This is a genomic window from Thermoanaerobacterium sp. R66, from assembly GCF_028895185.1.
Lineage (GTDB): Bacteria > Bacillota > Thermoanaerobacteria > Thermoanaerobacterales > Thermoanaerobacteraceae > Thermoanaerobacterium.
This window is the reverse complement of record NZ_JAEUWW010000001.1, coordinates 2,131,833-2,189,503: the sequence shown is the minus strand read 5'-3', so window position 1 is coordinate 2,189,503 and position 57,671 is coordinate 2,131,833. Positions and strand designations below refer to the sequence as shown.

The window sequence follows — 57,671 nt, the reverse complement described above, 5'->3', positions numbered from 1 at the left end:
TATCGGATAACACAAATCCGCGTTCAAGGCTTCAGACTGCTCTACAAAGTCTATTACTGCCTCTTTTGTAAGCATAGGTATATCGCATGTCAATATCAATACGCGCCTGTCATTTTTAAAAGGCTCGACTCCTTTGACAACATTTTCTATTATGGAATTTCCTTGATCTATTAATATATCTATGCCATCTATACATTGCAGTTTTTCCCTGTCGCCTACTACAGCAATCTTATCTACTTTCCCAGAGCCTCTTAACGCATCAATGACATACGATATCATATACCTATCCTTTATCTTAATAAGAGCCTTTTCTGGAAGCTTCTCATCGCCAGTGCTTCCAGCCAGTATTAAAGCATTCATGATTCATTCACTCTCCATTGCTAAAATGCTTCATATCTTTCACTAAATCATTTTGAAAATTCTGTATGTGCTTCTCCGCCCACTTTTGAGCATTGTCAGAACTACGCATCTCCAATGACTCCAATATCTTCTTGTGCTCTTGATACAGCTTCTTTGATTTTTTAAAATCGCTTATATACCTTACTCTAAACCTATGAACATGCTCTTGAAGGTTGTTCATTATCTGAACCAATTTTTCATTTCTTGAAGCATTAAATATCAGGTCATGAAACTCCTGATCGTATTTAATCAGCTTTTCTACGTCGTTTTCTTGTATCCCCTCATAAAATTTGTCCAATATTTCTTTTAGTTTTTTTAGTTCATCGTCTGTTATCCTTTCAGCAGCAAGTGATGCCGCAAGTCCTTCTAAAGACTGCCTGACTTCAAACGCATTAAGCAGATCCTTCGTACTAAGATCTGACACATATGCACCTTTTCTCGGTACCATGACGACAAGCCCGTCTAACTCCAGCTTTCTTATGGCTTCCCTTACGGGAGTCCTGCTAACTCCCAGTTTCTCCGCCAACTGCACCTCCATAAGCCTTTCTCCTGGCTTAAATTCGCCTGTTATAATAGCATTTTTCATGTAATCAAATACGATATCCCTAAGCGGTTTGTAATTTTCTAATGGCAAATAGTTATTCATAAAGTTCTATCCCCTTATCAATAGTATTAGAAATACATGCATAAAATCCATCAGCCACAAAAGAATCATAAGCAATATTTATTTTTACACTATCATCAAAAATTCCGAATACCGTTGGCCCACTGCCACTCATAAGAGTGCCTAATGCACCTTTTTTAACCATCATCTTTTTTATATCGTCTATAATAGGATATTTTTTGATGGTTACCCGCTCCAAGTCGTTCCCCAGACTCATACATATATTCATGATACTTCCTGAGTTTATAGCGTCAACCATATTTTTAGTATAATTATTTTCTATGAAAGCAAGATTGTCATATTCAGTATACACGTCCTTTGTCGCTACGGATATATGAGGTTTTACTAATAGCAATTTCAAGTTGGGCGTATGTAAGTCTTGAAACACGTCCCCTATACCAGAAGCCACTTTAGTACCACCATCTATGCAAAAAGGCACGTCGGCCCCTAAAGAAACGGCCAAATCTTTTAAGACAGACAACTTTACATTAAGGTTCCAAAGCTTGTTTAGAGCGACTAAAGTTGCCGCAGCATTTGAGCTGCCACCAGCAAGTCCTGCAGCAATTGGTATGCTTTTTTTAAGTCTAATGTGAACACCGTATCCGCCAAATTCTCTTTTTAATAAATCCGCTGCCTTTATGATCAAATTGGATCTATCTGTAGGTACATCTTTCCTATTGCATTCAAGAACTATGTCATCATACATCTCAAATTCTAATTTATCATATAAATCTATCGATTGCAAAACCATCTCAACAAAGTGGTATCCATCATCTCTTTTCCCTTTGACATCAAGTGCCAAATTTATTTTTGCGTACGATTTCGCTTTTAGTTTGTCCATAACCAGTTCACTTCCACAAAAAATTTACGCTATAATATATATTATACATTATACACGAAAATCCTTCTACATATGTTTAAATCGATAAATAAATTTTCTCTATGAAATAAAATAAAGTTGGAATAAATCATGAATTCCAACTTTAGCTTAAACCTCATATTTTATTAGGTATTATAAGCTTTGAGCCAGCCAAAATCCTCTCGTCTTTTAATTCATTTACTTTAATTATTTCTTCTTTAGAAGTCCTGTACCTTTTAGCTATATCCCAAAGCTCATCGTCCTTTTGGACCATGTATATCGTGATGCTGTGCCTATTTTCTTCACTTCTTACATCTTCAACTTCCTTCGCATCTACAAGCACATCGTACCTGCTAATTTTAAAGGCATCTACAGTAGCATCGACTACAAATTTAAGTTCTGCCTCTTTCATGGCCATAATGTCATAGGTAATATGCGTTACTTTTAAATCGACGAAAAGATCTCCGTCATCTATTGGCACATCCAAAAACGTCTTAAACTGCGCTTCGTCTTTATAAGACATGGTGTTGCCGTTATCACCTATATATATGATGTTATAATCGATCACACCTTCTAAGATGGCTTTTCCGTCCTTTAAAGCGTAGTCTGAAAGGACAGGATATGCAACAACATCAATTATTCTACGGACATTGTTTCTAAATTCCACATTTTCTTTAAATATGGCTTGTGATTTAAAGCGCCCTTGCTGACTTATGGCTTCTATTCTCTCGATTACAGGCTCAACGTTTCTGTTGATGCCGTATATGTCTACCGGGATCTCAGTTTCATCTTTCTCTGTCACAATAGTATCAGTCTTTAAAACCAATTCTATGTCGATTATCCTGTTATCTCCGCTTTCATCAGGCAATATCTCTATGTTTTTCTCAATTATTCTTTCATACGTATTGGCATTCATATAGCTTAATGCGCCAGGCACGTCTATAAAATTAGCGTAATTTAGGTCACATTCTTCATAGCCGTACTCATCTTTCGAATCGCCTTCGTAAACTATATACATGTGAACGCTACCCTGTATTATGACGCGATTATCTGTTATTTTAGGCTCATCAGGCTTTATAACCATGTCAACTTTTAATATCTTAGAAACATTAGGTTCACCGTCAGAAATCTTAACTTGCTCTTTCAAGAAAGTCTCCGCACTGTTTTGCCCTACGATATTTGCTAATTTGATGGTCTTTTTCAGATATTCTATGCCTTCATCGCCCTGTATTCCCACTATGGCTTCTTTCTTTTCCTTTGCAAATGCTCTACCAGAAACGCTTACTATTGCTTTTACGTTCATCTTGCGGCTATTTATAAGGGAAAAATCTACATGTTCTACTCTACAATTGACGATAGATTTGCACTTTGAGTCAACACCGCTAATCTCTAAAAAATGCGTAAAATCCACAGACTTGTTAATTCGAAGGAGCTTTTTGTCCTTGTCAGCCACGTATAATATGCTTAGCTTAAGCTGCCCATCAACTTGAATCTTGCCGTCGCTTTCAACAACGTCGTTTATTACAGATTCCCCTAAAACCGCAATCACATTTATGGCATCAGGCATATCTTCCGGTACTATTACATCGCTTTCTATAAGAGCCTGACTATCTTCCCCGCCTACAAATCTGTCATAACTTATGGGATTTGTCAATGCACCTTGTAACATTTTTTTACCTCCTCGTATTAAATATATGATCAAATATAGAAGCTATATTTATCTAATATAATAATATAAAAGGAGGTATAAAAATATGCTAAAAACAAAAACCGATTGTTATCGGTTTTTGCTACATACATCTTATTTCTTTTTCACCTTTCATAAGTGTAAGCTCAACTGTATCTGTTAAAATGTCAGAATAACTATATGAGACCCTGCGGGTTGTTCCGTGTCCATCTATGACAATAATAAAAATACTGGGATATGTTTTTTCTAAAAATCCTTCACGGATTATTGTCTTCTTTCTGCCACCGTTAGTTTTTAGCCGGACTCTGGCGCCAACATGGTCATCCAGCTTCTTTTTAATCTCATGTAGGGCTAATCTATCGGCCAATTTTATCACTCCTTACAAAATTCTGAAAATATTATAACACATTTTTCATCCTTTGTCAAATAAAATATATTATTATACCAGTGAAAATGTAGTTTGTCAACAAATCAATTCATGCTTAAAAGCATAAATAAATGCGTTAAATAGAGATTTATCCGGCATAAGCCGGGAAAAATTAATAGCGAGTCAGTTGACTCGCTAAAATTTAGCCTTTGGAACGCCATATCTAAATTTCCCCATCGTCTGCAGTCCGCCAATCCCTGCTGAACCTGTGATAGTGTCTTCTATAAGCTCTTCGATTTTTACTATCTCATTTATATGAGCGTAAGCTACTTTTTCACACACTAAAACAGGATCAAGGCAGTGTATCAGCACTCTTTCAGGTGAACTTGCGTAATTTGCTCCAGATGATATTAAAGCTTCATAATTAGACTGGCAAGCACCTGCAAAAATCACCAAATCATCCAGAGATGGCTCATAGCTTCTGGCTTTCTTTACAGCTTCTACAAAATATTTTGAGTTTCTGTAGTTGTTTAGATCTGAATAATTTCTGGTGTTTTTTACGCCATCATGTCCTGTCAGCACCAGAATATCCGGTTTGTATTTATTTAGTAAAGCCACCACTTTATCAGGCTGCTCTTTTTCATCTACTATTTCTCCATAAGCCAATATATTTGCCTTTTTGTATGCATCTAAGCAAATATTCAGATATCCTTCATCGCCATCTATATGGAGAACCGTACCGGGTTTGCCGTACGGCTCACTTCGGTTTGATCGCATCACATTCGATTTCCTCAAATCTTTTGATTGAGCAATCTTTTTAATTATATAATTTGCCTTTCTCTGATATGGTTCATCGTATTCGTTAATTCTGGTCAATGAAGCCGGCATAAGATCATCTTCAGGTGCATCAGCAACAATTCGCATATTTAGTCCGTGCAAAAGGTAATGTCTTGTTCCTCTATTTTCTATAACATCTATAACTTTAAACAGTAAATCAAAACCGTGTGATTTCCTCACTACTATGTCATTGACTTTAAAAGGCATAAAGATCCCCCCACAACATTATAGTCATTTTCATATACTATAATATGCAGGGTTCTATATACTTGTTATATATTATTCTTCCATTTGTTTTCCTAAGAATGTAGCGGCTGTCTCAGCTATCTTGGCCTCGACATCGGTAAGAACGACACCGCTTTCTCTCGTAAAGATTATTACAGTTCCAATCGTATCACCTCGTGAAATAATCGGAACTATAACCTGTGATACAGGCATAAATTCCTGTCCTTCTGCTATTGCAATAGTGCCTTTGTCTTTTCCTTCGCCAAGTATGACAGTCCTTTTTTCCTCCATGTACTTTTCCAATTCTGGACTTATAGGTTTGTCAATCAATTCTTTCTTAGGCATACCTGCCACAGCAATGACATTGTCGCCATCTGTTATGCAAACAGGTTGCTTTGTTGATTGATATATGCTGTCTGCGTATTCTTGTGCAAAGTCTCCAAGTTCACTTATAGGAGAGTACTTCTTTAATATTATTTCACCTTCTCTGTCAGTGAAAATCTCTAACGGATCACCTTCTCTAATCCTCAATGTCCTTCTTATTTCCTTTGGAATTACAACTCTTCCAAGGTCATCTATTCTTCTAACAATTCCAGTCGCTTTCAAATTATGTACCTCCATTTCCTGAAATTTTAAGTTCAAGATTAGTATTTATGTATTTCCATTATTTTATACATAAAAAAAGACACTTCTTAAGTGTCTTTTTAGTGAACAAGAATTAAAAAAAATTTATAAAAATATCTGGGAACCATTCGATAGCATACTTTAAGATTTCTTTTCAATATCCATTTCAAGCACTTCCTCCGTGTTTCTGTTGTTTCTTATTTGTTTTATGAGATATGCAAACACAAAAAGAAATACAGTATCAAAACTATATTCTTTTTTTGTGCAGAATTTTATTAGAAAATATTGACAAAATATAATAAATAATGTATAATTGATAAAAAATGAAGGAAAAGAATGATTTAAATGAAAAGACTATTTTTACTTCTATTGTGCTTGGCTTTAATTTTATCGACATCATCAGTTGCTTTTGCAAAAGTTGATAACAACATGGTAGATACGGTTACAAGAGACAAAATTTTATTAGATAATCTTAGCAAAGAATATAATTTAAAAGATGTAGATAAAGTACCAGAAGGAATCGTGCCAATCAAGTTTAATTCTATTGATGAATTAAAAGCATTTTTAGAAAAACAGCCAAAAGGACCTGTTGAAATCCATAAAACATATTATGCTAACGATTTTTTGATAGATAAAAACAACATAAACGACATGAACAGCAACGTCATTTTAGAGAGTACAGGTAAACATCACATTAACACTTCAGAAACTGTTAATATAGGGGGATTCGTAAGTTTAGACGCAGATGTATTTACACAAGTTAGATCGTTAGGAGGTACGCATTTAGAAGAAATTATAACAGATTGTAAAGAATGGACGAGCTTAACTGGTGTTACTCTCGGTGTTGAATGGGATGAAAGATATGCTTATCATGTTATTAGCTCGGATAGGTATAGAGTTGACGTATATGGCGGAGGGGTACTAAACGAATATCTTATTGTCGATGGATTACTAAAAATTGCTTCTTATCCAATTGATTTATCAGTAAGTTATTATGGTGGTATAATAAATTAAATAAGGTAAAGAAAGGGTTAAAAATGATATTTAAACTTTTTTCTATTATTATTCAAATAATAAATGTCATAAGTTTAATTTTTATTATCTATCTATTATATAAAATTTTCTTATATTTTTCTAAAAAGGATTAAACACATTAAAATTTTCTTGTTCGTTTTATGCAATAAACTATAAAAAGGAATACAGCAGAAAAACTGTATTCCTTTTTATAGTTATTTTTTATTTTGTAGCTACTTTTCTATTGCTAAAGAATGGCTCATACACATTCTTTTTCGCACCAATCATCTGTAACTGTACTGTAGTTATGATTTTCCCATTTCAAATCTTGATAGTAAGAAATTTACAACCTTCCCAAAACCTTTCTACGCTTATCTCTGGCATGCACCAAAGGGGAATGTTAAACAGTAACTTTTATATTTTGCGGAAATTTCTCAATCTTAGCTGCCTTTTTAAGAGCTTCTGATTTCTGATTAAATATGTCCTGCTTTTTGTTGTTTTCCAAGTAGGATATTATGCTGCTTTTTGCTTCATCAAAAGACTTTGTATATTTTTCTTCTGATTTAATTATATGGTATCCATACTGTGTCTTGACAGGCTTTGATATCTCTCCAGGCTTTAGCGCAAATGCAGCATCTTCAAATTCCTTTACCATTGTGCCTCTTGTAAACTCTCCAAGTTCACCGCCATTGTCCTTTGTAGAAGTATCTATCGAATATTGCTTTGCAAGATCTGCAAAGTTAGCGCCCTTCATAAGCTTATCGTATATTTCATTAGCGGTTTTCTCGTCAGAAACTAATATATGGCTGGCTTTAACCACCTCAAACTGACTTTTATTGTCGTTATAGTATTTTAAAGCTTCACTGTCAGTAACTTTTACATTTTTAGTCCAGCTATCTACAAGCTTGTTTATAAGGACGTTGTCCTTGGCCATTTCTTTGGTGACTTTGCTATTTGTGGCTTTTTCCGCGTTATATTCATCGGTTATTTCTTTGTCCGTCGCTGTAAACTTCTCTTTTTCAGCTTCTTTTAGAAGAAGCTTCTCCAGAATCAAATTGTCCAATACAGAATTCTCAACTACGTCAATAAACTTTTGCTCATTGTAGTTTTGATTCCAAATGTCTTTAGTGTACTGCGGATCGCTTTCTATCTGCGCCTTAACCTGATTAAACGAATCTTGATATTCTTTCAGCGTTATGTCTTGTCCATCAACTTTTGCAACGATGTTTTTGTTTACACCACAGGAAGTCAGTGTGGTAAGTGCCAATGTCAATGCTAAAAATGCTCCTAATCTTTTAAGCTTCAATGCATTCATCCTTTCACATTACTATTTATATACTCATTATATATCAGTTTTAATTTATCTGCAAACATTTAATCTTGCTGACCAAATCGATCAATTCCTTCAATAAGTTTTCCTTTTTGCCATATTTATAGGTGATGTATGGCGGAATTTGACCTGAAAACATTATTTTACCTTTAAATTCATTGACTAAAGCATCAACTATGCTTGAATTTATAGACTTATTGTCCTTAAACTTCAAGATTACGGAATTTCCTCTTTCAGTAATCTCCAATATGTTTGCATCTCTTGCCAGCGCTTTTAAATAAGCCACATCTATAAGAGCTTCTACAGCTTTCGGATACTCTTTAAACCTGTCAATAAGCTCGTCCTTTATGTCTTCAACGTCTTTTTCATTTTCGATGGAAGAAATCTTTTTATACATTTCAAGCCTTTGATTTTCATCTTCAATATAATCCTTATCTATATAAGCGCTAACTTTAATGTCGATTGCTGTATTGGGCTTGTCTTCTTCAGGTACTCCTTTTAAGCTTTTGATTGCCTCGTCCAGAAGCCTCAGGTACATGTCATACCCTACAGCATCTATATGCCCATGCTGCTCAGCTCCTAAAAGATTTCCAGCACCTCTTATCTCTAAATCTCTCATGGCGATTTTAAACCCTGAACCAAACTCCGTAAACTCCTTTATTGCTTCAAGCCTTTTTTCTGCCACTTCTGTAATAACCTTATCTTTCCTGTAAGTAAAATACGCATAAGCAAGTCTATTTGACCTTCCTACCCTTCCTCTCAATTGGTACAATTGAGAAAGCCCCATCTTATCTGAATCATACACTATTATGGTATTTACATTTGGTATGTCCAAACCCGTTTCAATTATTGTGGTACACACTAATATGTCGTATTCCCTGTTTAAGAATCCTATCATGATATCTTCCAGCTTTCCTTCATCCATCTGACCATGTGCAACAGCAATACGAGCTTCAGGCACCAGCTCTTTTAAAATCGAAGCCATTCTTTCAATGCCATCAATTCTGTTGTAGACAAAATAAACTTGTCCTCCACGCCCCAGCTCCCTCAAAATCGCATCTCTTATTAGATCTTCATTAAATTCTACCACGTACGTTTGAACTGGATACCTATCTTCAGGAGGATTTTCCAATACGCTCATATCCCTTATGCCTATAAGGGACATGTGAAGTGTCCTTGGAATAGGCGTAGCAGAAAGAGATAACACATCAATGTTTTCCTTCAACTTTTTAATCTTCTCCTTATGTTTCACACCAAATCTCTGCTCTTCATCTATGATTAAAAGGCCAAGGTCTTTAAACTTCACATCGTTTTGCAAAATCTTGTGTGTCCCCACCAGGATGTCTACGGTACCTTCGGCTACCATTTTAATTATTTGCGATTGTTCCTTGTTGCTTCTAAAACGAGAAAGCATCTCAATTTTGACTGGAAAATCCTTAAACCTCTGCACAAAATTGTTGTAGTGCTGTTCAGCTAATATCGTCGTGGGACACAAAAAAGCCACCTGCTTCCCATCTGCAACAGCTTTAAACGCAGCCCTAAGTGCTACTTCTGTCTTGCCGTATCCCACATCACCACAAAGCAATCTGTCCATAGGTTTATCGCTTTCCATATCTTTCTTTATTTCTTCTATACACCTAAGCTGATCTTCCGTTTCCTCGTATGGAAACCTTTCTTCGAAGTCTTTTTGCCACGGCGTATCTTTAGAAAAAGCATATCCTTTCATTGTCTGCCTTTTTGCGTACAGCTTAATCAAGTCCTTCGCTATATCTTCAACGGCCTTTTTAGCTCTTTTCTTAAGCTTAGACCAATCACTTCCACCTAACTTGTTTAACTTTGGCGGTTTATCTTCTGGCCCTATGTATTTTTGCACCAAATCCAACTGTTCAACAGGTACAAACAGCTTGTCATCGCCAGCGTATTTTATCTTAAGGTAATCTTTCGTAACACCATCAACAGTTATTTTCTCAATTCCTTCATATTTGCCTATGCCATAATTTACATGGACCACGTATGAACCAACAGTAAGCTCTGTAAAATTCTTAATCCTTCCACTATTTTTAACTTTAAGAGATTTTTTTGACCTCCTCGATTGGCCAAAAATCTCAACATCGCTTATTAAAGCAAATTTGGCATCTACGTACTCAAATCCTTTGCTTATTGTGCCTGGATAAATTAACACACCGCCTTCTGGTATGTCGTACTCTTCGTCTTCTATAATAGGAATTTCTAATCCATATCCTATAAGGGAATTTCTCAATAATTTTCCTCTCTCTAAATTGCTGGAAAGCATGACAACTTTATATCCAGAACTTTTATAGAATTTAAGGTCATCTGCCAAAAGATCCAGCTTTCCGTGAAAAGAGTGCATCGTTCTTGATACAAAATTAACGATTTCTTTTGCCTGTATATTTTCATCAGATTTTACAATTGTGTTCATTAAAATTAGAGATTTATCTGAAAGCTTCCTTAGGATGTCGTCATAGCCAAACAAAAGGTTTGACTGCTCAGGTATGACTTCTCCAGACAAAAGCAGCGACTTAAAATTTTCATTAAACTCTTTAACAATGTTTGAGGCCCTTTCTTTTACCCTTAAATTCTCATCTACTATTATAAAAGCATCATCGAAATAATCAACGATGGAATAAAGATTATCGTAAAAAAAGCCTATCAATTCCCCTATATTTGTTACATTTCTGGTCTCAGAAATATTCTCCATCATCTCATCAAACTTCTTCTTGAGCTTTTCTGCCCTACCGCTTTGTGTCTCTTTTATCTTAGAAATGTAGGAATTTACCTTGTTGCTTAGATTGGTAAGCCCCTTTTTGATGTTCTCATCTTCCAAAATAAACTCTCTGGCAGGAAACAACTCAACCTCGTCTACATTGTCCAAAGACCTTTGCGTAAATGTATCAAAGCTTCTTATAGAGTCAATTTCATCGTCAAAAAGCTCTATCCTAAAACCTTCTTCTTCCATAGGAGAGAAAAAATCAATTATACCGCCACGTATGCTAAACTGCCCTTTACCCTCCACCATAGGGACTCTTTCATATCCCATGTCGATAAAAAACGATGAAATCTCATTTAAGTCCAACTTATCGCCAATCTTGTACTTCCTTTTATACTTTAAAAACACGTCTTTAGACGCAACTTTGTTTAAAACTCCATCTATTGAAGCAACAAATGCATAAGGCTTATCGTCAATGATTTTCTTAATAGCAGCAAGTTTTTTGCCTGTGATGTCTAAACTGGACGCATCCACTTTGTAAAAAAGCGCATCTCTCGATGGAATCAAATATGCATCGCCATTTAACAGTGAGCTTAAATCTTCATGCATCAATTTAGCTTCCACATCGTTGTATGTTATGAAAAGCACTTTTTTATTTAATTTCTTTACAATGTAGTGTGCTATGTGTGCTTTTTGAGAATCAGTTAATCCGTATATTAAAAGCGGTAGTTTCTCCTCTTTAAGAGCCTCATTTATTTCCCCAACCTCTCTCAAATTTTCTATCGGCTTTATAAACAATGCAATCACCTCAACATAATCCAATTCCAGCACCCATGAATGACGGCTGTCATAAAGATAGCAGCATATATATTTACATGTCTTAAAACGTAAAAAGCAACAACTCCAAAAGCAATGTGTGTGACGATGCTTAAAACTGATGCCTTAAAATTTATTTCTTTTGGTGATGCAACAAAATCTTTAAAGGCTTCCACAACCCCAAATACGAAATGAGCACCAATGACACTGCCAAAGATATATCCCATGGCAGTTTTTGACGATTCCTCAATAAGTGGCACGCCGTATATTACAGCTTTGTCACCGTACATATCCACAACAAGTTTATTCAAAAAGTAGGACAAAATTGCGCTTATCAAGCCACCTATGATAAACATATACTGTTGCCATTGTACAAGTTCATGGCATGTTCAACTCCATTCTCTATTATATCCAAAACGACATTTGCGGCATTATCGATAGATTTTGTAACTATGTCCATATCCCTCTCCTCAAATCTACCCAAAACATGCTCTATCATGTCGCCTTTAGGCTTTCCTATGCCTAATCGCACTCTTGGAAAGTCCTCGCTATTTAATATATATATAATCGATTTCATTCCATTATGCCCACCTGCACTGCCTTTCTTCCTCACTCTTATTTTACCCACATCCAGGTCTTTATCATCGTATACCACAATCAAATTAGAAAGTGGCAATTTGTAAAAATCAACTATATCGTAAACAGCTTCACCACTGGAATTCATAAATGTCTGAGGCTTCTGCAGCACTATTTTTTCTCCTTTATAAAGTCCTTCACCGATCAATGATTTGAACTTAATTTTTTTTACAGCTATATCTAACTTTTTAGAAAGACTGTCTATCACTTCGAAACCTACATTGTGCCTCGTCTTTTCATACTCTTTCCCGGGATTCCCAAGTCCTACAACAATGTACATCATAACCCCTCCAGTCATGCTATTTTTTATTATATCACAAAAAACGGCGAAAAAAAGTTCAAGTTTAACAATAAAAAAAGTTCCTTACCAGCGGGAGGAGACTGGTAAAGAACTATTTAGCGTTATTTACATTTTATTGTGCATTTGAACTGCTCATAAGCTTTACTTTTGTGCTCATGGTCCTGCCGTTTCTCCAGAATGTAACAGTTATCGTGTCGCCAACTTTATGCTTAGATATTATGCTTTGCAGTGCATCAAAAGTCTGTACTTTTGTGCCATCTACTGCTGTTATCACATCACCTGGTTGAAGTCCTGCTTCATCAGCGCCGCTTCCTTGCTGTACTTGCGCTATATAAAGTCCAACTGGTATATTGTACTGCGCTGCATCTTGTTGTGTTACTTCCTGTACGCTTACACCCATCATTGGTCTTTCTACATATCCGTGTTTTATCAAGTCATCTATTATAGGCTTTGCTTCATTTATCGGAATCGCAAATCCCATTCCTTCAACAGGCGTGCCTTGACTCTGGAACATTCCAAATGGATCTTGAGTATCTGAACCACCTGTAGATGTCAACTTCACACTTGTTATTCCAACAACTTCACCATTGCTGTTGACCAAAGGTCCACCGCTGTTACCAGGATTTATAGCTGCATCTGTCTGAATGAGGTTAACTGGGCCGTAATCGCTTTGAAGATTTCTGTTAAGACCGCTTATTATGCCTGCTGTAACCGTACCTGCAAAACTTTCACCAAGAGGGTTTCCTATTGCAACTGCCAGATCCCCCACTTCAAGTTTTGACGAATCACCTAATTTTGCCGGAATCAAATTTGTAGCATTTATCTTCAATACTGCTAAATCAGTCTTTGAATCTTTTCCTATAAGTTGGGCAGGGAACTTTCTGCCATCAGATAAGTTTACGGTTATCTTAGAAGCGCCATCCACAACATGGTTGTTTGTCACAATATAGCCTTGTGAATCGATGATTATTCCTGAACCACTGCCTTCAGGCACCAGGGCACTTCCAAATCCATTAGAGTATGATACACTTGTATCAATTCCCACCACAGAAGGACTTACAATTTTAGCTATATTGGCAATCAAGTTAAAATTGCTATTGTCTGATGATGAAAGTGGCAAGTATCTATTTATAACCTGTGTCTGTTGCCCTAAATTAGTGTATTTCATAATTCCTGCCACAGTTCCACCACCGATAAGTGCTGCAATCAATGCAACAGCCACAAATGAAACAAGCATCCTTCTTCTAAATCTTTTAACCATCTTGCCTAAGCTTTTTTTGTTGCTTCTAAACTCTACCCTTGGTGTCGTATAGGTTCCGCTTTCTTCAACACTATATGTTGCTGGAATTTCCTGAGTGTCATCTATATTTTCGCCTTTTATGTCATCGGAACCTAAGGCATCGTCAGTCCTAAAATTATCTATTTCATTTTCGCCTATATTTTTGTTTTGTTCATTTTCAAAATCCATATTCATCATCCTCCTTAACATCTCTCATGATTACATTATAAATTAGAATTTTTAATAAACTGTGAACATATTGTAAATTATTTTTAATAATTTTATGTGAAAAGAAAAAAATAAATGCAGCCCGAGGGGTGGCTCGAGCTGCTATAATAAGGGAGGTCAAGGAGAGGCTTTTCTCTCTCTCGATTATTATTATAACCTTAATTTATGAATAAAGTATGAACAAATTGTAAAAATTTTATTTTACTGCTTAACTTTTTTTGACTTAAGTGTAAAAGTAAATGTAGTACCGTCTACATCGTTACTGGTAGCCCATATATCCTCATTGTGAAGATTTATGATGCTTCTCACAATATAAAGCCCTAATCCGACACCTGGGCTACCGCTTCTGGCTTTGTCAACTTTGTAAAACCTGTCCCATATATGGTCAATTTCATCAGGTGGTATCGTCTTGCCTTTATTTTGGACTTTTACATGAACTTTTTCTCTCACCTTTTCTGTAGATACGTGTATATAGCCACCAGGATTTGAAAATTTAATTGCATTATCTATTAGATTAGTAAGCACTTGTTCTATCTTGTCTTTATCTGCCTCTACAATTTCTTTGTCGCTTTCAAAGTCCACCTTAACCATGAGATCTTTATCGCTTATCCTTGCTTCCATCTTTATTATGGTCAGCCTTATAAGCTCGTTTATGTCGAATTCCGATATGTTTAACGGAAAAGCCCCTGATTCCATTTTCGTTATATCTAAAAGTTCAGATATTAATCGAGACATTCGCCTCGTCTCTTTTTGAGCTATCTCCAAATAAAATTTGGATTTCTCCGCAGGTATAGTCCCATCAACGACGCCATCTATATAGCCTTGGATCGTGGACAAAGGCGAGCGAAGCTCATGTGAAACATTAGCCACAAACTCTTTCCTCGCATTATCCATCCTGCCTAATTCGCTTGACATTATGTTGAAGGACTTTGCCAAATCTCCTATTTCATCGTCATCTACAACGTTTATCTTTGTTGAAAAATCTCCTTTTGCCATCTTTTCTGTTGCAATGCTCATCTCTTTTAAAGGATTAGAGATTCTCTTTGATGTATAAGAAATAAGTATAAATGCTATTATTATGGATATGGCTATGGCTAAAAGCATTATAAAAAATATGTCCATCAAGGTTTTCTGCATCTCTACAATAGGAGCATGCATGAATATGGCACCTTGAATCTTCCCAGCAAGTACCAGCGGAAAGCCAACAGTCAAAACAGGCTGTGTAAACCTACCGCCAAAATATCCCCTTCTTACAATAGTCTCACCTTTTAAAATGCTTTTGATGTCATCTTTGCTTAATGTGACGCCTGTCCAATTCTTTTCAAAGTTCTTAGACTGTATATATATCCGCCCATCTGTGCTTACAACCCATATCGATGCGTTTATAAGCCTGTCAATAACGTTTAAATCCTGATTAAGCCTGTCGATGTCTATGTCTCCTATGAGGTAATCATTCAAAACGGTGTTTATCTGCTTTCCTTCTTCTACCATTATCTTTTCTTTATCGCGAAAATAGTAATTTTCAAACATGATGTAAAAAAGCACAGAAAGTATAGACATCGTAAGCAGAATTATTGCAATATTTGTGAAAAGCAGCCTTCTAAAGAGCCTGTTTCTGCTCAAATCATTTCACCTCGAATTTATATCCCACACCCCATACAGTTGTTAATTTCCAGTTTGGACCATCCCCTATTTTCTCTCTCAAACGCTTTATGTGTACATCGACAGTTCGGCTGTCACCCATGTACTCGTATCCCCATACATTTTCTAACAGTTGATCTCTCGTAAATACTTTATTTGGATGAGTACACAAGAAGTAAAAAAGCTCTAATTCCTTCGGCGTAAGGTCAACATTTTCACCTTTATATCTCACCTTGTACTCGCTTAAACTTATAGAAAGATCAGGGTATGTGACACTGTCGCCATCATTTTCCTCATGTTCATACCTTCTCAGCACAGCTTTGACACGAGCAACTAACTCTTTTCCATCAAAAGGCTTTACGATGTAATCGTCGGCGCCTATCTCCAGCCCTAATACCTTATCAAATGTATCTCCTTTGGCTGTAAGCATTATAATAGGTACATTTGTAAATTTCCTAACCTCTTTGCACAACGTCATTCCATCAATGCCGGGAAGCATCAAATCAAGTATAATAAGCAAGGGGAGTTCTTCTTTTATTTTGTTCAATGCTGTAAGCCCGTCACTGATCTTTAATGTTGCAAAGCCTTCCTTTTCAAGATAAAGTGAAATTATCTCACATATATTTCTATCATCGTCAACTATATATATTTTTTTGTTTTCGCCCATACAAACACCCCTCTTTTTAAGACTATTATACATAATTGATTTAAAAACCGCAATGATGGATTGTGCATACAAAAAAAGGCACCTTAGTGCCTATACAAACAATTTGCTTACAGACATACCTTCATATATTCGCATTATGGCTTCCGCCAACAATGGAGCTACAGTCCTTACCTTTATCTTGCTTATCTTCTTCTCCTCAGGAAGCGGGATAGTATCTGTTATGACTAATTCTTTTATTGGAGAATCCATCAACCTTTCTATCGCAGGACCTGACAAAACACCGTGCGTAGCACACGCATACACCTCTTTTGCACCATTGTCAATAAGCGCTTGCGCTCCCTGTTGTAACGTCCCTGCTGTATCAATAAGGTCATCTACCAATATGGCTATTTTCCCTCTTACATCACCTATGAGGTTCATTATCTCTGCTACATTAGCCTTTGGCCTTCTCTTATCTATTATGGCTATAGGCGCATTAAGTTTTTCCGCAAAATTCCTTGCTCTTACTACACTTCCGTGATCTGGCGATACAACTACTACGTCTCCGCCCAAATCCTTTTCCATGAAATATTTCGCCAGTATTGGACCGCCAAGAAGATGATCGACCGGTATATTGAAATATCCTTGAATCTGTGCCGCGTGGAGATCCATTGTGAGAACTCTGTCGGCACCTGCAACTGTAATAAGGTCAGCTACCAATTTAGCCGTTATCGGATCTCTTGGTTTAGACTTCCTGTCTTGTCTTGCATAACCGTAATAAGGTATGACAGCAGTTATCTCTCCTGCAGATGCCCTTTTAAATGCATCTATCATTATTAAAAGTTCCATAAGGTTATCATTTACTGGTGAACATGTAGACTGAACGACAAATACATTTGCACCTCTTATGCTTTCTTTGATCCTTACGCTTATCTCACCATCGCTAAATGTACCAACTTCTGAATCACCTAATGTAAGCCCTAAGTTTTCGGCAATCTCCCTCGCCAATTCAGGGTTTGAATTGCCACTAAAAATCTTTATTGCTCCTCCGTGTCTTACCACTCCTATAGTCCTCCTTTTTTTCTTCTTTCTTCTACCCATCCTTCTTTGTTGGTCTGGCGACATCTTGCTATTGCCAATGCTCCTTCTGGCACTTCATCTGTTATGGTGGAGCCTGCAGCTATAAAAGCTTTGTCATTGACTTTAAGAGGCGATACCAAGTTTACATTGCATCCAACAAAAACATCGTCGCCTATGATGGTCTTGTGCTTGTTTTTACCATCGTAATTGACGACTATAGAACCACAGCCCATGTTAACGCGTTTCCCGACTTCCGCATCACCTATATAAGTCAAATGAGGCACTTTTGTTCCTTCACCTATGACTGATTTCTTTATCTCTATGAAATTGCCAAGCTTAGCATTGTCGTGTATTACGCTTTCAGGCCTTATCTGAGCAAACGGTCCTAATTTTATATTGTTGTGAAGTTTTGATTCGGTGATCATAGAAAATACTATTTTACAGCCATTTCCTATTTCTGAATCGATGATGTATGAATTAGGTCCTATTTCGCAGTCTTCTCCAATCGTAGTCTTGCCTTCTATCATAGTGCCAGGATATATAATCGTGTCCATTCCTATAACAACATCAGGTCCAATGTAAGTGCTATCAGGATCGATTATGGTGACACCGTCTAACATAAGCCTTTCATTTATCCTTTTTCTCATGACCTTTTCTGCGTCTTTTAGCTGTACTCTTGTATTGACCCCCATTATCTCCTCATTTGGAGCCTGATATGCTCCAACTTTTCCACCTAATTTTATCACTATCTCTATGGCATCCGTCAGATAATATTCCCCTTGTGCATTGTTGTTGCCTATATGTTGAAGCGATTTCCTTAAATAGTCAGAATTAAAAATGTACATTCCGGAATTTATCTCATGGATACCTTTTTCTACATCATTGGCATCTTTGTCCTCAACAATTTTTAAAACATTGCCATTTGAATCCCGTACAATTCTTCCATACCCATCTGGAACGTCAAAAAAAGAAGATAATATTGTGATAGAATTTTGCTCTCTTAAATGGAAGTCATAGAATTTCTTCAATGACTCAGACGTTATAAGCGGTGTATCACCAGTCAAGATCATTATGTTACCCGTATCAGGCAATAAGTCTTTCGAAACCATGACAGCATGTCCAGTACCAAGCTGTTTTTCTTGATACGCATATTTAACGCTGTCACCCAATACATTCTTTACCTCATTAGCACCGTGTCCTAAAACCACGACTACATCCTGTGAACCAGCTTCTTTGGCACTCCTTACAACCCACTCAACCATAGACCTTCCACAGACTTTGTGAATCACTTTTGGATGCTTTGATTTCATCCTCTTTCCAAGTCCTGCAGCAAGTATTAGCGTAACAAAATTATCCATCGCGACACCTTCTAATACATTCTTAATATTTTAACTCTTTACTCCTATACTATTTTAACTATAAATTTGACAAAGTTCAACAAAAAAATAAAAAGGAGAAACCTCCTTTTTATTCCTGTCCTTGCGGCTTGTCCTGCTCTTTAGCTTTTTCGTATTCGCTAAGTATAGCAGATTGAATCTTTGCTCTTGTCTCTGAATTTATTGGATGTGCAATATCTTTAAACTCTCCTTCGGGTGTCTTGCGGCTAGGCATAGCTATAAACAAACCATTCTGTCCCTCAATAACCTTTATATCATGAACAACAAATTCATTATCGAAGGTTACAGAAACCACAGCTCTCATTTTGCCTTCCTCGTTTATTTTTCTCACCCTAACGTCTGTAATTTCCATAAGCTCACCACCTTCCTGCAATATAAGCCAATAATTTATGACTTTTAGCATAAGAAAAATTAAATAAAATTTCTTACCTTAATATTATTCGCCATTAAATCAAAATTTCCTCCATGAAAAATTAAAATTTAGAAAAATTTTGATAAAAAAATTCATTTTATGCCACCACACTATTATTTCCATTATTATGCATATTATACATTATTTTAACCAATCGCTTATCTCCATCTTTACAGTTTCTTTCTCCTCATTCATGTCTACAAGCGTAAATATAGAAAAATAGTTTTTTACGACCTTGTTCTCAGGTTCTTTTGTAGATATCATGACGCCAGCACCTATTACTTCTGCATCAAACTCATTCATAAGCTCAATCATGCCTTTTATAGTACCACCCGCTTTCATGAAATCATCTATCAAAACAACTTTTGAGTTCCTCTCTAAAGATCTCCTTGAAAGGGACATGGCTTTTATCTGCTTTTGCGAACCTGAAACGTAGTTTATCGAAACAGATGAACCTTCAGTTACTCTATTGTCCTGCCTTATAATCACTAATGGAACATTTAATGCTTTGGCACACATGATGGCAATAGGTATTCCTTTTGTCTCAACTGTGACAACTGCATCTACATCTTTGTCTTGAAATGGATATGATAGAATTTCACCTATCTTATTGGCGTACTGTGGAGAATAAATGATGTCGGCAGTGTACAAAAAACCTCCAGGAATAATCCTTTTTGGATCTTGAAGCTTATTGCATATATCTATCATAAATTCTCGATAATTATCTATATTATTTATAGGAATGTACTTTATACCACCGCCAGCCCCTGCAACAGTCTTTATCTTACCTAAGCCGAACTTTTCTAATATACCTTGTAGTATATCCATGTCTTCTGATGCAGTGGACTTTGCCACATTAAATAAGTCCATAAAATAATTCAAGTTATACAATTTATTGGGGTTTTCGGTCAATATCTTAAGTATAACACTGATCCTCTCGTACCTTTTGTATGAATTCATCGAAAAACCTCCAAAGACAAACTTTTAATTAACATTATATTTTAAAGTTCATTAATTTGCAATATGTGATATAATCTTTTTGTATAGTATTTTATTTTCATAAAGAGACCGTTTTTTGGCAATAATAATAACAAAATTTGAAAGAGGTGCTATATTAATGATAATAGACATCGAAAATTTTAAAAGAGTTCATTTCATAGGAATTGGTGGCATAAGCATGAGCGGCCTTGCACATATAATGCTAAACTCTGGACACATTGTAACAGGGTCAGACATAAAGGATTCTCATATAATAAAAAAATTAAGAAATGAAGGTGCAATAATTAATATTCCCCATAGCGCTTCAAATGTGGACGGAGCAGACTTAGTCGTATACACAGCGGCAGTAAAGGAAGACAATCCCGAAATGATAAGAGCGAGAGAGCTTAACATACCCACAATAGATAGGGCAACGCTTTTAGGTGAAATAATGAAAAAATACAAGTACGGCATCGGAGTCGCTGGAAGTCACGGCAAAACCACAACGACTTCGCTTATATCCGTTTTACTGGAAGAGATGAATTACGACCCGACAGTCTTAGTCGGCGGAGAAGTCGACATAATCGGCGGAAATGTAAGAGTAGGCAATTCAGAATACTTTATAACAGAAGCATGTGAATACACAGACAGTTTTTTAAAGTTTTATCCGTATATTGCGGTCATTTTAAATGTTGATTCAGACCACCTTGATTACTTTAAAAACATCGACAACATAAAGCAGTCATTCACGCAGTTTGCAAACCTTGTTCCAAATGACGGATTTGTAGTTGCATGTGGCGATGATCCTAATACAATGAGCGTGCTTAAAAATGTAGACCGCAATATCATCACGTTTGGAATCGACAGCAACTGTACATGGAATGCTAAAAATATAAAATTTGATGAAAAAGGATTCCCTTCGTTTGATGTGTATCACAATGGTACATTTGTGGAACGCTTTGAGCTGTCCATTGTAGGAAAGCACAACATATTAAACGCATTGGCAACACTATCAGTATGTCACCTTTTAGGCGTAGATATAAAAAAGACTCCGGATGTCATTAAGAAGTTTAAAGGCACCCACAGAAGATTTGAATTCAAAGGTACAATCGACGGCGCAGTAATAATCGACGACTATGCCCACCATCCAACAGAAATCAAAGCTACATTGTCTTCTGCATTAAATTACCCTCACAATAGAATAATATGCGTATTTCAGCCTCACACATATACGAGGACTTATTCGCTTTTGAATGACTTCGCTGCCTCTTTTGACGATGCCGATATTACTATAATAACAGATATATACGCTGCGCGTGAAAAAGACACAGGAATAGTACGAGCAGAAGATCTGGCTAACCTTATAAAAGATAGAGGAAATGAAGTATACTACATAAAGGAATTCACTGACATAGTAGACTATCTCAAAGGCACTATAAAAAATGGCGATCTTGTAATAACAATAGGTGCAGGCGATGTATACGAGATAGGCAACATGCTTTTAAACTTCAACAAAAAAGCGGCAATAGGCGCATAAAAATAAATAGGCATTTAGCCTATTTATTTTTTTATGCATGACTTTCTTTCGATTAATTTTACAGGTACAATCATGTGATCTGCAACAAAGTCTTTATTTTTAATGTTCTTAAGCAACAGCTCTGCAGATTTCACACCTAAATCAAAAGTGGAAATGTCTATCGTCGTAAGGGGCGGATTTGCATAAGCAGAAAGAGGAATATTGTTAAACCCGATAAGGGATACGTCTTGCGGCACTTTAAGCCCATAATCTATGGCTGCCCTTATGACACCAAAAGACATTATATCGTCTGTCACAACAACCGCAGTAGGTTTCTTTTGCTTCAAAATCCTCATCATGGCATTGTAACCGCCATCTTCTGAAAATTCATCTTGAGCAACCAATTCTTTGTCAAATGGAATATTATTCTCCTCTAATGCCAACTTATAACCATCAAGTCTATCCAAACTTACTACGAATTCCAGTGAACCGCTTATAAATGCTATCTCTCTGTGACCGTGTTTTATGAGATAATTGGTAGCAAGCCTTGATGCTCCAATATTGTCGTTATCTACCCAGCATACGCCCTTAGAATCTAAAGGCTTTCCTATTACAGTAAAAGGAAACTTCTCCTCTCTAAGCCAAGGTATTAGCTCATCTGTAGTCCTTGAGCAGAGAAGCACGATGCCATCAACTCTTCTTCCTTTTACCATATCTATGACAGCCTGTTTTTCTTCCTCTTCATTGCCTGATGTCGATATAAGCAAATCGTACTTTTCGTTATGGGCAACCACGCTTATGCCTCTCATGACTTCAGGAAAGAAAGGATTTGAAAACGCATCTTCTGCAGATCGAGGCATTATAAGCCCTATAGTGTAGGTCATCTTGCTGGCTAAACTTCTTGCAATAGCATTAGGGTAATACCCCAACTCTTCCATTGCCTTAAAAACTCTTTCCTTCGTCTCTTTGCTTATCCTTGGATTATCCGCAATAACCCTTGACACAGTCGAAGGTGCAACATGTGCTCTTTGCGCAACGTCTTTTATTGTTACATTCATCTTAACACCACCTTAGTGAAACCGATTGCAGTTACTTATATTTTATACCAATTTAGATTTATTGTCAACTTACAAGCCTCAATAGATAAACTTGACAATTTTTCCGTAATACTGAGACCCCGATATTCCCAATAGCTCCAAACCTATCATGGCTAAAAAAATCAATAAAGATAAGAAAAGAGGCCATTGAAGCAATATCTTAAAATCATCTTTTAAAGTTGTAGTGCTGTGAATAATGTATGGATCTGTAGTTTTCACGAGTTTTTCAAGAAGCATGTAAAGAATCGTACCTGCCGCTATAGCGATGAATCCATACACCACTACAGATAAAAATGGAATATTCATTTTTACCATGGTTCCAGGCTTAAGCCCTGCCGCACTTGAAACTTTATTTGACGCATATTGCAATATAAGTACCATAGTATTGTTTGTAAAATGTCCTAACATTGAAGCGTAAATTGAATCAGTCCTTTGAACAAGAAATCCCAATAAGCACCCTAAAAAGACTACACTTAAAAAATTCTGCACATTAAGATGCAATGCGGCAAACATTATGCCTGATATGACGACAGCCTTTATAGAGCCTCTCATCTCATAACTTCTCAAAATAAGCCCTCTTGTAAGTATCTCCTCGCATAAAGCTGCAGTCCCTGAAATTATCAATATCTGTTTTATCAATCCTCCAATGTCGGTGGCAGCATTTATAGGCGGTATAGGTATTTTACCGAATTTACTTAGTACGTAATTTGTCAAGATGCTAAAAAAGCTGGATACAAACATACCGCATATCATTATAGCTATTATTAAAAACACATGATTTAAGTTAAGTTTATTTAATCTTAATACGTATTTTACGTCATACCTTTTAAAAATCAGAAAAAGTACAACAGGCAGCAAAACGATAACAAACTCTGTAATAACAAGCCCTAAATACAATGATTTTCTCTGAACGTATGAACCTACAAAAACAAATAGGATCAGTATAAGCAGATAGATTTTATTAGCATCTTTTTCAGACGGCCTCATACCAAAACTCCTTTTCATTTTGTCTACAATAGATTTTACCATACATATATTGAAAATGTAAGAATAAAAAAATCTATTTTTCACAAAATATTTTTGTAAAAATTATTGGAGGTGTCATTTATGAGCTTAATAAAATGGCGCGGCAACGACATGTGGCCGGATTTTAATTTTGACTTTAACTTACCTGCATTATCAAATATATTTGCTCGACCCAGAATAGATATTACAGAATCCGAAACTGAAATTACAGCGACAGCCGAATTGCCTGGTGTTGACAAAAAAGACATAGAAATAAGCGTTCACGATGATATACTTGAGATAAAAGGGCAGACTTCAAAAGAATCCGAAAGAAAAAATCAAAGCTACTATTTAAACGAAAGGTATTATGGCTCATTTGAAAGAAGAATAGGACTTCCCGCCGAAGTAGACTCAGAAAGAACAACTGCAAAATTTGAAAACGGCATATTGACCATCGTAATGCCAAAATTGCATCCAGATAAACCAAAGGGCAGAAAAATAGATATACAATAAAAAATAAAGCCAGACGCAGGACACCTGTGTTTGGCTATAATATTATCTTCTTGCTTTCTCTGACAACAGAATCATTGTGTTGAGTGAAATTATCCACATATTCTACAAGCTCTACATTGCACCCTTTACCAATTGTGACATTCTTACCTCTCACAGCTTTCGCCGTCGTATACTCCAGGTATATTTCATCACCTTCAATGACATCTGTTGTAAGGTTACCTTTACACATATCATAAATCATCGATTTGATAAGCTTAAGCCTCGTGAATATTGATTCAGAGCCTCGTCTTATCATGATTTTCTCTCCGCCAATTTCTTTGACAAAATTACTACCATAGATGTAGATGTCTATGTCATCAGCATTCAAGAGCCCATTTAACTTCATGACAATGCTGTCTGATTTAAAAGTTTCAGAATTGCAATTTCCTTCTACTGTAAAATAGCCATTTGCATCTATTTTCTCAGACGAAATATTTGCATTAATTGTCGTATTTCCGTGCGTTATTAAATTTTTAATAGACGTATCACCATCTACTGTCATGTTGCCTGCAACCTTAAATATATCGGCAAATAAGCTGCCTTTTATAGCTATACTTCCTGCAACTACCCCAGAGACAGTTTTTAAGTCTCCATTTATTGTACAATCCCCGGTAGTTTTGATGTATGCACAGTCAACAGAGCTATTAAAAATCCCATTTCCTACTACTGAGACATTATTAAATAAGCCGCCTGCAGATGTATTATCACCAATAATCTTTATATCTTGCCTTTTCTCAAAATCCATGATAAGCACTCCTTTACACCTTTTTAAATTCCTTAACATTCGCATTATCATCTTTTTCAAATTTATCCTCATATTCTACAATATCAACATTTGAACCCGGGCCAATTTTGACGTTTTTACCTCTTACGATTTTTGCATTGGTGTACTCTATATAAATATCATCGCCTTCAACAGTGTCCACAATCAATCTTTGTGGTGCTGAAAATGTCTCAAGGATTTTTTCAAAGAATTTTATATTGTTTGTATTGTCTCTACAAACATTGATACTTTGTCCACCGATTTCTCTCACTTTACATTTTACAAAGAGGTTTATATCTATATTTTCCGCATTTAAAAGTCCGTTTATGGTAAATCCTCCTCGTGAAATAAATATCTCTGAATTTAAGTCATCATTTACCTTGAGCACACCATATATCTGAACTTTCTCGGCATTCAAACTGCCAGCAACATTCAATGACCCCTCCACGGTTAATTCTTTGCACTTAATATCTCCATTTACATTATTGACTCCACTTACAAGAATGCTTTCTGCTTTTATGCTGCCATCTACTTTTGAAACACCACTGCATTTAAAATCTGTGCATTCTACATCGCCTTTCACTCCCATAACACCGCTTATTATGACATTTCGATACTTGCCACCAGCAGAATCTCCTACGCCACTACCGATTAAGTCATTTAAGTTTTCACTACTCATTAAGCTCGCCCCCATTTACTAATTTTATTTTTAATTCTTCAATAATTCCCGCAATACTCAGTCTTTTAATAATTTTCGCGCCCGGCTCGAAATAAACTTCAGACCCACTTGATACCAAAAAACATGTAGATACTCCAAACTTTCTCACAAATAATAGATCACAATTCTTCCCATTGAATTTATTGTAATTTTCTCTCAAAGTTTCTAAAATGATTTTTCCTTCCTCAAGATTTATATCTCCTGCAATTATCATTTCATCAACAATGTAAATATATAGAATGGAGTTAAATGAAAATTCTTTTTCTTCTCCAAACGTCTTTACATATAATTCCAAAGATATTGACGAAACAATGTTGCGTTTTTTTATCTCATCTAAGCTTAATACAATCTCTGACGGATTTGGCGAAAGCATATTTGCAAGGTCGTCCAATGACAAGTCTTCTTTCATGCTTAGAATTTTATTTACTCTTTCAAGAATTTTTGCTTTAGGGAAAAATGTCTCTTGTCCTGTAAATGTAGACTTTCTTATAAACCATTCCTCAGGAATAAGATTTTTTCTTTTCCACCTGTAAAGCTGCCCGTAGGAAATACCCGTAATCTCAAGCAATTCTTTTTTCGATATTAAATCATTGTTATCCACTAACATTCACCTCCACATGGATAGTATAACATAACACTGTTACGTTGTAAATAGATTTTATAAAATTTTTAAGCGAAATGTCGATTGTAGTGCATTTCATAATATGTTCAATTAAATTTATAGGTGAAAAATATAATGATATTGATAAAATGGTAATATATGGTTCAAGATCAAAAGGAGATAATAGAAAGACCAGTGATATAGATATTGCCGTATATTGCAAAGATGGTTCACATAAAGGCGCAATTTATTGCGATTTAGATGATATAAATACTCTATTGAAACTTGATATAGTCTCTATAGATGATAATACTGACAAAAAGTTATTAGATAATATTAACCGGGATGGTGTTATTGTATATGAAAAGCAATAATAAATTTGAAAATTTTATAAAGGCATACTCATCATCTCGCTTTTGATTTGTAATAATCTTTTAAATAATTCATCATACTATCACTTAATTTAACACTTATGAAAGTTATATTGTTGTTTGAAGTTTTGTCATATTTAGGGAATAGCGCATAACCATTGTAAATATTAATATTTGTTATCATATATCCTTCTTTCAGCTTATTTTCATCCATTGTTTTTAAACCATTATATGCAAACTGCATTGAATAATAATCTTTACTCGACCTATCCAAAATTATATCTTCATCTTTTCCTTTTGAATTGTGGATATAATTTAAAAACTTATTAATAAACACTTTATCATCGATCATTACTGTAGATTTAACCTCAAGCTGGGCAATTTCTTGTAATATTTTTTGTTTTTCATTATAATCCTTTGTTTCTTCATATTTTTTATTTAATTCAATGATTTCCTGCCTATGTAAATCTCCAGTTAAATAAATTTTATCTGGAGTTTTGACATAGTTCATACTAATTCCGCTTTTAGAACAGCCAACAAATAAAATGGTTACTACACAAATAAGAGAAATTATTATTCTTTTAGATACATTTGTTTTCATATCATGCCACCTAGCATTATAAACATTGTTTCTCTCAATACATATAATACAATTTTTGTTTTTTGTTTGTCTAGTTTTCTGGTATCATTATAAGTTATTTCGTCGATTTTTCTTCACTGATATATTTAGAAATATATAAAATCAATAGCACATGTGATATACCAATTAGATATATTACAAATATTCTATAAAATATGATATTATGATAATATTGTATTGTTATAGTATGATATATATTAAATCTCTTATATATCTCTCCAAACGCATCAATAAAATTATTAAGATATAAAAAGAAAAAAGACAGAATTATAATATTACTAATAAAATATGCACGCCCTTTTTTGTATATTTTATCATTGACATACTTTTTGTCAAAAATTTTATCTAACGAATAAAATAAAATTATTATATGAAATGCACCAGCTAAATATATTATGAGAGATCTTGTTAATAAAACATCATGATATTGAGGCAACATAATAGTGTGGTATATGAATAATCTCATATATGCTCTCTCAAATGCATTAATAAAATTATTTATCAAAATTGTTGATGCGTATAATACTATAATGTTAAAAAACAATATATAAATAATAATTACATACCTCTTTTTCATAATATTTTCCACCCTTTAATAAAATCTTTTAATAAGATGAACGATAAAAATTTAAATATATCGTTCATCTTATTTTATAAATGCGATTCAACTGATGTACTAAATAATTATATCACCAATTTTTGATTTCCATTTTGCCATTATTGATAAAATTCAATCTATCTATTGTGGCATTGGGAAGTAATAATCATCTACATAATATGGCCCAACAGATATAACTTTAAAATGTGCATAATAGCTTGGAAAATATACAGTCCCTTTGTTGACAAGTTCAGGATCCTTATCAATTTGTGACCATACTGTACCTCTTTCGTCTTCCAGCGCTTGACAACCTTTATTTGCAAAATATCCTCCCAATGCCCCACCAACAATTGAGCCCATTAAACCACCATAAGTTCCGCCCACCGTAGCACCTATAGCTCCTCCTATTAATCCTCCTAAAGCAATGCCTGTTACAGTATTAATATTTGATACGGTATCGGTCCCAATTTGTGTGAAATTGTAGGTATATCCAGTTAAATTTGCATTATACTTCGAACCAATCTTATAATATAAATAATCTGGATGAGCATAAGGGACTATATTACCTATTTCACTATTCCAACCGGAAACAAATTCTAAAATACCATCATTCCATTGCGTTTCACCACCGCCACCACCAATCACCGAGTTTGGTGAGATTACACTTGGCAACATTACATTACTTTGATTTTTTATCATATTATTAAACTCATCAATTGTTTTTTTATCCATCTCAGTTCTTACTTTATTGTTCTTATCAATTATTACTTTAACATTATATTTATTATCTATGTTATATTGTAACATCGAACTTCCATCAATATCTTTTTTGTATACATAATTTATTTGAGTTCCATTTGATTTATTTCTTATTGTCGCCGTTAAATTATCATTGTCAGTTTTGTTAACCATTATTTCAAGATCGTTTTTCGTAGCCATTTTTGAGCTATTTTCATTAGTAGCAAAAACATAATTGAATGATGAGACTGAAAGAAGCACTACAACAAGAACCAATGAAACAGCCTTTTTTAACATTACTAAACATCTCCCTTTTATAGTTAGTAACACTATTTCGATACCAAAACAGCATACTAACTACATTTTTATTAAACATCGAATGGCCATTCATTTGTTTGACTACATTATAACTCCAAGTCCAACATTTGGGAAGTTCCGGAATTCGGCATATTTTTTATGAAATAAATGCCGAATTCCGGAACATCATTTTATAATATATTGCCATGTATGTCTATGATGCCTATGTTTATGGCTGTCATTATTATTTTTATATCATTGTTTGCATCAAACAATATACCTAATTTATTTAGATGGTTTCTCAATGCTCTATCAGATATGCCTACTTCGTCCATTACTACTTTCCTTACCCCATTTCGGACCAATGATGATAGGATAAGCTTATCAGTATCATCGATCTCTCCTCCTATGAAAGACATATTTGCACTTCTACATGATATACATTTTTCAATGTAAATTGCTATGTTTTTTAGTGTAATGCTCTGCTCTTTTATGCTGGGAATCTTTATACGGGATATATCAAGATATGCCACTATTTCTTTGCTATAATGATCTGTAATAGGCATTGCAGTACAATACCAATTCTTAAACAAGTCGCAACAATGGTCTTTTCCGTATAACTGTGCAAGGCTTTTGTATTCCATGGCTATGTTGACTGCATTTGTTCCACTGTCTTCAAGCCTTAGGCTTATGCCTTCTCTAAATTGCAGTTTTTTAAAATCTTCATTTAATTGGTCATTAGCTATAATTTCAATCACATAACCGTCTTTATCACACAGAATAAAGAAATATCCTTCTTCAATAAGCATCCTGTACCTATAGCATTGGTTTACAAAGTTGTTTAACAGCAATATTAAAAAGTTGTTTTCTCTTTTCTTTTTTAACAATGCATCATCATCGATTGTTTTATCAAATGAGTTTTTTTCAGGATTGATATTTAAAAGCAATGATTCCCTATAAGACACAGTCAGCTTACCATTTCCTCTTTTTATAAACATGTCATTGTTCATCAATATCACTCCATCTTTTTACTTTTCAGTTAATCGCAATATCCTCTTTTAATACCAGCGTGCATCGCTTGTATAGTTAGCTTGCTCTAATTGAACTCCATTTCTATAAACTGTACCTTTTGTTACAAGCCTGTAATAATACCCTTCTTCCACATACCATATTTCACTTATGGAGCAACTAATGTCTGTCGATGTGGTTGACCAGCTTTTGATTGTCACCCACTTTCCGTTCTTGTACTGTTGCAAATACGCATCAATTCTGATTTTGTCGACGCTGAAAGCATATAATACGCTGTCGACGGTCGATTTTCCCATTGATGATATGTCGAATGTGTTAGTAAACTGGGATATGGCTATCCAATTAGGCGTTATTGGACTTGTCACTAATTTTTTTGAAATACCATCATCCGCAAAACCAGTGGTTGAAAGTGATGTCACCATTATTATTGTCAGCACAAAAATAGACAAGAATTTTTTAAACACACTATCACCTCACTAATTTTTCCCTCTCATAAATATAAAACAACTTACACTGGATTTCGTTACAGTTTTTTATAAAATTTTTTATCAATTTCAGTATATATGATTTCATTTTAATATTGTCAATTTGAGAACGAAAATATCATTTTTAGGAACGAAAAAGCATTTTTAGCTCTTAATTTTTCTTCAATTGCAAGATAAAAAAATAAGGACAGATTATTTTCTGTCTTTATTTTGTAAGTTACATTTGTCAACAGCTTATTATAGATATGCACTATATTTAATTACCTTGAGCAGCATCTACTGTTATAATACCATCTTTATAATCGACTTTATATCCAAATGCTTCACTTATAACCCTTAGGGGAATATATGTGCAATTATCGCCTAATCTCGCCTTCACCGGAAGTTCATTGATCTTATCATTTATTTTTGCTACCTTTGACCCTATTGTCAACTCTACAGTCGTACTATCTTTTTCTGCTGTTATTGTTTGACTGTCACTATGCCAATTCACTGTTGCACCTAATTTTTCAAAAAATTCACGGGCCGGTACTACTGTAATTCCGTCTATTAAAGTAAATGGCTCCTTAGTAAATTTTATCTCTTGCCCGTTTAACTTGATTTTCGGAACATAAGGAAAATGTATTACAGTGCCTCCACCTGAATCTTTATAAATGATTATGCCATTGTCCATTTCTTGAGAATATCCTGCTTGCATGACAGTTTCTTTGGTTACAGATTTTCCATCATCTTGTACAGCGTAAGCGATGGATCCTGTACATACAACAGCAAAAATAGCAACAAACAAAATACGTTTAAGAAAAGTAAATTTCATCCTCACACCAACTCCTCTTTAATCATATTATCCAAACCAGCCCAGGTAATATACTTCTAGAATTCTCTCTTAATTAAAACTTTGTGAATATGATCCCACACTCCTTTCACCTTTTCATTTGGCGGTATGCTTTTAATATAAAACCAAGAAAGTATACAAAATAAACAGTAACCTAATAATATACCTAATGCATTTAGTATTACATCGTTAGTATCAACCCTTCTGGCAACATAACCAGATAAATAAAATATGTTTTCTAAAAACTGTAGAAGCTCTATCGAAATAGAAAATAAGAACCCTTTCCAAATAACTGATTTCAGATCGACATTACTTATAAACGGCAGTCCAAAACCAAAAGGAACGGTAATTATCACATTCCCCCATCCTTGTACTGAATTAAGATAAGAATATGTCAATTCACGAAATGGAATAAAGTTTAAACCGTTTTTCCAATCAACTCCATCTTTAATCAAGTCATTGTGTTGGAATAATCGAATCGGAAACAAAGTATAGTGAGCTACAGAAAGCAAATATATGAAAAATATCGAAAAACATAATATATATCCAATACTGCGTTGTTTCTTTCTCCACATATAAAAAATTAGCCATCCATATATTAAAACTATCACCGGCATAATAGTTTTAATGTCTATCATTATACCTAATCCCAATTATAACAACTCCTCACAATACCTGCATTAGTGCCTATTTGAACTGTATAAACATGTCATTGTTCATTGTTGCATATTTCGCTAAAATCTATGCAATTTTAGAGTATTAAAAAATATTTAGCTATTTAGTAAATCCTGATTTATTCTTCCTGATATAATTAATAATCATATAAAAAACAGCCATTACAGCAATACAGTAAAATGCCAAAAAATACTGCTGGTTAATAATTAAATATGCTATAGCCATTAAATAATAAATAATCAATATTGTATAAAGAGATAATGCTAAAAAATATCCATATTTTCTTTTCTTTAATAACCCAATTGATGATATAATAAATACAGCTCCAAATATGATACCAATAAAATAAAAATTTGTGCTTAGTATGACATTACTGCCAATTTTAAAGTTTACTCTTTCAAGCATCCTCATAATTGAGTCTAATATATACAAGGCCCCTTGTAACATAACTAATATTGCCACAAAATTCACTATATCACCACCCGATAATTTTATACTTTAATCAAATAATTTCACATTTCCAATTTCATCATACCATACTTTATACCCATCTTTGCTGCTGCCAGAAAACCAATAAACAGGTTTGCTATTCATATTTTTATCTTTATAAAATCTGGCATCTATAGACAGTATATAAAATTTGTCTTCTAATTCTTCCATATTACCTTCTTTAATCGCAAAATCCCTAATTATATGTAAAACATTTAATGCATCTTCTTTTTTACACCTTGAATCAATAATTATAGAAAAATATAAATAAGGTCTGGAATAATAAATTTTATATTCGGTAATACAGTTAGATTCATTTAACTTTTCTTTTAATGCTTTTATGGCACTTGTATTAATATTTTCATTATATATATATTTATGACTAATAATATATTTTGCACTTATTACAATTAAAATTGATAAAGACAAAATTATTAATACTATTAACGAGATTAGTTTATCTTTATTTATTTTAATCACCTCTACATAACCCCAAAATCTACCTAACTATTTTTTCCTCTCATAAATATAAAACAAATTAAAATAAAATTCGTTACAGTTTTTTATAAAAAATTTTTTAAATCAAAGTAAAAATTCATAGATTTTAAAGGAAATTTTTATCAAATCTCGATTTTATAACTTCTAAAAAATGTATACATTTTTTAAACTATATTGTATAATATATAAAAATACAATAATATTTTTGAAGTGGAAGAAAATTATGGTCAATATTATGTATATTTTACAATTCATATATGTTTTATTTTTATTTATCATAATTACTATAGATGAGAAAATTAGCTTACATAAATTACCATAATAAACTTACATGAAAAAATTTAATAAAAAATAGAGACAAATGCTCACTTCTATGGTATTAATATGTTGTTGTCACACTATAACAATATTAAACATAGGAGTGGAGCAAATGTCTCATAATAAAAGAATAACAGAAAATTCATCAATAATCCAGTACTTAATGAAATTAAATTTTGCATTATATTTTACTAAACCTGTTATTCGCCATATTGTAGAATTTATAATTGCTGCCACTCAAAAGGGTTATAGTGGTACTGTTACTGATATAGTTAATTTAAGCTTTGCTAATTGCCATAGAACTACCTTTGGCAAATTCTTAAGTCAAGGTGTTTGGAATATAGAGTATGCATGGAGAGCTATAAGGCGGGAAGTTATTCGTATTATACTTGAATTATCACAAACTTGCAAAAAGCCGATATTTGTGATTTTTGATGATACTATTGCTGAAAAAACTAAGCCTTCGTCACAGGCTAAACATTCTATCCAGGCAACAGGATTTCATCAATCACATTTAAAAGGGAAGCAAGTTTGGGGACATCAGCTTCTTACTATGATGCTATCCTGCGGTAAAGTAGTATTACCTTACTACATCGAACGCTATGAAAAAGGTGGCAAAAGCAAAATCGAAAGAATATGTGAAATGGTATCTATGCTTCCAATACTTAAAGGACCAGCATATGGACTATGTGATTCATGGTACATAAACAAGAAAGTAATAGAAGCGCATTTTGAAAGAGGATACCATCTCATAGGAGCACTAAAAACTAATAGAATTATCTATCCACAAGGCATTAGAATTCAGATAAAAGACTTTGCCCAATATATCGAAAAGAACGAAGTTCACCTCGTTACAGTGAATGGTTCTAGGTACTGGGTATATCGCTATGAAGGAGCCTTAAATGGGATAGATAATGCTGTAGTTCTAATGTGCTGGCCTGAGAAAGCTTTTAAAAATCAGAAGGCTCTACATGCATTTATCTGTACTGATACTGAATTAGATACTGAGACTATTCTAAAATACTATAGTCAGAGATGGCCTATAGAAATATTTTTTAGACAGACAAAGAATAATCTTGGACTAAATACGTATCAAGTACGCTCAACAAAATCAATAGATAGATTATTATGGCTTATATCATTGACATACCTGTATTGTACGACTTCGGGCGACGAATATTACAAATTTGGGCAGGGAATAAAAATGGTTTGTAAAGAAGTACAAAAGCAGCGTATTCAATGGATTTATGAACAAGCTAAAAACTATGTATCTATTGATGAAATTTTAGAACAACTAAAATTAGCATAGGCAGAGTGTATCTATTTAATGGTAATATTTGTTATTAATTTTTCTCATCTATAGATAATTATTAAAGTTTTGATGAATGCAGCAAATTATATTGGTGAAAGGTTAAGATTTGGAGAGTTTTTTATGCACTTATTGCATTTACGAAAAGAGAAAAAATAGTTTTCATAGAATTAATAATGGAACCCGACAGTATGAGGTTCCATTATTAATTCTTAATAGACACTTCATTCTATAATATATTGCCATGTGTGTCTATGATGCCTATGTTTATAGCTGTCATTATTATTTTTATATCATTGTTCTCTCCAAATAACATACCTATAAAACAGATTACACTGGATTTTGTTACAGTTTTTAAAAATTTTTTATATTTATGGTCCTTGTCCGGGTAGATAGTCACCTTTTCTTGAAGTTATTTTCCAAACTCCATCTTCTTTAGCTAAATTGTAGTAAAATCTCATCGTTCCTCCCGGTGTAAATGTAACTAATTTTTTTGGAGCATTCTTTATATCTTCTTGTAATTTTGCTTTCATTTCCGGCTTCATTTCTTCTTTTTTATCACTTGTTTTGTATTTGCTAATATCAATACCTTCCGGAACTAATCCTACAGCGGTTGAATGTCCAGTCACATCAGCTATTACAGTCGCTGTATCACCGCTTACATCAACACTGATAAAATTTATTTTTTCAACTATATTATTCTTGTCCCTATAATCTTTACTTTCTATTTCAGCTTTAACACCCATTTGTAAAATCTGAATTCTGTCAGCCAGAATTCCAGACTTTGCACTATAATATTTTTCTGCTTCTGAAACAACCCTTTGGTACATGGCATCTGCAACGTCACTTGGAACATCTATATCTGGTGAAGTTGTATACGCTTCTGGCAAAATACAAACTGAGGCTTCCATGTTTTCTGCATCACTAATTAATTGTTTTATTTTAATTATATCTTCATTTTTATTTTTATCCTGTAAGCCTGTCAATGACATGATTGCAATTACAGCAATCAATAATACTGCCAAGCTTATAAGAATGCTTTCTTTAGTTACTAATTTTTTATTCATCAATTTGCACCTCCCTTAATTTGGTCTTATTACTGCTATAGTAGTTGTTCTCCAATTTTTATTATAAGCTTTTAGATGCCAAATTGCCCATTTTCTATCAGTTGTATGTTGATCCTGTAAATTACCATAATAAGGCGAATTGGGATCTTGACCGTAATCTGCTACTATTGCCGCGTGAGACCATCCCTCACCTGTGCCCCAATCATATATCAGCACATCACCAAATTGTATTAAACTATTGCTATCTGGTTGATAATCTGGACCCCAATTGCCAATATATGTTGCCCCTTGATAATTATCACCTTCATAATATAGTAACCACGACATAAGATCCTTTGCTACAGACCAAGCATTCCCCCAATAAAAACCAGTTAAATTTTTATAGATATACCAACCATGTATATCATCAAAAGGAAGTCCTCCACCTTCATGAAGGCATTGTGAAACAAAATCAGCACAATCAGAATTCCAATTTGTTGGATAATTACTATTTCGTCCCAATGCCCACGCATCAGCATAAATCGTCGCATTGATTCTATCATAAGAAGCATATACATTAGAAGTCATAAACAATGATGTCACTACTATTATTAAAGTCATCAAAATTCTAGTACGTATCATTTTTTTCACCATCCTTTTAATTTATACATTTTTTAGGTACATTTTTAAAAACTTGTACCTTTGTCAAATAAAGAATATAAATTTTAAACATTAGCCACAAAATTTGCTTTTGAAATTTTAAAGTTATTGTTGGAATTTACCGGTAAATCCATTAAGTAAATTATACACTTATTTTTTATAAGCTATATCCATTGAGCAAGCTATTAATTTTTTCTTAACTTCATTATACAAAATTTCATTTGAATATTGTCAATTCAGGAACGAAAATATCATTTTAAGGAACGAAAAAGCATTTTTTAGTCGTTTCATTTATTTGTATATATTATCACTATATCAACATCAAACATATAATGTAAAATACAACAATATATTTTGGAGGTATATATTATGTCAGATGGAGATAAGCATTACCACGATTATTTTGGTACAACCAGCACAGTGTTAGAGCACAACCATGATTACAAAGGATGTACCAGCTATGCCATACCATATGGCACAAGCCATATACACTATTACTCTGGGTACACGTCTATAGCCAAAAATCATAAACACTATGTAAATGGATACACAGGACCTGCCATAAGGACTAAAGATGGCCACGTCCACAAAATGGATGGCAGAACATCTTACGATAAAGACCATTATCATAATTACAGCAATTGCACTTCAAAGCAAATATACAATTGATATACTCCCTCTTTTGAGGGAGTTTTTATATTATTTGTGAGATATATCACATAAAAATTTGCGATTTTATGATAAAATTTTGTTAAATAAATAACCATTAGTCATGAAAACAGCAATACGAGGTGATATGATGGGTATTGAATTAGATGTAAAAAGTTTTGACGATGCCCTGAAAATATTAAGCAAAGATTACAAAATATTTGCTCCTATAAGGTTAAAAGGAAAAGGTTCATTTTCTGATACTGATCTTGTGACATACGGAGAAATTTCTTCCTATCGAGATATAGAATTAAGCGAAAAATCAAGGTATTCCCCAAAAGAGGTGATTTACCCTATAACACAAACCCTATTTTACTTTACAGAAGATGAATACAAAGAACCTGAAATTGACGATAAAGGAATCATCGTCTTTTTAAGACCTTGCGATGCTAACTCATATCTAAAATTAGACAATATTTTTCTAAAAAATGGTCCTTATGAAGATAATTATTACAAAAGGCTGAGAGATAAAGTCAAGTTCTTTGTCATAGAGTGCACAAAGGGCTTTTCTACTTGTTTCTGTGTGTCAACAGGTTCTAACAAGTTTTTAGATTATGATGTTTTTTTCCGGTTTGACAATGACAAGATAACATGCGATGTAAAAAACGACGAGTTTAGCTATGCTTTTTCAGGCAAAGAAGTGGAATTCACTCCAGAATTTATAGAAAAAAATGAAATCGAAATTAAATTGCCTGATGTAGACAAAATATCTCGAAATATAGAATATGTATTTAATCATGAATTGTGGGACGAATACACGAAAAGATGCATAGCTTGCGGAAGATGTACTGTATCATGTCCTACATGCAGTTGCTTTTCAATGCAAGATATATTTTACAAAGATAACCCTAAATGCGGAGAGAGAAGGCGGGTATGGGCTAGCTGCATGGTAGATGGATTTACTGATGTGGCAGGAGGTCACAGCTACAGGCAAAAATACGGTGAAAGAATGAGGTTTAAGGTGATGCACAAGATATACGACTACAAAAAACGCTTTGGCACAACAATGTGCGTAGGATGCGGAAGGTGTGACGATGTATGTCCAGAGTACATTTCATTTATAAAGATCGTGTCAAAAGTCACTGATGCAGTAGAGAGGTGAATCAAAATGGCAAATATATATATGCCAAGAAAAGCAGAAATATTGTCTATAATTCCTCAAACGGATATCGATTATACTTTTAGGCTAAAATCCAATATTATGCCAAAACATGGACAATTTTTACAAGTATCTATACCCAAAATCGGTGAAGCCCCAATATCGATAAGCGATTACACTGATGAATACATCGAACTTACCATAAGAAAAGTAGGCACTGTAACAGATGCTATACATGAATTAAAACCAGGCGATTTCTTGTTTATAAGAGGCCCATATGGCTACGGATTCCCTATTGAAGATTTTAAAGATAAAAATGTAGTGATCGCCGCTGGCGGTACAGGTCTTGCACCTGTCAAAAGCATAATAAACAGGTATTACAGAAATCCTAAAGAGATAAAAAAACTCAATATTTTGGTAGGTTTTAAATCCCCGAAAGACATACTCTTTGAAGACGAAATAAAAAAATGGGGAAAAAGTTTTGATGTCTTATTGACTGTTGACAATGGAGATGAAACGTGGACAGGAAATACAGGTTTAATCACAAAATTTATACCAGATTTAAGTATCGAAAGCCCTAATGATACGATCGTAATTGTCGTAGGTCCACCTATGATGATGAAATTTACATGCCTTGAATTTTTAAAGCGAGGTATACCAGAGGAAAATATATGGGTATCTTTCGAAAGAAAGATGTCATGCGGCATAGGAAAATGTGGCCATTGCAAGATAAATGAAACATACGTTTGCCTTGAAGGTCCTGTATTCAACTATACAAAATCTAAACAACTTCTCGATTAAAGGGGTGAAATAATGATTCTCGATATCGATACAAAACTTTTAAAGAAAAATGCTTATAGAGTAACAAAGCAAAGAGGCATAACGGCTCTTAGAATAAGGGTCCCCGGAGGAGATCTAAATATAAAGTATCTCGACATAATAAAAGAAATAGCTGAAAAGTACGGCAATGGAACTGTTCACATTACAACACGTCAAGGTTTTGAAATACCAGGAATATCAATGGAGAAAATTGACGAGATAAATGAGCTTATATCCCCTATTATAATAGGACTTAAAGATGAAGGTGTCCAAATAGAAGATGAAGAAGGAGGATACCCTGCCGCAGGCACAAGAAACGTGTCGGCTTGCATCGGTAATCGGGTATGCCCATTTGCCAACTACGATACAACAGCACTTGCATTAAAGATAGAAAAGCTAATATACCCTAATGACTATCACGTAAAAATCGCAGTCACTGGTTGCCCCAATGATTGCATAAAAGCCCACATGCAAGACATAGGCATCATAGGTCAAGTTGAACCAATTTACGATCCATCAAGATGTATCGGGTGTCAAGCATGTGTAAAGAACTGTAAAAGAAGAGTGACTGGTGCCCTTACTTTTGAAAACTTCAAAGTCGTAAGGGATCCCAATAGATGCATTGGTTGCGGCGAATGCATATTGAAGTGTCCAACTTCTGCATGGACAAGAGGTGAAAAGTACTATAGACTCGTCATAATGGGTAGAACAGGCAAGAAAAACCCAAGACTGGCGCAGACATTTATTGAGTGGGCAGACGAAGAATCTGTGCTAAAAATAATAAAAAACATGTACGACTTTATCGATAAATACATCGACAGAACCTTAGATAAAGAGCATGTTGGATATATTGTCGATAGGGAAGGATTTAAAAAGTTTAAAGAAGAAGTATTAAAAAACGTCAAACTGCCTAAAAAAGCTAAAGTAGCAAATCATATAGATTACACAGGTTATAGATACGAAAGAAATACAATATACGATTAAGATAAGCCACTTACGGCTTATCTTTTTATCCATTTAGTATTGATATCGCTACTTCCTTTAAACCTTGATTTTAAATTGCCGACTAAATTGAACACTCCATGTGATAAATTGTAAATAAATCCAATAGCCTTGTCATCAAATTCATAATTGTAGTTTAAAGAATTCCCTTTATACAAGCCTTTTTCTTTCATATCTCTTTCAATTTCTGTCCCTGCTAATGGCAAGAGTCTACTTACAGGGTAATAGTCAAGCCTTTCCTTGCCTATCAATTTTACTGCATTATTTATAAAAGAAATGTTTTCGCTAAGCTCTTTAAAATTTATATGCGGATCGAACATGATAAATCCCATAGATATATAAAGCTCTAAATCATTTAAAATCTTTAAAGCATTTATATTGTCCTCAACCCTTACATCTTTTTTAAAACGGTCAAGAACTGTTTGCGATCCTGATTCAACACCTAAAAATACTCTTTTAAGCCCAGCCTTCTTTAGAATGGAAAAAAGCTCCTTATCTACATCGTTTACTCTGCATTGTATGCTAAAATTGATATTCATGCCGCTTCTTATGATTTCCTCGGCTAATCTATATGCCCTTTCATAACTTTTGCCTTTGCCGCCTACAAACTCAGCATCGTTGAAAAATAAATTTCTTACATTGTATTTTTCATATAGCATTTTTATCTCATCAATGACATTCTCTACGCTTCTTTGCCTATACTTTTGTCCAAACTGGGAAAAAAATGGCCCAACGCTGCAAAAGCTGCATCTTCCATAGCATCCTCTTGATGTAAGTATTGATGCAAAACCTGACTTCAAGATTACTATCGGAAGCGTATCTCTTTCAGGATATGGCATACTATCAAGGTCATCTATGAGAGGTCTTTTGTCATTTACCTTTAAAGTATCGCCGTCCTTATAAGCTATGCCTTCTATATCCTTCCATTCTTCATCTTTTAGTATCTTTTTTGCAAGCTCTGTAAAAGTGAGCTCTCCTTCACCTAAAACAACTGTGTCAATCTGAGGGCACTCCATCAATATCTCATCGTATGAAAAAGTAGGGTATATGCCACCTACAGACAAATGCCCTTTATAACCCGTCTCTTTTATTCTTTTTATGAACCTTAAAGCTTCAATCGCACTATCTTGAAATGGTATGCTTACACCTATCAATTTTGGCTTGTCTTGCTTTATATCGTAAATAACATCATCTGGAAATAAATCATAAAGTGGCATGTCCACTATCTTTACACTGATGTGCTCTTTTCTAAGAAAAGCTGCTATATATGCAAGTCCTAAATGTTCGTATTTATCTTTCATACTTGATGATGGAGGATTTATAAGAAAAACATCGTACTGCTCCATTGTATCAATTCCTTTCAAATTTCCAACAATACACAACAAATATATATTTCTACACAAATCTTAAAAATCCTCCAAGCATATGTAACAATTTTATATATTTTGCAATTTTTCGTAGTTCAATTCAGAGAATGAACGTATAACCATGTCCGCCATACTTATGTCTTGATCTCCCGAATTAGGATTTATAAATCCCACTACTTTCATGCCAGCGCTTTTTGCAGCCAAAACTCCTTTATTTGAGTCCTCTATTACTATGCACCTTTCAGGTACAATATTAAGTTTTTCTGCCGCATAAAGAAAAATATCAGGATATGGCTTACTTCTCTGTACAAAATCACCTGATACAAGCTTGTCAAAATAGCTTTCAAGCTTGAGTCTTTTTACAACAAGTTCAATTACATCAATAGGTGATGATGAAGCAACTGCAAGTTTCACTTCTCTTGAATACAATTCTTTTACAATTTCGTCTATGCCTTCTATAGGTTTTACTGCATCGTCATTTTCTGATATATAGTCAAAATACCTTTTTCTGTCCATCTCAACAAGTTCTTCAACCGTAAGGGGCACATTGCACTTATTTTTTACATATTCCCACATATAGTGAGACGTTGTCCCTACAAACGAAATATGCTCATCAAAAGATATATTGGCTCCTATTTCCTTGAAAATCTCTTCTTCCAATTGTATGTGCAGTGGCTCACTGTCGATTAATACACCATCCATATCAAAAATAACTGCTTCAAACACTTTAAGCACTCCTTCTCCCTTTATTCGCTACACATATAGTATATAAATTATTTAATCTCTTGTGAAGCCCTCATATAATTACTGTCGTTTTCCTTAATCCAAATGATGTGCTTTACTATTGCAAAAAATTTTAGACACTACATATATCTAAATATGTTATAATTATACTTGAGGTAGTCGAACAAGCAGGGTGCGGTTGCCACTATCCTTATAAGGAGGTGGTTGCTATGATAAATACATATCAAGCATTGTCTTTGATGATAATGTTTGGAATGTTAATTATAGCAATCCTCGATTTTAAGAGGAAGAAATAACCGCCCTGCTGAACCCAGAGCGGTTAAAATTTAAACCGTCTTTTGGGGCAACCGCATTTTGCGGACGGCTGCCTCTTTATTTTTATTATAGCATAATTTTCAAAAAAATAAACTAAAATTTTAAATTAAACCTTAAAATTCGCGTGAATTGTATATTTTTACTGAAGTCATATATGAAAAAGCATAAATGAGAAGTGCCATTATAATCAGTTCATTTGCCACAAATGTATTTGATTGATTCTTAAAAAGCGTGATTAAAGAATTTAATACTTGAGAGTTCGTTCCATACTTGTCTATTACACTTATTAATCCCGTAACACCAAAAAACAATCCAAAAAACATGACAAAGTTTATCCATCTCGTCTTGATGTATCCGAATTTAAAATAAAAAGGCAGGTATATACCATAATAAACAGCTAATCCAAAAATCAAAACTGGTTCAATCGTCAATGTGGAAAACCTTATAGGTAACTGAAGCAAATTTCCAATACCCACTACTATTATATATTCTATTGCACCTAATGCAGCAAACAGAAAAACGGATACGTATTTTTCCATTACTAAAATAGAACGCTTGATTGGGAGGCTGGCTAAAACAATTTCGGATCTGTTTTTCTCTTCATATGAAGCGGCAGTAAGCACGAAAATGTATGGAAATACAAAAACAGTCAATACGCCGCCTAAATTATTGCTGCTGAAGGCAAATGAATAAATTGCTGCCAACAATATGCCGTATAAAAATTGCTTTTTCTGCACTAATATATCTTTCAACAATAGACTATACATTAAAATCCCTCCTGGTATAATAGAGCATTACATCTTCCAACGTAGGCTTTTCAATTAACACCTTATCGCCTAAAATTCTTTTCATTTGCTTTTTGTCGTCTACAAGACCTTCAAAGCCAAAATTGTTTATCTTGACTCCAACAAATCTCTTTTTTATCTCATCATCTAACAATTCTTTGTTGCCTTTTATCAAGCCGTAATTGTCTAAAATCTCATCTTTTGAAGATGATAGTATTATCTCACCATTGTCAATCAAAACTATATAATCAGCTATCTTATCTAAATCTGATGTTATATGTGTAGAAAAAAACACGCTTTTGTTTTCATCCTGAATAATATTCGAAAGAATGTCTAAAATTTCACTGCGAACAACAGGATCAAGCCCTGACGTAGGCTCATCCATTATCAATAAATCGGCATTATGAGAAAGAGCAATCGCCAGTGAAAACTTCATCTTCATTCCCTTCGAGAGATCTTTTATTTTCTTTTTTGGCGGTATATCAAATTTTTTAATATACTTACTGAATAAATCATCATCCCATTCTTTATAAAATGATGCAATTATTTCCTTCATTTCTAAAACAGTCAATTCTTCATAAAAATAACACTCGTCGTACACAAAACCTATCTTATTTTTCACTTCCATCTCATGTTTTATATTATCCTTTCCAAAGACCTTTATTTCACCGCCATCTCTTTTTAATAAGTTCATTATAAGCTTTATAGTAGTGCTTTTCCCGGCGCCATTTTGTCCTATAAATCCCATTATATATCCTCTATCAAGTTTGAAACTTATATCTTTCAAACTAAAACCTCTATAATTTTTCCTCAGATTTTTAACCTCCAATATCGGTTCCATCATACAACCTCCTAAAACTTATTGATAGATACTTAATCTGTAAGATAAATTTCATTCATATAAAAGTCTCAGCATCTCTTCCATTTCTTCTAACTTTAAATCAATAGCTTTTCCCGCCTCAACAGCCTCAGAAAGTTTCTCCTCTACAATTTTTAATCTCATCTCTCTCATAAATTCTTTATTTTGAGCGGCTACATATGATCCTTTGCCAGGTTTTGTAACAATGTAACCTTCCTTCTCAAGGTCTTCATAAGCTCTTTTTGTCGTGATAACGCTTATCATAAGTTCTTTTGCAAGATTTCTAATTGACGGAAGTAATTCTCCTTCTTTAAGTTCACCGCTTAAGATTGAATTTTTAATCTGCCTTTTTATCTGTTCATATATTGGCTCATCAGATGAATTCGAAATTATAATGTTCATTTACATGCAAATCTCCTTCTTTTAACTGTATATAGTTAATACTGTATATATATATTATATACAGTATTAACATCAATGTCAATCACATCTATGTATTTTTTTCTTGACTCTCCATCAAAATAATGTTAGAGTAACTTTATAAAATCATATGAGGAGGAATTTACAATAGATATCAATATTAAAAGTTTAAAAATCGGCGATTTAGTGGCAAAATTACCAATAATCCAAGGTGGCATGGGCGTAGGAGTGTCACTAAACAATCTCGCTTCTGCCGTAGCCAATGAAGGTGGCATCGGCGTAATATCTGCAGCAGGTATTGGCATGTTGGAAAAAGATTTTGCTACAAATTACATTGAGGCAAATATAAGGGCACTTAGAAAGGAAATTAAGAAAGCCAGAGAAAAAACTAAAGGTATAATTGGCGTTAATATAATGGTAGCACTTTCAAATTTTGCTGATATGGTTATAACATCAATAGATGAAGGAATTGATATAATCTTTTCCGGCGCAGGACTTCCATTAAATCTCCCTAAATTTTTGAATAAAACATCTAAGACTAAATTAGTACCTATTGTTTCATCTGAAAGGGCATTCAATCTTATAGCAAAAAGATGGGTGCAAAAATACGATTATTTGCCAGATGCTGTTGTCGTTGAAGGTCCAATGGCTGGTGGTCACTTAGGATATTCAAATGAGCAAATATCAAATCCTGACTATTCTCTTGATAAAATACTAAAAGACGTATTAGAAAAAACAAGACAATATGAGAAAATCTCAGGAAAGCAAATACCTGTCATTGCTGCTGGTGGAATATATACAGGTGAAGACATATACAAATATCTAAAAATGGGTGCTGCTGGTGTACAAATGGCCACGCGTTTTGTCACAACCGATGAATGCGATGCGTCAGATGAATTTAAAAAGTCATATCTAAACTGCAAAAAAGAAGATATAGCTATAATAGAGAGTCCTGTCGGTATGCCAGGTAGAGCAATCATTAATAAGTTCCTTAATGATGTAAAATCAGGTGAAAGAAAACCATATAAGTGTTTGTATCACTGCATTAAGACGTGTGACTATAAAAAAAGCCCTTACTGTATATCGCAAGCACTTATAAACGCTCAAAAAGGACTTATGGCAAATGGATTTGCATTTGCAGGGGCCAATGCCTATAGAGCGGATAAGATAATACCCGTTAAAGATTTAATTAATACTCTCATGGATGAGTATAATAAAGCGCTTTATTTAAACATATGACTATTAAAAAGACTGCCGTATTGGCAGTCTTTTTAAATTATTTTCTGGGCTTTGAAATCTCTACGCTTATTCTTTTACCATCGATTGTTTTACCAGATAATTGGTCAATTATATTTTTTGCAGCGCTTCTGGCCACATTTACAAACGAAAATTTTTCAAATATGTCTATATCCTGTATATCATTTTTTGAGATGCGGCAATCTGAAAAAAGCTTAATTGCCGTCCTCTTATTGAATTTGTCTTTTCTTCCTAAATTGATAAACAGCCTTAAATAATCCCGTTCAATGTCATTTCTATACACATCTTCCCCATAATACATATCCATCAAAGCTGCCGCAACATCTACAAGGTTGTATTCTTCGTCAAGCTCCATTGCCAATGGCACAAACCTTTTATAATCATTTTTCTCCAATGTCTTTTTGATTTCAGCTATCATTTTATTGTACTTGACTTCCAGTATGTCATCTACAGTTGGCAGTTCTTTTCGCTTTATTTTGCATCTTGTGGCTTTTTCTATCCTCTTCAATGCTGGATACTCCCTTGATGTCACTAATGTATAAGCGACACCGCTTCGATTTGCTCTTCCTGTCCTGCCAATTCTGTGAACATACGATTCTACATCTTGTGGCAGATTGTAATTTATGACATGTGTCACATTCTCAATATCTATGCCTCTTGCTGCTACATCAGTCGCCACTAAGAAATCCAAAATACCTTCTTTGAATTTCCTAAGCGTATTTATCCTTTGATTTTGGCTCATATCACCGTGCATACCTTCAACATTGTATCCTCTCGACTGCATATTTTCTGTAAGCTCATCAACTTCCTTTTTCGTTTTGCAGAAAATTATCGTACTTGACGGCTCTTCAACATCTAATATTCTGCAAAGAGATTCAAACCTTTCTTGGTTTTTCACCTCGTAATAAAAATGCTGGACTGTTGAAACGGTCATAGTCTTTTTTACGATAGAAATAAATTTTGCATCGCTTTTCATGTATTTCTTTGCAAGATTCTTTATTTCATCCGGCATCGTGGCAGAAAACATCATGGTCTGTCTTTCTTTATTTGTATGGTTTATGATTTCTTTAATATCATCTATAAATCCCATATCCAGCATTTCATCTGCTTCATCTAAAACAAGGTACTTCACATCGTTCAATCTCAATATATCCCTCTTAATAAGGTCGAGAACTCTGCCTGGAGTGCCAATTATTATATCTACGCCTCTTTTTATTGCTTTAATCTGCCTATCTATTTGCACGCCACCATAGACAGGAAGCAATCTCACTTTAGAATACTTTCCAATGCGGGCCAATTCATCATTTACTTGTATTGCCAACTCTCTTGTAGGAGTCAAAACAAGGCAAAACACTTTCCCCTCATTTGAACCAATATTGTTTATGATAGGTGCACCGTACGCTAGCGTCTTGCCGGTTCCTGTCTCTGCCTGTCCTATTACATCTGAGCCCTGCAACAACACAGGTATTACTTCCGACTGTATTTTAGATGGCTCTTCAAATCCCATATCATCGATAGCTTTTAAAATTTTTTCATTTAAATTTAGTTTCTTAAAATCCATTAATCTTTTGTCTCCTTAATATTTTTTATTCACCTGGTATTATTTTTTACAAAATCAACTGCAATATGTGAATATCCAGGTATCTATTAAACTTGTAACCTAATTCCTTTAATGTACCAACAATTTTGAAGCCGTACTTTTCGTGCAAGTGAATGCTTACATCGTTGCCTTCAGATATTCTGGCTATTATAGTGTGAAATTCATTTTCCTTTGCGTGTTCTATAATCTTCTTGATTAATTTATCCCCAATGCCACGTCCCTTGTACGACTCATCAACGTAAATCGAGTCTTCCGCCACAGCCCTATAGCCGCATTTTTCAGACCAAATGGATAATGACGCCCAGCCTACAACAATGTCGTCTTCTATTGCCACAAAAACAGCATATCTGTCATTGTGGGCCTCAAACCACTTTTTATGATACTCTAATGGCCTTGGTTCAGTATCAATTGTTGCTGTCGTGTTTAATACAGCTTGATTGTATATGTCATTTATCCTTTCAATATCATCTATATTAGCTTTTCGAATGATCATAAAGACCGTTCCTTTCAATCAAATTGGCTTTAAAAGAATCCGATATAAATACTTTAACATATAATGCTGAAATTGCATATATATAATCAAAATAATTTTTAAAAATTCTCATGGAGATGTATTATATGAATAAGAAATCGATTGATATAAAAAAACACTCATTCATAGTAAATGCTGATTACAATGATGTTTTGCTTTTAGCAAAATTAATTCAGGCAGAAGGCGAAAGCGAACCAATGATTGGAAAAGTTGCCATAGGAGCCGTCATCGTAAACAGAGTGCAAAATCAAAATTTCCCTGATACAATATCTGAAGTCATATTTGAGCCTGGACAATTTGAAAGCGTAACAAATAACCGCATATTCAATGTAGAAAACATAGATGAGGAATGTATTATTTCAGCTTTAAAAGCATTGGAAGGAGAAGACCCGACAGATGGTTCTCTGTACTTTTACAATATGTATACAGCAACAAACGATTGGATTAAATCAAAAAAAGTAAGCGTTGCAATAGGAAAACATAATTTTATAGCATAAGAAAGCAGGGCCATGCCCTGCTTTCTTCAGCATATTCTGGGGAGAAGTTCGCCAATTGGTCTATCAACGATTCTATTTGTGCCATAGACTGTTTCTATCGTCACAAGACCAGAATCATCGATTTCACCTATAATAGCGGCATCTTTACCGTATTTATCCTCTTTCATTATTTCCAATGCCTTATAAGCAAAATCTTTATCAACTACACACACAAGCTTTCCTTCATTAGCAAGGTGCAGATAATCGATGCCTAACATACTACAAGCCGATTTTACGCTTTCTTTCACAGGCAGCTTATCTTCATGTATTTTGATTCCCACATTGCTCATGCCAGCTATCTCGTACAGAACTTCCGCAACACCGCCCCTTGTAGGATCTCTTAAGATTTTCACAGCATCTCTAAGAGCCATAAGCTTCTCCACCATTTTATTTAAAGGTGACACATCAGAAAGAAGAGGAGGGTCAAAATCAAGCCCTTCCCTGGCACCCATCACTGCCATCCCATGATCTCCAATTGTCCCCGAAACTATCACTACATCTCCAGGTTTTCCGTTTTTAATAGACACGTAAGCTCCATCAGGTAAAATGCCTATTCCGGCAGTATTTATGAAGATTCCATCTGCACTGTTTTTCTCCACGACCTTTGTATCACCTGTCACAATTTGTACACCAGCTTCATTAGCGGCATCTACCATAGAGCCGACTATCTTTTTAATGTCATCAACCGGAAATCCCTCTTCAATTATAAATGATGCACTCAAGAAAAGAGGCTTTGCACCACGCATGGAAATATCATTTACAGTACCGCATATTGCCAACCTTCCAATGTCACCACCTGGAAAGAAAACAGGCTTTACTACAAAGCTGTCTGTAGTAAAAACGGTCTTACCCGGCAGCAATGCTGCATCTTCCATCTGATTTAGATATTCGTTATTGAACTTTTCTATGAATATTTCGCTTATGAAGCTTTGCATCATCGAACCACCGCCACCGTGTGACATCAATACCTTATCCATATACCGTTCCTCCTCGATTTTACTCGCCGTACTTGTAGTACGCCGCACAAGATCCTTCTGATGAAACCATGCAGGGACCAACAGGATTTAAAGGTGTGCAAGCTTTGCCAAACAGTGGGCATTGTTTTGGCGTTATAATCCCTTTCAGCACATCACCACAGCGACAGCCTTTTATCTCTGTACTGCTATTGGGCTTTTTAATCTTAAATTTTTTCTCTGCATCGTATTCGCTGTACTTATCACGTATCCTAAGCCCTGATCCTTCTATCATGCCAAGGCCTCTCCATTCAGCATCGCTTTCTTCAAAGACTTCATCCATCAATCTTTGTGCATCAGTATTTCCTTCCTCTTTTACGACCCTTTTATACTGAATTTCTATCTTAGGATCTTTTAAGTTTTTTAAAATCATTACGACGCTCATCAATATGTCTGTTGCTTCAAATCCAGATACGACACCGCCAATATTGTATCTATCAACCAAAAAATTATATATAGTGCTTCCTGTTATGGCACTTACATGGCCTGGAAGTAGAAATCCCTGAATGTCTGATCCATTTACAACAAGTGCCTCCAATGCCTTTGGCATTGTCTTATGAAGACAATACACACTGTAATTCTTTATTTTTTTTGTGTACGCTTCTTTTATAGTCATGGCGACAGACGGGATTGTCGTCTCAAAGCCTATCCCAATAAAAACTACCTCTTTACTTGGGTTTGCCATAGCATAATCCAGTGCATCAAGTGGTGAATAAAACACCCTCACATCTCTGCCTTTCGCCCTCTCCTCTTGCAGCGAAGAATTATTTCCAGGCACTCTTACCAAATCTCCAAATGTGGCAATAGTCACTCCTTGACTTGCCAAAGATATTGATGCATCAATCTCATTTTGTGCCGTCACACAGACAGGACATCCTGGCCCCGATATGAGTTTTATATTTGGCGGCAATATCTGCCTTAAGCCGTATTTCGATATAGCCATAGTGTGAGAACCGCAGACTTCCATTATTTTAATAGATTCTCCAGTATTATACCTATCTATAAGCTCTTTGGCTGTATTTATGATGCCTTGCATAGAAATACCTTTCCTTTCTTATTTTTGTTTGAAGCTTTCTCTCAAAGCTTCCTCCATTTCTTCCCAAAGCCTTAGATCTTCTTCAGCCGTCTCTTTGTCTACAATGCTTATGGCTACACCTGCGTGAACCATGACATAATCTCCAATCTTGACATCAGGTACCATTGATATGGACACCCTTCTTTTTAGTCCGTTTAATTCAGTCTCTGCCACATCTCCATCGATTTTTACTACCTTTTGTGCGACAGCAATACACATAATTACACCTCCATCATATAGTTTGCTATGACTGCTTGGCCTAAGGAAATGCCACCGTCATTGCAAGGTATCTTGCTATTGGAATAAACAGAAAATCCTTCTTTTGATAATCTATCAATAATATTTTCCAATAAATATTTGTTCTGAAAGCTTCCACCGCTTAAAACCACTTTATCTATATTGTACTTTTCGCCAAGTCTCAATGCCACATAAGCAGTAAACTCTACAATTGTATTGTGAAATCTGGCGGATATTATTCCCTTGCTTACTCCTTTTTTATAGTCAAAATAAACTTGCTTTAAAATACCTGATGTATCCACCACATACTGGTCATCACTTGATACAGTGAAGTCATAATGCGATTGATCACTTTCTATGATGCTTTCGAGCTCCATGGCTGCTTGTCCTTCATATAGGACAGTGTCTTTAACACCAATCAGTGATGCAACTGCATCAAACAATCTACCCATGCTGGACACCAATGGTGCGTTTATCTTTTTGTCTATCTGCGCTTTTATGATCTCCAATTCCTTTTCATCAAACCTTTTAAGGTATTCATGGTAGCTATCCATATCTTCATTTATAAAGCCTATTGCAGTTCTGTATATCCTTTTTATAGCAAGTTCTCCGCCTGGAAGCGGATTGTACTTTATATGGCCAGCCCTTACGAAGTCTTTCAAATCAGCTATCAAAAATTCAGCACCCCAAATATTTCCATCCAATCCATATCCCGTGCCATCATATGAAAAGCCTATTACTTTGTCATCTATGCCGTATTCCGCCATACAGCTTGCTATGTGTGCATGATGGTGCTGCGTGTATATTACGGGCAAGCCCAGTGTTTTTGCAAACTGCGTCGACAAATAACCTTGATGCATGTCACACGCCACAAATTGCGGCTCCACTTTAAAAAGTTTCATGTACTTCTTTATCTCATCTACATAATACATGTACGTCTTGCTGTTATCGAGATCTCCTATGTGATGGCTTAGAAATGCGTAATTGCCTTTAGTCAAGCAAAACGTGTTTTTGTAATACCCTCCAACGGCAAGTATCGGTTTAAAGTCCATTTTAAGCACCATAGGCTCTGGAGCATATCCTCTCGATCGCCTTATGACTCTTTCGCTTTTAGCTTTCCAAGATGTAACCGTATCGTCAATCCTATTTACAATGTCTCTATCATTTAAAAGGAAACTGTCTGCTATGTCTTTAAGCCTCTTTATTGCTTCATCATTGTCTTTGCACAGAGGCTCTTCACTGATATTGCCACTGGTCATGACAACTGGAAAATCTATATATTTAAACAAAAGATAATGTATAGGCGCGTAAGGAAGCATCACACCTACGCTGTCAAGGCCATCGCTTACACCTTCAAACTCGTATTTCTTTTTTAAAAGGACGATAGGCCTTCTTTGGCTATTTAATAGCTCCATTTCATCATGGCTTACATGGCAATACCTTTTTACAGCTTCTACATCTTTCATCATAAGCGCCAGAGGCTTTCCATACCTGTTTTTCCTATCTCTAAGCCTTAATACAGCCTCATGGGATAATGCATTTACAGCCAGATGAAAGCCGCCTATCCCCTTTATAGCAACGATTTTTCCATTCCTTAAATCTTCAGCAACCGCCATAATAGGATCAATATTCGCACTTTCGCCAACATATTTAAGGGATGGTCCACAATCGTAACATGCTACAGGCTGTGCATGAAACCTCCTGTCCAAAGGATTTTCATACTCATCTCTACATAATTTACACATGGGGAATTTTTTCATAGACGTCTTTGGCCTGTCGTATGGTATATCCTCTATGATGGAAAATCTCGGACCGCAGTTTGTGCAATTTATGAACGGGTAGTTATATCTCCTGTTTTTTTCGTCCATCATCTCACTTACGCATTCGTCGCATACACCCATATCAGGAGAAATCGGCACAAATCCCTCATCTGCTTTGCTTGACTTTATGCTAAAACCTTTATATCCTACAACATCACAATCTTCTACAGATATCTCGTCTATCTTCGAAAGCTTCGGAGGATTTTCTTTTAATTCCGTTAAAAACGCATCTATTTCATCATCATAACCCTCCACGTTAATAGAAACACCAGATGATGTGTTATAAACGATGCCTGACAAGCTGTGTTTTAATGCCAAATTGTACACAAACGGTCTGAATCCTACACCTTGAACAATTCCTTTAATATTTATTTGCCTTGCACGTATTCGTCGTATTTCTCTTTCAGCCATTTCGCCAGCACCTCAAAGCCTTCCCCCGTCCTTGATGATACTTCAAAAATCTCAGCTTCATCATTAAGCGTCTTCACACCGTCGTAAAAATACTGCTTATTAAAGTCAAAATACGGCAGTAAATCTATCTTGTTTATGACAACTGCTTTCGCCTTTGAGAATAGGAGAGGATATTTGTATGGTTTATCATCCCCCTCAGCAACATTTGCCATAGCCAATTTGAAGTCTTCACCAAGTTCAAAATCTGAAGGGCATATTAGATTTCCTATATTCTCTATGAACAATATGCCACCCTCAAAATCAAGCGTAGACAATGCTTTATTTATTGAATTTGCATTCAGATGACAAGCACCACCAGTATTTATCTGTACCACCGGTATATTTCTTTCAGCCATCTTGCGGGCATCTATATCAGACGCTACATCGCCTTCTATGACACCACAAGGAATATCCATGTTTTCTATAAGCTTCAATATGAAACTTGTTTTGCCTGTACCAGGTGAGCCGATTATGTTTACCATCATGATTTTTCTTTCATCTTTTATGCTTTTGTTTTCTTCCGCAATGTTGTTGTTGGCTTCAAGCACATCTTTAATAATCTTTATTTCCATTTATAATACACTCCTTATTCAACATCTATACTATCTATATAAAGTTCTTTGCCTTTCTCAATCAAAACACCGCTGCTGCCGCAATAGGGACACTTAAACGTGAAATTATCCCTATTATAAATCATGCCGCAACTGCGGCATTTAAACTCTGCTTTCACTTTTTTAAAATCAAGCTTAGCACCGTATAATGGCGTTCCTTCGCTTAAAACATCAAAATAAAACCTTATGCTTTCTTCTTCAAACCCGGTTAATTCCCCAAGCACGATGTTTATTTTGGTCACCTTATTGACATTTCTTTTTTTAGCTTCATCAGAAACCATGTTTACGATGCTTTCAGTTATAGACAATTCATGCATTTAAGCACCGGCTTTCTCAGAATCATCGTGTTTTTCCAAGTGAATGTTGTACTTTTTGTCTGTGCAGCTTCTGTAATGCACATCAAGCTTTAAACATTTCTTAGGGCACTTTTCCACGCATACGCCACACAAGACACATTCAAAAGGATTGTACTCCCAAACGCTGGTCTTTCTGTCCACCTTTATGCAGTTTGATGGACACACTCTCTGGCACATGCCGCAAAAAATGCATTCATCAATGTTGTTTTCCAAATGACCTCTGTTTATATCAAAGGGCTTTCTTTCTTCAAAAGGATACATACGAGTCACTGGCTTCTTTGACAGATTAGAAAACACGCTTTTTAGCATATCCAACATCTCAATAACACCTCTTCCCTGACAGATTATCTTTCCGTACAACTGATGCAAGGATCGATGGTCAGTATGAGTACAGGGACATCTTGTAAATGAGATCCAGGCAATATTTTCAAAAGAGCCGGTATATTAGCAAAGGTAGGTGTTCTTATGCGAAGCCTATCCAAAAATTTCGTGCCATTTGATTTAATGTAGTACACCACTTCTCCTCTTGACTGCTCAAGCCTTGATATGACTTCACCAGCAGGTGGATTGCCTTTTACAGGAACGCTTATTTCCCCTTCAGGCATCTTTCCTAACGCCTGTCTTATAAGGTCAATTGACTGGAATATTTCCTTCATCCTAACCAAATTCCTGGCATAGCTGTCACCAGCTTTTTCCACAATCGGCTCAAAGTCAAGATACTTATAAGCAGCATAGCCAGTAGTCCTAAGATCTAAATCCACGCCGCTTCCCTTAGCCATAGGTCCAGTTGCGCCAAGCTCGTACGCTTCTTCTTTCGTCAAAACTCCTATGCCAACAGTTCTTTGCTTTACAGTATAGTTGTTCATAACAACATCGTTAATGTCCTTAAGCTGTCTCTCAACATCGTCTAACTCTTTTAAGATCCACTTAGCTTGTTCGCTATTTATGTCTTTTCTGACTCCGCCTACTATATTAACTGAAATTATGACTCTGTTGCCTGATGTAGCTTCCAGTATGTCCATTATCTTCTCGCGAATCTTCCACGTCTGCATAAAGAGGTTTTCGAAGCCAAATGCATCAGCAAAGAGTCCAAGCCATAAAAGATGGCTGTGGATCCTGTGAAGTTCTGCCCAAATAGTCCTTAAATATTCAGCTCTTACAGGAACCTGAACCCCCATCAATTCCTCTATTGCTTCACAATAATCCTGCCCATGCATACAACTGCATATACCGCAAACCCTCTCTACGACGTAAACCATCTGGTTAAAGTCCTTTTTCTGCGCTAAAGTTTCCAAACCTCTATGGACAAAACCGAAAGCAGGATATGCCTCTACTACCTTTTCATCCTCTACAACAAGTTTTAAGTGAATAGGCTCAGGCAAAACAGGGTGCTGCGGTCCAAACGGAATCGTACTTTTATCACTCATTCTTACCACCCTTTTCTCTTCTTATAATCTCTATGTCTGCTTGTGGACTTATTGGAGAGCTTTCACCCAACATAAAGTTTCCTCCAAAGTCAACTGCAAGGCCATCAAACTCAACTCCAAAAAGCTCTTTTATCTCATTTTCTACTGCCAGCGCACATGAATAAATATCTGAAACGCTGGGAACATTTTTCCCGTCGGTTATGATGTGGATGTTTTCTAAATCATAACCGATGGCAAATGTGTATATGATTTTAAATTTATCTTCTAAATTAAGGCACGTTTCTGTGACAAATCTATATCCACCATCGTGGTATTTCTTCACTTCACTTTTTAGATTGCCTATTTCCACTTCTCTGCTATTTACGATCATAAAATCACTCCTAACCTAAGCTTTTGGCTGAAACTATTACTTCCTTGCGAGAATACTTCTCTTTTAATATTTGTGCCGCCTTGTAAAGACCATCTATCATGGCCTCAGGCTTAGCCGGACATCCAGGAACATACACATCGACAGGAATCACCTTGTCTATGCCGCCTAACACATTGTAGCAGTCCCTAAATATGCCTCCGCTGCATGCACAAATTCCCGCTGCCACAACTACTTTTGGATCAGGCATCATGTCATAGACATTTTTCAATACATCTTTATTTTTTTCATTTACAGTGCCCGTTACTATCAAGATGTCAGCATGTTTCGGATTTCCCACATTTACCATACCAAATCTTTCCATGTCATATATAGGCGTCATACATGCCAAAACCTCTATATCACATCCATTGCAACTTCCACAATCGTAATGGACTACCCATGGTGATTTTGAGAAGGACTTTTTCACAAATTCTTTTAAACCCATAAATTTATCACCTCGATACATTGCTAAAGTACAGGTAAGCAATATTTAAGACTGTAAAACTTATACCCACAATCCAGCTAAAGCTAAGCATCCACTTAAGCGTCATCCTTGCAGATATATTATCTACAATTATATCTAAAAAGAATACAAAAAGCGATATCAAAGCACCGATCACAAGATTTTGCGACCAGAAAATTGCCAGCATTGCTAAAAGCAGCACTAACTCATACCAATCAGCTATTTCTATTAAAGCCAGATACGGCCCTGCGTAATCTGTGAGAATCCCTCTTACAAGCTCTTGATGAGCATGTTCGGATGTAGAAAAATCGAAAGGAGATTTCTTTATTTTTATGTCCAATACAAGGCTTAAAACCACAAAAATAAGCGGCAAATCCAGAAGAAGCCTTCCATGTGACATTATATCGTGCAAATTGAAGCTTCCAGCTACATAGTACATGCCAATAAGCACAAATATAAGGAGAGGTTCATAAGCAAGCATCTGCATAAGTTCCCTCTGAGCTCCTACTTGGCTGTACGGTGACCTTGTAGCCAATGCCCCTATTACATAGAAAACAAGCCCTATTGACATTATAAAAATTATCATAAGAAGGTCAGCTTTTATTGCAAAGAAGCCAACACTTAGTATAGCTGATAACAAATATATATAAGCTGCGAATATCTGAAAGTCGTTTACTATCATCTTCTCTTTAGAAAGCAATTTTACAACGTCGTAAAAAGGTTGCAATACAGGTGGACCATACCTGCCTTGAATAAGAGCTGTTACTTTTCTGTCTAATCCGGTTATGAGACCACCTATAAGCGGGGTCAAAATGACCGCCGCCAAAAAAATCAAATAATCTGTCCACGTCATAGCAATATCCCTCCGAAAACCGCCAGTATCAAAATAAACGAGATGTAGTTCATGTACTTCGTCATCTTCTCTTCATTTATTATACCTGGAAGATAATAATTTTTTACATCATAGCCGTTGTTTGAGTCATCGTAATTGAGTCCAGCCTCATACGGTTTTGTCTCTACTATGTCGCGTGAATTCCTTATTGTCAAAAATGCCAAGATGACAGCTAAACCTATGGCGAAAAACACTGGATATATGGAAAATCCACCAAGATTGCTTTCAAGGTATCCTGCTGCAGCTTTTATCGAAATAGACATCTTAAGCATGTTTATTTCAGGCTTTACAATAGCATTAAAAAGCTGCGTCACAGCCAAACTCAGCACAATCGCTATCGTAACTAAGCTGTACAAGGCAAACTTTACTGTCGTCGGTTGCTTTTCTACGAAAAATTTGCTGTTATGTCCTTCTGACAATATATTGCCTATCCACCTGGTGTAGTACATGACCGTTATAGCGCTGCCTAAAATCAAAAGCAGTGCCACAA

63 protein-coding genes and 1 pseudogene (2 of these 64 cut by a window edge) are annotated in these 57,671 nt (G+C 35.1%); 12 read left to right on the top strand and 52 right to left on the bottom strand.

Translation table 11 applies throughout. The features are described from left to right. From JJQ93_RS10960 to spoVT, 7 genes are all read right to left on the bottom strand, one after another. A protein-coding gene (locus JJQ93_RS10960; protein ID WP_085112463.1) for a nucleotidyltransferase family protein crosses the window boundary here: on the bottom strand, window positions 1-360 show its 5' portion. Its footprint begins 363 nt before the window's first position; the window shows 360 of its 723 coding nt (coding positions 1-360); the start codon lies at window positions 358-360; the stop codon falls past the left edge of the window. Window positions 361-367: 7 nt separating this feature from the next. Further along, entirely contained in the window at window positions 368-1,045 is a 678-nt protein-coding gene (locus JJQ93_RS10955; protein WP_013786981.1) for a GntR family transcriptional regulator, read from the bottom strand. Next, the gene (gene ispE, locus JJQ93_RS10950) at window positions 1,038-1,904 is read right to left on the bottom strand and encodes a 4-(cytidine 5'-diphospho)-2-C-methyl-D-erythritol kinase (protein ID WP_274893784.1); all 867 of its coding nucleotides are present in this window, start codon (window positions 1,902-1,904) and stop codon (window positions 1,038-1,040) included. Before ispE ends, JJQ93_RS10955 begins: the two co-directional genes overlap by 8 nt. A gap of 154 nt (window positions 1,905-2,058) precedes the next feature. Continuing rightward, window positions 2,059-3,591, bottom strand: a complete 1,533-nt coding sequence (locus tag JJQ93_RS10945; RefSeq protein ID WP_274893783.1) for a DUF3794 and LysM peptidoglycan-binding domain-containing protein — start codon at window positions 3,589-3,591, stop codon at window positions 2,059-2,061. Between the two features lie 121 nt (window positions 3,592-3,712). Then, the gene (locus JJQ93_RS10940) at window positions 3,713-3,976 is read right to left on the bottom strand and encodes a Veg family protein (RefSeq protein WP_014757674.1); all 264 of its coding nucleotides are present in this window, start codon (window positions 3,974-3,976) and stop codon (window positions 3,713-3,715) included. A 195-nt stretch (window positions 3,977-4,171) separates the two neighbouring features. Continuing rightward, on the bottom strand, window positions 4,172-5,020 hold the full coding sequence (gene yabG / locus JJQ93_RS10935) for a sporulation peptidase YabG (protein WP_274893782.1): 849 nt from the start codon (window positions 5,018-5,020) through the stop codon (window positions 4,172-4,174). A 72-nt stretch (window positions 5,021-5,092) separates the two neighbouring features. Continuing rightward, complete coding sequence (gene spoVT, locus JJQ93_RS10930) at window positions 5,093-5,644, bottom strand: stage V sporulation protein T (RefSeq protein WP_013786976.1); 552 nt, start codon at window positions 5,642-5,644, stop codon at window positions 5,093-5,095. A gap of 387 nt (window positions 5,645-6,031) precedes the next feature. Between spoVT and JJQ93_RS10925 the strand changes: the two genes are divergently transcribed. Beyond that, window positions 6,032-6,676, top strand: coding sequence for a hypothetical protein (locus JJQ93_RS10925; protein WP_274893781.1), 645 nt, complete (start codon window positions 6,032-6,034; stop codon window positions 6,674-6,676). A gap of 400 nt (window positions 6,677-7,076) precedes the next feature. Here JJQ93_RS10925 and JJQ93_RS10920 read toward each other — a convergent pair whose 3' ends face one another. From JJQ93_RS10920 to purR, 11 genes and pseudogenes are all read right to left on the bottom strand, one after another. Further along, window positions 7,077-7,991, bottom strand: a complete 915-nt coding sequence (locus tag JJQ93_RS10920) for a peptidylprolyl isomerase (protein ID WP_274893780.1) — start codon at window positions 7,989-7,991, stop codon at window positions 7,077-7,079. Window positions 7,992-8,031: 40 nt separating this feature from the next. Continuing rightward, window positions 8,032-11,532 (bottom strand): transcription-repair coupling factor, encoded by a 3,501-nt coding sequence (mfd, locus tag JJQ93_RS10915; RefSeq protein ID WP_350494260.1) that lies wholly within the window; start codon window positions 11,530-11,532, stop codon window positions 8,032-8,034. A 5-nt stretch (window positions 11,533-11,537) separates the two neighbouring features. Then, a complete protein-coding gene (locus JJQ93_RS10910) occupies window positions 11,538-11,861 on the bottom strand; it encodes a hypothetical protein (protein WP_274893778.1) in 324 nt (107 codons plus the stop codon). Window positions 11,862-11,893: 32 nt separating this feature from the next. Beyond that, on the bottom strand, window positions 11,894-12,466 hold the full coding sequence (gene pth / locus JJQ93_RS10905; RefSeq protein ID WP_274894094.1) for an aminoacyl-tRNA hydrolase: 573 nt from the start codon (window positions 12,464-12,466) through the stop codon (window positions 11,894-11,896). 133 nt (window positions 12,467-12,599) lie between these two features. Further along, window positions 12,600-13,955: a S1C family serine protease gene (locus JJQ93_RS10900; RefSeq protein ID WP_274893777.1), complete on the bottom strand. Its 1,356-nt coding sequence runs from the start codon at window positions 13,953-13,955 to the stop codon at window positions 12,600-12,602. A gap of 240 nt (window positions 13,956-14,195) precedes the next feature. Continuing rightward, window positions 14,196-15,617, bottom strand: a complete 1,422-nt coding sequence (locus JJQ93_RS10895; RefSeq protein WP_274893776.1) for a sensor histidine kinase — start codon at window positions 15,615-15,617, stop codon at window positions 14,196-14,198. Window position 15,618: 1 nt separating this feature from the next. Further along, complete coding sequence (locus JJQ93_RS10890) at window positions 15,619-16,302, bottom strand: response regulator (RefSeq protein ID WP_274893775.1); 684 nt, start codon at window positions 16,300-16,302, stop codon at window positions 15,619-15,621. Window positions 16,303-16,392: 90 nt separating this feature from the next. Further along, entirely contained in the window at window positions 16,393-17,382 is a 990-nt protein-coding gene (locus JJQ93_RS10885; RefSeq protein WP_284700607.1) for a ribose-phosphate diphosphokinase, read from the bottom strand. Continuing rightward, window positions 17,346-18,719 carry a bifunctional UDP-N-acetylglucosamine diphosphorylase/glucosamine-1-phosphate N-acetyltransferase GlmU gene (gene glmU / locus JJQ93_RS10880; RefSeq protein WP_085112472.1) on the bottom strand — a complete coding sequence of 458 codons (1,374 nt, stop codon included), beginning with the start codon at window positions 18,717-18,719 and terminating at the stop codon, window positions 17,346-17,348. The genes JJQ93_RS10885 and glmU overlap by 37 nt, the downstream gene beginning before the upstream one ends. A 109-nt stretch (window positions 18,720-18,828) precedes the next feature. Next, entirely contained in the window at window positions 18,829-19,110 is a 282-nt protein-coding gene (gene spoVG, locus JJQ93_RS10875) for a septation regulator SpoVG (protein WP_013786966.1), read from the bottom strand. Window positions 19,111-19,267: 157 nt separating this feature from the next. Next, a pseudogene (purR, locus tag JJQ93_RS10870) lies at window positions 19,268-20,130 on the bottom strand (pur operon repressor). A 157-nt stretch (window positions 20,131-20,287) separates the two neighbouring features. Here purR and murC point away from each other — a divergent pair. Next, entirely contained in the window at window positions 20,288-21,685 is a 1,398-nt protein-coding gene (gene murC, locus JJQ93_RS10865) for a UDP-N-acetylmuramate--L-alanine ligase (protein ID WP_274894093.1), read from the top strand. A gap of 23 nt (window positions 21,686-21,708) precedes the next feature. Here murC and JJQ93_RS10860 read toward each other — a convergent pair whose 3' ends face one another. Beyond that, window positions 21,709-22,722, bottom strand: a complete 1,014-nt coding sequence (locus tag JJQ93_RS10860; RefSeq protein WP_274893774.1) for a LacI family DNA-binding transcriptional regulator — start codon at window positions 22,720-22,722, stop codon at window positions 21,709-21,711. Window positions 22,723-22,800: 78 nt separating this feature from the next. Beyond that, window positions 22,801-23,748 carry a CPBP family intramembrane glutamic endopeptidase gene (locus tag JJQ93_RS10855; RefSeq protein WP_085112474.1) on the bottom strand — a complete coding sequence of 316 codons (948 nt, stop codon included), beginning with the start codon at window positions 23,746-23,748 and terminating at the stop codon, window positions 22,801-22,803. Window positions 23,749-23,868: 120 nt separating this feature from the next. On the opposite strand from JJQ93_RS10855, the gene JJQ93_RS10850 reads away from it, so the two are divergent. Continuing rightward, window positions 23,869-24,279, top strand: a complete 411-nt coding sequence (locus tag JJQ93_RS10850) for an Hsp20/alpha crystallin family protein (protein WP_085112475.1) — start codon at window positions 23,869-23,871, stop codon at window positions 24,277-24,279. Window positions 24,280-24,313: 34 nt separating this feature from the next. On the opposite strand, the gene JJQ93_RS10845 is transcribed toward JJQ93_RS10850, so the two are convergent. From JJQ93_RS10845 to JJQ93_RS10835, 3 genes are read right to left on the bottom strand one after another with little or no spacing between them, the layout of a single operon-like run. After that, window positions 24,314-25,063 carry a hypothetical protein gene (locus tag JJQ93_RS10845; protein WP_274893773.1) on the bottom strand — a complete coding sequence of 250 codons (750 nt, stop codon included), beginning with the start codon at window positions 25,061-25,063 and terminating at the stop codon, window positions 24,314-24,316. A gap of 13 nt (window positions 25,064-25,076) precedes the next feature. Next, window positions 25,077-25,760 (bottom strand): polymer-forming cytoskeletal protein, encoded by a 684-nt coding sequence (locus JJQ93_RS10840; RefSeq protein ID WP_274893772.1) that lies wholly within the window; start codon window positions 25,758-25,760, stop codon window positions 25,077-25,079. Then, window positions 25,753-26,406, bottom strand: coding sequence for a YhbD family protein (locus tag JJQ93_RS10835; RefSeq protein ID WP_274893771.1), 654 nt, complete (start codon window positions 26,404-26,406; stop codon window positions 25,753-25,755). The genes JJQ93_RS10840 and JJQ93_RS10835 overlap by 8 nt, the downstream gene beginning before the upstream one ends. Window positions 26,407-26,477: 71 nt before the next feature. Between JJQ93_RS10835 and JJQ93_RS10830 the strand changes: the two genes are divergently transcribed. Beyond that, window positions 26,478-26,774, top strand: coding sequence for a nucleotidyltransferase domain-containing protein (locus tag JJQ93_RS10830; RefSeq protein WP_274893769.1), 297 nt, complete (start codon window positions 26,478-26,480; stop codon window positions 26,772-26,774). A 31-nt stretch (window positions 26,775-26,805) separates the two neighbouring features. On the opposite strand, the gene JJQ93_RS10825 is transcribed toward JJQ93_RS10830, so the two are convergent. The 8 genes from JJQ93_RS10825 to JJQ93_RS10790 form a co-directional block, all read right to left on the bottom strand. Continuing rightward, window positions 26,806-27,372: a hypothetical protein gene (locus JJQ93_RS10825; protein ID WP_085112480.1), complete on the bottom strand. Its 567-nt coding sequence runs from the start codon at window positions 27,370-27,372 to the stop codon at window positions 26,806-26,808. Between the two features lie 778 nt (window positions 27,373-28,150). Then, window positions 28,151-29,044 carry a hypothetical protein gene (locus JJQ93_RS10820; RefSeq protein ID WP_274893768.1) on the bottom strand — a complete coding sequence of 298 codons (894 nt, stop codon included), beginning with the start codon at window positions 29,042-29,044 and terminating at the stop codon, window positions 28,151-28,153. Between the two features lie 191 nt (window positions 29,045-29,235). Continuing rightward, window positions 29,236-30,054, bottom strand: a complete 819-nt coding sequence (locus JJQ93_RS10815; protein WP_274893767.1) for an AsnC family protein — start codon at window positions 30,052-30,054, stop codon at window positions 29,236-29,238. A gap of 48 nt (window positions 30,055-30,102) precedes the next feature. Beyond that, complete coding sequence (locus tag JJQ93_RS10810; protein ID WP_274893766.1) at window positions 30,103-30,537, bottom strand: hypothetical protein; 435 nt, start codon at window positions 30,535-30,537, stop codon at window positions 30,103-30,105. 277 nt (window positions 30,538-30,814) lie between these two features. Next, the gene (locus JJQ93_RS10805; RefSeq protein ID WP_274893765.1) at window positions 30,815-31,372 is read right to left on the bottom strand and encodes a stalk domain-containing protein; all 558 of its coding nucleotides are present in this window, start codon (window positions 31,370-31,372) and stop codon (window positions 30,815-30,817) included. A 56-nt stretch (window positions 31,373-31,428) separates the two neighbouring features. Then, window positions 31,429-32,043, bottom strand: a complete 615-nt coding sequence (locus JJQ93_RS10800; RefSeq protein WP_274893764.1) for a VanZ family protein — start codon at window positions 32,041-32,043, stop codon at window positions 31,429-31,431. A 121-nt stretch (window positions 32,044-32,164) separates the two neighbouring features. Then, entirely contained in the window at window positions 32,165-32,527 is a 363-nt protein-coding gene (locus JJQ93_RS10795; RefSeq protein ID WP_274893763.1) for a hypothetical protein, read from the bottom strand. A gap of 36 nt (window positions 32,528-32,563) precedes the next feature. Further along, entirely contained in the window at window positions 32,564-33,034 is a 471-nt protein-coding gene (locus tag JJQ93_RS10790; protein WP_274893762.1) for a hypothetical protein, read from the bottom strand. A 448-nt stretch (window positions 33,035-33,482) separates the two neighbouring features. Here JJQ93_RS10790 and JJQ93_RS10785 point away from each other — a divergent pair, with 448 nt between their 5' ends. Then, window positions 33,483-34,679 (top strand): IS701 family transposase, encoded by a 1,197-nt coding sequence (locus JJQ93_RS10785; RefSeq protein ID WP_274893736.1) that lies wholly within the window; start codon window positions 33,483-33,485, stop codon window positions 34,677-34,679. A 371-nt stretch (window positions 34,680-35,050) separates the two neighbouring features. Here the strand turns inward: JJQ93_RS10785 and JJQ93_RS10780 are convergent, their stop codons facing one another. Both JJQ93_RS10780 and JJQ93_RS10775 read right to left on the bottom strand, forming a co-directional pair. Next, window positions 35,051-35,746 carry a hypothetical protein gene (locus JJQ93_RS10780; RefSeq protein ID WP_274893761.1) on the bottom strand — a complete coding sequence of 232 codons (696 nt, stop codon included), beginning with the start codon at window positions 35,744-35,746 and terminating at the stop codon, window positions 35,051-35,053. Window positions 35,747-35,761: 15 nt separating this feature from the next. Continuing rightward, window positions 35,762-36,367 (bottom strand): amidase domain-containing protein, encoded by a 606-nt coding sequence (locus JJQ93_RS10775; RefSeq protein WP_274893760.1) that lies wholly within the window; start codon window positions 36,365-36,367, stop codon window positions 35,762-35,764. Window positions 36,368-36,754: 387 nt separating this feature from the next. On the opposite strand from JJQ93_RS10775, the gene JJQ93_RS10770 reads away from it, so the two are divergent. The 4 genes from JJQ93_RS10770 to asrC all read left to right on the top strand — a co-directional run bounded on the left by JJQ93_RS10770 (window position 36,755) and on the right by asrC (window position 39,995). Beyond that, window positions 36,755-37,054, top strand: coding sequence for a YmaF family protein (locus tag JJQ93_RS10770; RefSeq protein ID WP_085112490.1), 300 nt, complete (start codon window positions 36,755-36,757; stop codon window positions 37,052-37,054). A 130-nt stretch (window positions 37,055-37,184) separates the two neighbouring features. Further along, entirely contained in the window at window positions 37,185-38,195 is a 1,011-nt protein-coding gene (gene asrA, locus JJQ93_RS10765; protein ID WP_085112491.1) for an anaerobic sulfite reductase subunit AsrA, read from the top strand. Between the two features lie 6 nt (window positions 38,196-38,201). Continuing rightward, on the top strand, window positions 38,202-38,993 hold the full coding sequence (asrB, locus tag JJQ93_RS10760) for an anaerobic sulfite reductase subunit AsrB (protein ID WP_274893759.1): 792 nt from the start codon (window positions 38,202-38,204) through the stop codon (window positions 38,991-38,993). Window positions 38,994-39,005: 12 nt separating this feature from the next. After that, window positions 39,006-39,995: a sulfite reductase subunit C gene (gene asrC / locus JJQ93_RS10755; protein WP_274893758.1), complete on the top strand. Its 990-nt coding sequence runs from the start codon at window positions 39,006-39,008 to the stop codon at window positions 39,993-39,995. Window positions 39,996-40,012: 17 nt separating this feature from the next. Here asrC and JJQ93_RS10750 read toward each other — a convergent pair whose 3' ends face one another. Together JJQ93_RS10750 and JJQ93_RS10745 are read right to left on the bottom strand one after the other, a co-directional pair. Beyond that, the gene (locus JJQ93_RS10750) at window positions 40,013-41,416 is read right to left on the bottom strand and encodes a B12-binding domain-containing radical SAM protein (protein ID WP_274893757.1); all 1,404 of its coding nucleotides are present in this window, start codon (window positions 41,414-41,416) and stop codon (window positions 40,013-40,015) included. Window positions 41,417-41,449: 33 nt separating this feature from the next. Next, window positions 41,450-42,106, bottom strand: a complete 657-nt coding sequence (locus JJQ93_RS10745) for an HAD family hydrolase (protein ID WP_274893756.1) — start codon at window positions 42,104-42,106, stop codon at window positions 41,450-41,452. A 227-nt stretch (window positions 42,107-42,333) separates the two neighbouring features. Between JJQ93_RS10745 and JJQ93_RS13030 the strand changes: the two genes are divergently transcribed. After that, window positions 42,334-42,420 (top strand): putative holin-like toxin, encoded by an 87-nt coding sequence (locus JJQ93_RS13030; protein ID WP_350494259.1) that lies wholly within the window; start codon window positions 42,334-42,336, stop codon window positions 42,418-42,420. Window positions 42,421-42,552: 132 nt separating this feature from the next. On the opposite strand, the gene JJQ93_RS10740 is transcribed toward JJQ93_RS13030, so the two are convergent. The 3 genes from JJQ93_RS10740 to JJQ93_RS10730 are packed head-to-tail and all read right to left on the bottom strand — an operon-like array spanning window position 42,553 to window position 44,485. Further along, the gene (locus JJQ93_RS10740) at window positions 42,553-43,206 is read right to left on the bottom strand and encodes an ABC-2 transporter permease (protein ID WP_274893755.1); all 654 of its coding nucleotides are present in this window, start codon (window positions 43,204-43,206) and stop codon (window positions 42,553-42,555) included. After that, window positions 43,199-44,065 carry a phenol-soluble modulin export ABC transporter ATP-binding protein PmtA gene (gene pmtA, locus JJQ93_RS10735; protein WP_274893754.1) on the bottom strand — a complete coding sequence of 289 codons (867 nt, stop codon included), beginning with the start codon at window positions 44,063-44,065 and terminating at the stop codon, window positions 43,199-43,201. The genes JJQ93_RS10740 and pmtA overlap by 8 nt, the downstream gene beginning before the upstream one ends. Window positions 44,066-44,116: 51 nt before the next feature. Beyond that, window positions 44,117-44,485 carry a GntR family transcriptional regulator gene (locus tag JJQ93_RS10730; protein ID WP_274893753.1) on the bottom strand — a complete coding sequence of 123 codons (369 nt, stop codon included), beginning with the start codon at window positions 44,483-44,485 and terminating at the stop codon, window positions 44,117-44,119. Between the two features lie 204 nt (window positions 44,486-44,689). Here JJQ93_RS10730 and JJQ93_RS10725 point away from each other — a divergent pair, with 204 nt between their 5' ends. Next, on the top strand, window positions 44,690-45,742 hold the full coding sequence (locus tag JJQ93_RS10725) for an NAD(P)H-dependent flavin oxidoreductase (RefSeq protein ID WP_274893752.1): 1,053 nt from the start codon (window positions 44,690-44,692) through the stop codon (window positions 45,740-45,742). Window positions 45,743-45,779: 37 nt separating this feature from the next. Here JJQ93_RS10725 and JJQ93_RS10720 read toward each other — a convergent pair whose 3' ends face one another. Together JJQ93_RS10720 and JJQ93_RS10715 are read right to left on the bottom strand one after the other, a co-directional pair. Next, window positions 45,780-47,321, bottom strand: a complete 1,542-nt coding sequence (locus JJQ93_RS10720) for a DEAD/DEAH box helicase (RefSeq protein WP_274893751.1) — start codon at window positions 47,319-47,321, stop codon at window positions 45,780-45,782. 46 nt (window positions 47,322-47,367) lie between these two features. After that, window positions 47,368-47,853: a GNAT family N-acetyltransferase gene (locus JJQ93_RS10715; protein WP_085112497.1), complete on the bottom strand. Its 486-nt coding sequence runs from the start codon at window positions 47,851-47,853 to the stop codon at window positions 47,368-47,370. Window positions 47,854-47,978: 125 nt separating this feature from the next. Between JJQ93_RS10715 and JJQ93_RS10710 the strand changes: the two genes are divergently transcribed. After that, entirely contained in the window at window positions 47,979-48,389 is a 411-nt protein-coding gene (locus tag JJQ93_RS10710; RefSeq protein WP_274893750.1) for a cell wall hydrolase, read from the top strand. A 26-nt stretch (window positions 48,390-48,415) separates the two neighbouring features. Here JJQ93_RS10710 and hypE read toward each other — a convergent pair whose 3' ends face one another. The 12 genes in view from hypE to JJQ93_RS10650 are tightly spaced (at most 26 nt apart) and all read right to left on the bottom strand, a layout consistent with a single transcriptional unit that may run on beyond the window. Next, complete coding sequence (gene hypE, locus JJQ93_RS10705; RefSeq protein ID WP_085112499.1) at window positions 48,416-49,405, bottom strand: hydrogenase expression/formation protein HypE; 990 nt, start codon at window positions 49,403-49,405, stop codon at window positions 48,416-48,418. 19 nt (window positions 49,406-49,424) lie between these two features. Next, the gene (hypD, locus tag JJQ93_RS10700) at window positions 49,425-50,477 is read right to left on the bottom strand and encodes a hydrogenase formation protein HypD (protein ID WP_274893749.1); all 1,053 of its coding nucleotides are present in this window, start codon (window positions 50,475-50,477) and stop codon (window positions 49,425-49,427) included. Between the two features lie 18 nt (window positions 50,478-50,495). Further along, a complete protein-coding gene (locus JJQ93_RS10695) occupies window positions 50,496-50,735 on the bottom strand; it encodes a HypC/HybG/HupF family hydrogenase formation chaperone (RefSeq protein ID WP_085112501.1) in 240 nt (79 codons plus the stop codon). Between the two features lie 2 nt (window positions 50,736-50,737). Continuing rightward, window positions 50,738-52,984 carry a carbamoyltransferase HypF gene (gene hypF / locus JJQ93_RS10690; protein ID WP_274893748.1) on the bottom strand — a complete coding sequence of 749 codons (2,247 nt, stop codon included), beginning with the start codon at window positions 52,982-52,984 and terminating at the stop codon, window positions 50,738-50,740. Then, window positions 52,942-53,595 (bottom strand): hydrogenase nickel incorporation protein HypB, encoded by a 654-nt coding sequence (gene hypB, locus JJQ93_RS10685; protein ID WP_274893747.1) that lies wholly within the window; start codon window positions 53,593-53,595, stop codon window positions 52,942-52,944. The genes hypF and hypB overlap by 43 nt, the downstream gene beginning before the upstream one ends. Window positions 53,596-53,609: 14 nt before the next feature. Next, the gene (hypA, locus tag JJQ93_RS10680; protein WP_274893746.1) at window positions 53,610-53,951 is read right to left on the bottom strand and encodes a hydrogenase maturation nickel metallochaperone HypA; all 342 of its coding nucleotides are present in this window, start codon (window positions 53,949-53,951) and stop codon (window positions 53,610-53,612) included. Further along, window positions 53,952-54,308: a 4Fe-4S binding protein gene (locus JJQ93_RS10675; protein WP_085112505.1), complete on the bottom strand. Its 357-nt coding sequence runs from the start codon at window positions 54,306-54,308 to the stop codon at window positions 53,952-53,954. It abuts the gene before it with no gap. Between the two features lie 26 nt (window positions 54,309-54,334). Further along, a complete protein-coding gene (locus tag JJQ93_RS10670; protein WP_274893745.1) occupies window positions 54,335-55,417 on the bottom strand; it encodes a hydrogenase large subunit in 1,083 nt (360 codons plus the stop codon). Further along, window positions 55,410-55,787 carry an NADH-quinone oxidoreductase subunit C gene (locus tag JJQ93_RS10665; protein WP_013786934.1) on the bottom strand — a complete coding sequence of 126 codons (378 nt, stop codon included), beginning with the start codon at window positions 55,785-55,787 and terminating at the stop codon, window positions 55,410-55,412. Before JJQ93_RS10665 ends, JJQ93_RS10670 begins: the two co-directional genes overlap by 8 nt. 10 nt (window positions 55,788-55,797) lie before the next feature. Further along, on the bottom strand, window positions 55,798-56,271 hold the full coding sequence (locus JJQ93_RS10660; protein ID WP_013786933.1) for an NADH-quinone oxidoreductase subunit B family protein: 474 nt from the start codon (window positions 56,269-56,271) through the stop codon (window positions 55,798-55,800). A 7-nt stretch (window positions 56,272-56,278) separates the two neighbouring features. After that, entirely contained in the window at window positions 56,279-57,142 is an 864-nt protein-coding gene (locus JJQ93_RS10655) for a respiratory chain complex I subunit 1 family protein (protein ID WP_014757611.1), read from the bottom strand. After that, a protein-coding gene (locus tag JJQ93_RS10650; protein ID WP_014757610.1) for an NADH-quinone oxidoreductase subunit 5 family protein crosses the window boundary here: on the bottom strand, window positions 57,139-57,671 show its end. The gene runs 1,351 nt beyond the window's last position; only the last 533 of its 1,884 coding nucleotides appear in the window; the start codon falls outside the window, past its right edge; it ends in the stop codon at window positions 57,139-57,141. The genes JJQ93_RS10655 and JJQ93_RS10650 overlap by 4 nt, the downstream gene beginning before the upstream one ends.

Bases quoted from the DNA above. Each gene is read 5' to 3' on its own strand.
- JJQ93_RS10955 (WP_013786981.1), bottom strand. From the start codon at position 1,045: ATGAATAACTATTTGCCATTAGAAAATTACAAACCGCTTAGGGATATC.
- ispE (WP_274893784.1), bottom strand. From the start codon at position 1,904: ATGGACAAACTAAAAGCGAAATCGTACGCAAAAATAAATTTGGCACTT.
- JJQ93_RS10945 (WP_274893783.1), bottom strand. From the start codon at position 3,591: ATGTTACAAGGTGCATTGACAAATCCCATAAGTTATGACAGATTTGTA.
- yabG (WP_274893782.1), bottom strand. From the start codon at position 5,020: ATGCCTTTTAAAGTCAATGACATAGTAGTGAGGAAATCACACGGTTTT.
- JJQ93_RS10920 (WP_274893780.1), bottom strand. From the start codon at position 7,991: ATGAATGCATTGAAGCTTAAAAGATTAGGAGCATTTTTAGCATTGACA.
- pth (WP_274894094.1), bottom strand. From the start codon at position 12,466: ATGTACATTGTTGTAGGACTTGGGAATCCCGGGAAAGAGTATGAAAAG.
- JJQ93_RS10900 (WP_274893777.1), bottom strand. From the start codon at position 13,955: ATGGATTTTGAAAATGAACAAAACAAAAATATAGGCGAAAATGAAATA.
- JJQ93_RS10890 (WP_274893775.1), bottom strand. From the start codon at position 16,302: ATGGGCGAAAACAAAAAAATATATATAGTTGACGATGATAGAAATATA.
- JJQ93_RS10885 (WP_284700607.1), bottom strand. From the start codon at position 17,382: ATGGGTAGAAGAAAGAAGAAAAAAAGGAGGACTATAGGAGTGGTAAGA.
- glmU (WP_085112472.1), bottom strand. From the start codon at position 18,719: ATGGATAATTTTGTTACGCTAATACTTGCTGCAGGACTTGGAAAGAGG.
- spoVG (WP_013786966.1), bottom strand. From the start codon at position 19,110: ATGGAAATTACAGACGTTAGGGTGAGAAAAATAAACGAGGAAGGCAAA.
- murC (WP_274894093.1), top strand. From the start codon at position 20,288: ATGATAATAGACATCGAAAATTTTAAAAGAGTTCATTTCATAGGAATT.
- JJQ93_RS10860 (WP_274893774.1), bottom strand. From the start codon at position 22,722: ATGAATGTAACAATAAAAGACGTTGCGCAAAGAGCACATGTTGCACCT.
- JJQ93_RS10855 (WP_085112474.1), bottom strand. From the start codon at position 23,748: ATGAGGCCGTCTGAAAAAGATGCTAATAAAATCTATCTGCTTATACTG.
- JJQ93_RS10850 (WP_085112475.1), top strand. From the start codon at position 23,869: ATGAGCTTAATAAAATGGCGCGGCAACGACATGTGGCCGGATTTTAAT.
- JJQ93_RS10845 (WP_274893773.1), bottom strand. From the start codon at position 25,063: ATGGATTTTGAGAAAAGGCAAGATATAAAGATTATTGGTGATAATACA.
- JJQ93_RS10840 (WP_274893772.1), bottom strand. From the start codon at position 25,760: ATGAGTAGTGAAAACTTAAATGACTTAATCGGTAGTGGCGTAGGAGAT.
- JJQ93_RS10835 (WP_274893771.1), bottom strand. From the start codon at position 26,406: ATGTTAGTGGATAACAATGATTTAATATCGAAAAAAGAATTGCTTGAG.
- JJQ93_RS10830 (WP_274893769.1), top strand. From the start codon at position 26,478: ATGTCGATTGTAGTGCATTTCATAATATGTTCAATTAAATTTATAGGT.
- JJQ93_RS10825 (WP_085112480.1), bottom strand. From the start codon at position 27,372: ATGAAAACAAATGTATCTAAAAGAATAATAATTTCTCTTATTTGTGTA.
- JJQ93_RS10820 (WP_274893768.1), bottom strand. From the start codon at position 29,044: ATGTTAAAAAAGGCTGTTTCATTGGTTCTTGTTGTAGTGCTTCTTTCA.
- JJQ93_RS10815 (WP_274893767.1), bottom strand. From the start codon at position 30,054: ATGAACAATGACATGTTTATAAAAAGAGGAAATGGTAAGCTGACTGTG.
- JJQ93_RS10805 (WP_274893765.1), bottom strand. From the start codon at position 31,372: ATGAAATTTACTTTTCTTAAACGTATTTTGTTTGTTGCTATTTTTGCT.
- JJQ93_RS10785 (WP_274893736.1), top strand. From the start codon at position 33,483: ATGTCTCATAATAAAAGAATAACAGAAAATTCATCAATAATCCAGTAC.
- JJQ93_RS10780 (WP_274893761.1), bottom strand. From the start codon at position 35,746: ATGAATAAAAAATTAGTAACTAAAGAAAGCATTCTTATAAGCTTGGCA.
- JJQ93_RS10775 (WP_274893760.1), bottom strand. From the start codon at position 36,367: ATGATACGTACTAGAATTTTGATGACTTTAATAATAGTAGTGACATCA.
- JJQ93_RS10770 (WP_085112490.1), top strand. From the start codon at position 36,755: ATGTCAGATGGAGATAAGCATTACCACGATTATTTTGGTACAACCAGC.
- asrA (WP_085112491.1), top strand. From the start codon at position 37,185: ATGGGTATTGAATTAGATGTAAAAAGTTTTGACGATGCCCTGAAAATA.
- asrB (WP_274893759.1), top strand. From the start codon at position 38,202: ATGGCAAATATATATATGCCAAGAAAAGCAGAAATATTGTCTATAATT.
- asrC (WP_274893758.1), top strand. From the start codon at position 39,006: ATGATTCTCGATATCGATACAAAACTTTTAAAGAAAAATGCTTATAGA.
- JJQ93_RS13030 (WP_350494259.1), top strand. From the start codon at position 42,334: ATGATAAATACATATCAAGCATTGTCTTTGATGATAATGTTTGGAATG.
- JJQ93_RS10740 (WP_274893755.1), bottom strand. From the start codon at position 43,206: ATGTATAGTCTATTGTTGAAAGATATATTAGTGCAGAAAAAGCAATTT.
- pmtA (WP_274893754.1), bottom strand. From the start codon at position 44,065: ATGGAACCGATATTGGAGGTTAAAAATCTGAGGAAAAATTATAGAGGT.
- JJQ93_RS10730 (WP_274893753.1), bottom strand. From the start codon at position 44,485: ATGAACATTATAATTTCGAATTCATCTGATGAGCCAATATATGAACAG.
- JJQ93_RS10720 (WP_274893751.1), bottom strand. From the start codon at position 47,321: ATGGATTTTAAGAAACTAAATTTAAATGAAAAAATTTTAAAAGCTATC.
- JJQ93_RS10715 (WP_085112497.1), bottom strand. From the start codon at position 47,853: ATGATCATTCGAAAAGCTAATATAGATGATATTGAAAGGATAAATGAC.
- JJQ93_RS10710 (WP_274893750.1), top strand. From the start codon at position 47,979: ATGAATAAGAAATCGATTGATATAAAAAAACACTCATTCATAGTAAAT.
- hypE (WP_085112499.1), bottom strand. From the start codon at position 49,405: ATGGATAAGGTATTGATGTCACACGGTGGCGGTGGTTCGATGATGCAA.
- hypD (WP_274893749.1), bottom strand. From the start codon at position 50,477: ATGCAAGGCATCATAAATACAGCCAAAGAGCTTATAGATAGGTATAAT.
- JJQ93_RS10695 (WP_085112501.1), bottom strand. From the start codon at position 50,735: ATGTGTATTGCTGTCGCACAAAAGGTAGTAAAAATCGATGGAGATGTG.
- hypF (WP_274893748.1), bottom strand. From the start codon at position 52,984: ATGGCTGAAAGAGAAATACGACGAATACGTGCAAGGCAAATAAATATT.
- hypB (WP_274893747.1), bottom strand. From the start codon at position 53,595: ATGGAAATAAAGATTATTAAAGATGTGCTTGAAGCCAACAACAACATT.
- hypA (WP_274893746.1), bottom strand. From the start codon at position 53,951: ATGCATGAATTGTCTATAACTGAAAGCATCGTAAACATGGTTTCTGAT.
- JJQ93_RS10675 (WP_085112505.1), bottom strand. From the start codon at position 54,308: ATGTTGGATATGCTAAAAAGCGTGTTTTCTAATCTGTCAAAGAAGCCA.
- JJQ93_RS10670 (WP_274893745.1), bottom strand. From the start codon at position 55,417: ATGAGTGATAAAAGTACGATTCCGTTTGGACCGCAGCACCCTGTTTTG.
- JJQ93_RS10665 (WP_013786934.1), bottom strand. From the start codon at position 55,787: ATGATCGTAAATAGCAGAGAAGTGGAAATAGGCAATCTAAAAAGTGAA.
- JJQ93_RS10660 (WP_013786933.1), bottom strand. From the start codon at position 56,271: ATGGGTTTAAAAGAATTTGTGAAAAAGTCCTTCTCAAAATCACCATGG.
- JJQ93_RS10655 (WP_014757611.1), bottom strand. From the start codon at position 57,142: ATGACGTGGACAGATTATTTGATTTTTTTGGCGGCGGTCATTTTGACC.